The organism is uncultured Maricaulis sp. (genome assembly GCF_963976135.1).
Taxonomy (GTDB): domain Bacteria; phylum Pseudomonadota; class Alphaproteobacteria; order Caulobacterales; family Maricaulaceae; genus Maricaulis.
In genome coordinates, this window is sequence record NZ_CAXBKN010000003.1 from 1 (window position 1) to 50,322 (window position 50,322).

Annotated in this window: 49 protein-coding genes and 1 tRNA gene; 26 read left to right on the top strand and 24 right to left on the bottom strand. The window is 62.5% G+C overall.

Annotated features, from left to right (window positions below):
* The first annotated feature begins 71 nt into the window (after positions 1 to 71).
* On the top strand, positions 72 to 854 hold the full coding sequence (locus tag AAC023_RS00670) for a hotdog domain-containing protein (RefSeq protein ID WP_339737078.1): 783 nt from the start codon (positions 72 to 74) through the stop codon (positions 852 to 854).
* A 104-nt stretch (positions 855 to 958) separates the two neighbouring features.
* On the opposite strand, the gene AAC023_RS00675 is transcribed toward AAC023_RS00670, so the two are convergent.
* Both AAC023_RS00675 and AAC023_RS00680 read right to left on the bottom strand, forming a co-directional pair.
* Entirely contained in the window at positions 959 to 1,363 is a 405-nt protein-coding gene (locus AAC023_RS00675) for a tail fiber protein (protein WP_339737080.1), read from the bottom strand.
* Positions 1,364 to 1,488: 125 nt separating this feature from the next.
* Entirely contained in the window at positions 1,489 to 2,169 is a 681-nt protein-coding gene (locus AAC023_RS00680) for a 2OG-Fe(II) oxygenase (protein ID WP_339737082.1), read from the bottom strand.
* Between the two features lie 142 nt (positions 2,170 to 2,311).
* Between AAC023_RS00680 and AAC023_RS00685 the strand changes: the two genes are divergently transcribed.
* Together AAC023_RS00685 and AAC023_RS00690 are read left to right on the top strand one after the other, a co-directional pair.
* Positions 2,312 to 2,683 (top strand): cupin domain-containing protein, encoded by a 372-nt coding sequence (locus AAC023_RS00685; protein WP_339737084.1) that lies wholly within the window; start codon positions 2,312 to 2,314, stop codon positions 2,681 to 2,683.
* 63 nt (positions 2,684 to 2,746) lie between these two features.
* Positions 2,747 to 3,334: an HD domain-containing protein gene (locus AAC023_RS00690; RefSeq protein ID WP_339737086.1), complete on the top strand. Its 588-nt coding sequence runs from the start codon at positions 2,747 to 2,749 to the stop codon at positions 3,332 to 3,334.
* On the opposite strand, the gene AAC023_RS00695 is transcribed toward AAC023_RS00690, so the two are convergent.
* Positions 3,335 to 4,234: a haloalkane dehalogenase gene (locus AAC023_RS00695; protein ID WP_339737088.1), complete on the bottom strand. Its 900-nt coding sequence runs from the start codon at positions 4,232 to 4,234 to the stop codon at positions 3,335 to 3,337.
* A 137-nt stretch (positions 4,235 to 4,371) separates the two neighbouring features.
* Here AAC023_RS00695 and lpdA point away from each other — a divergent pair, with 137 nt between their 5' ends.
* Positions 4,372 to 5,772: a dihydrolipoyl dehydrogenase gene (gene lpdA, locus AAC023_RS00700; protein WP_339737090.1), complete on the top strand. Its 1,401-nt coding sequence runs from the start codon at positions 4,372 to 4,374 to the stop codon at positions 5,770 to 5,772.
* A gap of 100 nt (positions 5,773 to 5,872) precedes the next feature.
* Positions 5,873 to 6,553, top strand: a complete 681-nt coding sequence (locus AAC023_RS00705) for a hypothetical protein (protein WP_339737092.1) — start codon at positions 5,873 to 5,875, stop codon at positions 6,551 to 6,553.
* Between the two features lie 45 nt (positions 6,554 to 6,598).
* Here AAC023_RS00705 and AAC023_RS00710 read toward each other — a convergent pair whose 3' ends face one another.
* Positions 6,599 to 8,257: an AMP-binding protein gene (locus tag AAC023_RS00710; protein WP_339737094.1), complete on the bottom strand. Its 1,659-nt coding sequence runs from the start codon at positions 8,255 to 8,257 to the stop codon at positions 6,599 to 6,601.
* Positions 8,258 to 8,517: 260 nt separating this feature from the next.
* Between AAC023_RS00710 and AAC023_RS00715 the strand changes: the two genes are divergently transcribed.
* The 4 genes from AAC023_RS00715 to AAC023_RS00730 all read left to right on the top strand — a co-directional run bounded on the left by AAC023_RS00715 (position 8,518) and on the right by AAC023_RS00730 (position 13,729).
* The gene (locus AAC023_RS00715) at positions 8,518 to 9,297 is read left to right on the top strand and encodes a hypothetical protein (RefSeq protein WP_339737096.1); all 780 of its coding nucleotides are present in this window, start codon (positions 8,518 to 8,520) and stop codon (positions 9,295 to 9,297) included.
* 84 nt (positions 9,298 to 9,381) lie between these two features.
* Positions 9,382 to 10,704, top strand: a complete 1,323-nt coding sequence (locus tag AAC023_RS00720; protein WP_339737098.1) for a hypothetical protein — start codon at positions 9,382 to 9,384, stop codon at positions 10,702 to 10,704.
* A gap of 65 nt (positions 10,705 to 10,769) precedes the next feature.
* Positions 10,770 to 13,211, top strand: coding sequence for a M1 family metallopeptidase (locus AAC023_RS00725; RefSeq protein WP_339737100.1), 2,442 nt, complete (start codon positions 10,770 to 10,772; stop codon positions 13,209 to 13,211).
* A gap of 2 nt (positions 13,212 to 13,213) precedes the next feature.
* A complete protein-coding gene (locus AAC023_RS00730) occupies positions 13,214 to 13,729 on the top strand; it encodes a DUF6702 family protein (RefSeq protein ID WP_339737102.1) in 516 nt (171 codons plus the stop codon).
* Here the strand turns inward: AAC023_RS00730 and AAC023_RS00735 are convergent.
* Positions 13,726 to 14,913, bottom strand: coding sequence for a GGDEF domain-containing protein (locus tag AAC023_RS00735; protein WP_339737103.1), 1,188 nt, complete (start codon positions 14,911 to 14,913; stop codon positions 13,726 to 13,728). The two genes, AAC023_RS00730 and AAC023_RS00735, sit on opposite strands and share 4 nt — an antisense overlap.
* A gap of 111 nt (positions 14,914 to 15,024) precedes the next feature.
* Entirely contained in the window at positions 15,025 to 16,212 is a 1,188-nt protein-coding gene (locus AAC023_RS00740; protein ID WP_339737105.1) for a GGDEF domain-containing protein, read from the bottom strand.
* Positions 16,213 to 16,430: 218 nt separating this feature from the next.
* Between AAC023_RS00740 and lipA the strand changes: the two genes are divergently transcribed.
* Together lipA and AAC023_RS00750 are read left to right on the top strand one after the other, a co-directional pair.
* Positions 16,431 to 17,432 carry a lipoyl synthase gene (gene lipA / locus AAC023_RS00745; protein WP_339737107.1) on the top strand — a complete coding sequence of 334 codons (1,002 nt, stop codon included), beginning with the start codon at positions 16,431 to 16,433 and terminating at the stop codon, positions 17,430 to 17,432.
* On the top strand, positions 17,429 to 17,932 hold the full coding sequence (locus tag AAC023_RS00750; protein ID WP_339737109.1) for a type II toxin-antitoxin system RatA family toxin: 504 nt from the start codon (positions 17,429 to 17,431) through the stop codon (positions 17,930 to 17,932). The genes lipA and AAC023_RS00750 overlap by 4 nt, the downstream gene beginning before the upstream one ends.
* Here the strand turns inward: AAC023_RS00750 and AAC023_RS00755 are convergent.
* Together AAC023_RS00755 and AAC023_RS00760 are read right to left on the bottom strand one after the other, a co-directional pair.
* Complete coding sequence (locus AAC023_RS00755) at positions 17,876 to 18,397, bottom strand: CinA family protein (protein ID WP_339737111.1); 522 nt, start codon at positions 18,395 to 18,397, stop codon at positions 17,876 to 17,878. The two genes, AAC023_RS00750 and AAC023_RS00755, sit on opposite strands and share 57 nt — an antisense overlap.
* Entirely contained in the window at positions 18,397 to 19,551 is a 1,155-nt protein-coding gene (locus tag AAC023_RS00760; RefSeq protein ID WP_339737113.1) for a bifunctional 2-C-methyl-D-erythritol 4-phosphate cytidylyltransferase/2-C-methyl-D-erythritol 2,4-cyclodiphosphate synthase, read from the bottom strand. The genes AAC023_RS00755 and AAC023_RS00760 overlap by 1 nt, the downstream gene beginning before the upstream one ends.
* Before the next feature lie 84 nt (positions 19,552 to 19,635).
* Between AAC023_RS00760 and dusB the strand changes: the two genes are divergently transcribed.
* The 10 genes from dusB (at position 19,636) to hflX (ending at position 32,034) form a co-directional block, all read left to right on the top strand.
* The gene (gene dusB / locus AAC023_RS00765) at positions 19,636 to 20,640 is read left to right on the top strand and encodes a tRNA dihydrouridine synthase DusB (RefSeq protein WP_339737115.1); all 1,005 of its coding nucleotides are present in this window, start codon (positions 19,636 to 19,638) and stop codon (positions 20,638 to 20,640) included.
* Positions 20,637 to 21,692, top strand: coding sequence for an ATP-binding protein (locus AAC023_RS00770; RefSeq protein WP_339737117.1), 1,056 nt, complete (start codon positions 20,637 to 20,639; stop codon positions 21,690 to 21,692). The genes dusB and AAC023_RS00770 overlap by 4 nt, the downstream gene beginning before the upstream one ends.
* A complete protein-coding gene (locus tag AAC023_RS00775; RefSeq protein WP_339737119.1) occupies positions 21,689 to 22,945 on the top strand; it encodes a response regulator in 1,257 nt (418 codons plus the stop codon). The genes AAC023_RS00770 and AAC023_RS00775 overlap by 4 nt, the downstream gene beginning before the upstream one ends.
* A 105-nt stretch (positions 22,946 to 23,050) precedes the next feature.
* A complete protein-coding gene (locus AAC023_RS00780; RefSeq protein ID WP_339737121.1) occupies positions 23,051 to 25,264 on the top strand; it encodes an ATP-binding protein in 2,214 nt (737 codons plus the stop codon).
* Between the two features lie 3 nt (positions 25,265 to 25,267).
* On the top strand, positions 25,268 to 26,680 hold the full coding sequence (locus AAC023_RS00785; RefSeq protein ID WP_339737123.1) for a sigma-54 dependent transcriptional regulator: 1,413 nt from the start codon (positions 25,268 to 25,270) through the stop codon (positions 26,678 to 26,680).
* The gene (gene trkA, locus AAC023_RS00790) at positions 26,677 to 28,050 is read left to right on the top strand and encodes a Trk system potassium transporter TrkA (protein WP_339737125.1); all 1,374 of its coding nucleotides are present in this window, start codon (positions 26,677 to 26,679) and stop codon (positions 28,048 to 28,050) included. The genes AAC023_RS00785 and trkA overlap by 4 nt, the downstream gene beginning before the upstream one ends.
* 5 nt (positions 28,051 to 28,055) lie before the next feature.
* Positions 28,056 to 29,459, top strand: coding sequence for a potassium transporter TrkG (locus tag AAC023_RS00795; RefSeq protein WP_339737127.1), 1,404 nt, complete (start codon positions 28,056 to 28,058; stop codon positions 29,457 to 29,459).
* A 4-nt stretch (positions 29,460 to 29,463) separates the two neighbouring features.
* A complete protein-coding gene (locus AAC023_RS00800; RefSeq protein WP_339737129.1) occupies positions 29,464 to 30,312 on the top strand; it encodes a D-amino-acid transaminase in 849 nt (282 codons plus the stop codon).
* Positions 30,313 to 30,418: 106 nt separating this feature from the next.
* Positions 30,419 to 30,694 carry an RNA chaperone Hfq gene (hfq, locus tag AAC023_RS00805; RefSeq protein ID WP_091767115.1) on the top strand — a complete coding sequence of 92 codons (276 nt, stop codon included), beginning with the start codon at positions 30,419 to 30,421 and terminating at the stop codon, positions 30,692 to 30,694.
* A complete protein-coding gene (gene hflX, locus AAC023_RS00810) occupies positions 30,691 to 32,034 on the top strand; it encodes a GTPase HflX (protein ID WP_339737133.1) in 1,344 nt (447 codons plus the stop codon). Before hfq ends, hflX begins: the two co-directional genes overlap by 4 nt.
* On the opposite strand, the gene mazG is transcribed toward hflX, so the two are convergent.
* Entirely contained in the window at positions 32,028 to 32,858 is an 831-nt protein-coding gene (gene mazG / locus AAC023_RS00815; RefSeq protein WP_339737135.1) for a nucleoside triphosphate pyrophosphohydrolase, read from the bottom strand. The genes hflX and mazG overlap by 7 nt on opposite strands.
* A gap of 182 nt (positions 32,859 to 33,040) precedes the next feature.
* Here mazG and AAC023_RS00820 point away from each other — a divergent pair, with 182 nt between their 5' ends.
* The gene (locus tag AAC023_RS00820) at positions 33,041 to 33,424 is read left to right on the top strand and encodes a hypothetical protein (RefSeq protein WP_339737138.1); all 384 of its coding nucleotides are present in this window, start codon (positions 33,041 to 33,043) and stop codon (positions 33,422 to 33,424) included.
* Between the two features lie 102 nt (positions 33,425 to 33,526).
* Here AAC023_RS00820 and AAC023_RS00825 read toward each other — a convergent pair whose 3' ends face one another.
* The 6 genes from AAC023_RS00825 to AAC023_RS00850 all read right to left on the bottom strand — a co-directional run bounded on the left by AAC023_RS00825 (position 33,527) and on the right by AAC023_RS00850 (position 39,030).
* On the bottom strand, positions 33,527 to 34,381 hold the full coding sequence (locus tag AAC023_RS00825) for an MBL fold metallo-hydrolase (protein ID WP_339737140.1): 855 nt from the start codon (positions 34,379 to 34,381) through the stop codon (positions 33,527 to 33,529).
* On the bottom strand, positions 34,378 to 35,160 hold the full coding sequence (locus tag AAC023_RS00830; RefSeq protein ID WP_339737142.1) for a TatD family hydrolase: 783 nt from the start codon (positions 35,158 to 35,160) through the stop codon (positions 34,378 to 34,380). Before AAC023_RS00830 ends, AAC023_RS00825 begins: the two co-directional genes overlap by 4 nt.
* An 8-nt stretch (positions 35,161 to 35,168) precedes the next feature.
* On the bottom strand, positions 35,169 to 36,215 hold the full coding sequence (locus AAC023_RS00835) for a DNA polymerase III subunit delta' (protein ID WP_339737144.1): 1,047 nt from the start codon (positions 36,213 to 36,215) through the stop codon (positions 35,169 to 35,171).
* Positions 36,212 to 36,847 carry a dTMP kinase gene (gene tmk, locus AAC023_RS00840; RefSeq protein ID WP_339737146.1) on the bottom strand — a complete coding sequence of 212 codons (636 nt, stop codon included), beginning with the start codon at positions 36,845 to 36,847 and terminating at the stop codon, positions 36,212 to 36,214. The genes AAC023_RS00835 and tmk overlap by 4 nt, the downstream gene beginning before the upstream one ends.
* Before the next feature lies 1 nt (position 36,848).
* Positions 36,849 to 38,018: a D-alanyl-D-alanine carboxypeptidase family protein gene (locus AAC023_RS00845; RefSeq protein WP_339737148.1), complete on the bottom strand. Its 1,170-nt coding sequence runs from the start codon at positions 38,016 to 38,018 to the stop codon at positions 36,849 to 36,851.
* 109 nt (positions 38,019 to 38,127) lie between these two features.
* Positions 38,128 to 39,030, bottom strand: a complete 903-nt coding sequence (locus AAC023_RS00850) for a septal ring lytic transglycosylase RlpA family protein (protein ID WP_339737150.1) — start codon at positions 39,028 to 39,030, stop codon at positions 38,128 to 38,130.
* Positions 39,031 to 39,157: 127 nt separating this feature from the next.
* Between AAC023_RS00850 and AAC023_RS00855 the strand changes: the two genes are divergently transcribed.
* Positions 39,158 to 39,245, top strand: a tRNA-Ser gene (locus AAC023_RS00855).
* Positions 39,246 to 39,752: 507 nt separating this feature from the next.
* On the opposite strand, the gene AAC023_RS00860 is transcribed toward AAC023_RS00855, so the two are convergent.
* Positions 39,753 to 40,304 carry a hypothetical protein gene (locus AAC023_RS00860; RefSeq protein WP_339737151.1) on the bottom strand — a complete coding sequence of 184 codons (552 nt, stop codon included), beginning with the start codon at positions 40,302 to 40,304 and terminating at the stop codon, positions 39,753 to 39,755.
* Between the two features lie 178 nt (positions 40,305 to 40,482).
* On the opposite strand from AAC023_RS00860, the gene AAC023_RS00865 reads away from it, so the two are divergent.
* Complete coding sequence (locus AAC023_RS00865; protein ID WP_339737153.1) at positions 40,483 to 42,747, top strand: DUF6055 domain-containing protein; 2,265 nt, start codon at positions 40,483 to 40,485, stop codon at positions 42,745 to 42,747.
* Between the two features lie 45 nt (positions 42,748 to 42,792).
* Here AAC023_RS00865 and AAC023_RS00870 read toward each other — a convergent pair whose 3' ends face one another.
* The 5 genes from AAC023_RS00870 to AAC023_RS00890 form a co-directional block, all read right to left on the bottom strand.
* Positions 42,793 to 43,248 (bottom strand): BLUF domain-containing protein, encoded by a 456-nt coding sequence (locus AAC023_RS00870; protein ID WP_339737155.1) that lies wholly within the window; start codon positions 43,246 to 43,248, stop codon positions 42,793 to 42,795.
* A 9-nt stretch (positions 43,249 to 43,257) separates the two neighbouring features.
* Positions 43,258 to 44,613 (bottom strand): globin-coupled sensor protein, encoded by a 1,356-nt coding sequence (locus tag AAC023_RS00875; RefSeq protein ID WP_339737156.1) that lies wholly within the window; start codon positions 44,611 to 44,613, stop codon positions 43,258 to 43,260.
* 147 nt (positions 44,614 to 44,760) lie between these two features.
* The gene (locus tag AAC023_RS00880; RefSeq protein ID WP_339737157.1) at positions 44,761 to 45,408 is read right to left on the bottom strand and encodes a helix-turn-helix transcriptional regulator; all 648 of its coding nucleotides are present in this window, start codon (positions 45,406 to 45,408) and stop codon (positions 44,761 to 44,763) included.
* A gap of 195 nt (positions 45,409 to 45,603) precedes the next feature.
* On the bottom strand, positions 45,604 to 45,942 hold the full coding sequence (locus AAC023_RS00885; RefSeq protein WP_339737159.1) for a hypothetical protein: 339 nt from the start codon (positions 45,940 to 45,942) through the stop codon (positions 45,604 to 45,606).
* A complete protein-coding gene (locus tag AAC023_RS00890; RefSeq protein ID WP_339737160.1) occupies positions 45,939 to 46,904 on the bottom strand; it encodes a J domain-containing protein in 966 nt (321 codons plus the stop codon). The genes AAC023_RS00885 and AAC023_RS00890 overlap by 4 nt, the downstream gene beginning before the upstream one ends.
* Positions 46,905 to 46,999: 95 nt before the next feature.
* Between AAC023_RS00890 and AAC023_RS00895 the strand changes: the two genes are divergently transcribed.
* Positions 47,000 to 47,386, top strand: a complete 387-nt coding sequence (locus AAC023_RS00895) for a DUF302 domain-containing protein (protein ID WP_339737161.1) — start codon at positions 47,000 to 47,002, stop codon at positions 47,384 to 47,386.
* Positions 47,387 to 47,391: 5 nt separating this feature from the next.
* On the opposite strand, the gene AAC023_RS00900 is transcribed toward AAC023_RS00895, so the two are convergent.
* Positions 47,392 to 47,598, bottom strand: a complete 207-nt coding sequence (locus AAC023_RS00900; RefSeq protein ID WP_339737162.1) for a lipopolysaccharide assembly protein LapA domain-containing protein — start codon at positions 47,596 to 47,598, stop codon at positions 47,392 to 47,394.
* Between the two features lie 417 nt (positions 47,599 to 48,015).
* Here AAC023_RS00900 and AAC023_RS00905 point away from each other — a divergent pair, with 417 nt between their 5' ends.
* Positions 48,016 to 48,324, top strand: a complete 309-nt coding sequence (locus AAC023_RS00905; protein ID WP_339737163.1) for a GNAT family N-acetyltransferase — start codon at positions 48,016 to 48,018, stop codon at positions 48,322 to 48,324.
* 37 nt (positions 48,325 to 48,361) lie between these two features.
* Here the strand turns inward: AAC023_RS00905 and AAC023_RS00910 are convergent, their stop codons facing one another.
* Together AAC023_RS00910 and AAC023_RS00915 are read right to left on the bottom strand one after the other, a co-directional pair.
* Positions 48,362 to 48,721 carry a GFA family protein gene (locus AAC023_RS00910; RefSeq protein ID WP_339737164.1) on the bottom strand — a complete coding sequence of 120 codons (360 nt, stop codon included), beginning with the start codon at positions 48,719 to 48,721 and terminating at the stop codon, positions 48,362 to 48,364.
* 13 nt (positions 48,722 to 48,734) lie between these two features.
* A partial coding sequence (locus tag AAC023_RS00915; protein ID WP_339737165.1) for a GNAT family N-acetyltransferase occupies positions 48,735 to 50,322 on the bottom strand: 1,588 nt, incomplete at its 5' end.

Consider the following 50,322-nt stretch of genomic DNA (forward strand, 5'->3'; position numbering starts at 1 on the left):
CCTGATCTGCGCCCCGCCTTCGCGGGGCATCCGTCAGGGATGACAACGTAATTTTGGAGTAGGATAGCGCCATGACCCAATCCGCCCAACTCGGCGAAATCCGCCATGTCGATCTGGTCCAGCCCAACCAGGCCAATCATCTGGGCAGCTATTTCGGCGGCGCCGCGATGGCGCAGATGGACAAGATCGCCTCGCTCGTCGCGGCGCGTCATGCCCGGCGGCCCTTCGTCACCGCCTCGTGTGACCGGATCGATTTTCGTGCGCCGGTGTTTGTCGGCAATCTGATCGAGCTGACCGGGCGGGTAAACCTCGTCGGGCGCACTTCTCTTGTCGTCGATGTCGAGCTGTCCGCCGAGGATATGGTGACCGGTGAGCGGCATATTTGCACACAAGGCGGCTTCACCATGGTGGCCCAGGATCGCAAGACCAATCCGGCGCGCCTGCCGCCGGCGCCCGACCGGCTGATCGATTTCACGCCATCACCGGCCGGCTCGGCGCGCGTGCTGGAACTCGTCTTCCCCGGCGATACCAATACGCTCGGCCAACTGCTCGGCGGCAATGCCATGTCGCTGATGGGCAAGGCGGCCCAGATCGCCGCTTCGCGCCATACCCGCAGCCAGGTCGGCATGGCGGCGTCGAACAAGATCGATTTCATCGCCTCGACGCTGGAGGGCGAATTGCTTGATGTCACGGGCCAGGTGATCTCGGTCGGGCGCACCTCGATGCGCGTTGCCGTGCGCGCCGATGCGGAAGACCTGATGACCGGAGAGCGCCGCCTGGTCGGCGAGGCGGACTATGTGATGGTGGCGCTGGACGAGGCGGGTCGCCCGACACCGGCGAAGCCGCTGGGTTAGCCGGCGCTGATCGTCAGATCCGGGCTAACCCGCCGGTCGCATGAACGCTCTTGCCCGACCGCGCCGTCTGGAAAAGGGGCGGCCGGGCAAGATCAGTGGGTCAACTAGTTGCGCGGTGGGAAGATACCGTCGAGCGCGATGCATTGGCGCATGACCAGCGTTGGCGTTCCGCCCGTGCCCGCGGCCCCGGAAGTGGCCCGTTGTCCCTGAGACGCAGGTGGCAGGCCCGGACCAGCGCCGACATTCAACACTGTGCGGCCGCGGGTATCCGGCAGGGCGAAGGTCGAGCGCCCGTCACCGCCATAAAGGGTTCCGATCGTGGCGAACAGCGCTTGGTTCTGGGCGATCGGCAGCAGCTGGCCTTCCATCGGGGCCCAGCCACGCGGGCAGTAATTGCCGGCGGTGGTCATCACCTGTCCGATAAAGGGTTCGGTTTGCGCGGATGCTGATTGGCTCAGGCCGATGGAAGCGAGCAAGCTCGCACCCAGTGCGATCGCTATCTTGTTCATTTTATTCCCCCGATTTGACTTACACGGATTGTGTAATCAAACCTGCTTAGCACCGGTCCGGTGCCGGAGTAAACGCTTTCCTGGCGATGTGAGGGCTGCAGATTTTCCAGCGGCGTGGCCCGCCCTCAGACCGGTGCGATGGGCAAGACCCGGGCCTGCAGCGCCGGCGCACGGCCGAGGTCATTGCAGCGATGCCACCCGGCGATCGAGAAACGCGGGGCGAGGGCGGGGGTGACCTCGTGCGGGATCTCCTCGCTCAGGAAGACGGCAAAGGTTCCGTGCTCCGGAATGATATCAGCGATCACGCTGTCATCGCGCTCGTCATAGAGGCGCAGGAGCCCGCCATCACCCGCCTGCCAGTCCGGATTGAGATACAAGACCGAGGACAGGATGCGATTGCGCGCGCCGCGAAAACTGTCGAGATGGCGGCGGTAGAATCCGCCCGGCTCATAGACGGCGTAATGCGCCTCGAAGGAAAACAACCCAAGCGCCAGGCGTTGATTGAGTTCCAGGCGCAAGTCCTCGGCGAAACCGAGCCAGCGGCGCTGGGCCGGGCTGGATCCGTCAAACCAGCGCGTCTTGTCACGCCGGATCTCGCGCACCAGTTCATGATCGCTGGCGCGGCCAATCCCGGCCCGGCTAAGTGCGTCCGCCTGCCAGAGCGCGGTGGCTTCATCGCGCAGCGCCGCAAGCAGGGCGGTGTCGCCCAGGCTTTGCTGCGACCAGCCCTGGCGGGTGAGATCCGCGCACAGGCTCGCCGCATCGAAGAGAGGGCGTCCGGACGGAATGACGGTGTGCAGGCTCAAGCTCTCGCGGTCCGATCACAATGAATGCGGCGCTTAGGGCCGCGCCTGATCGCGGTCAATCGAATTCTGTGGCAGCCCGCGACTTGCGTCGCTCTTCACCACGCGGGATTGTGGCGCAACACGATACGAATCGGAGTGGCAAATGCCGGTAGAAACAATTTCCCTGGTGGCCAAGCACGCCCAGTTCAACGATATCTGGGCGCCCAAACGCGTGGCGAAGCTGGACAATTATGACGTCAAGCTGGCCAAGGGCAGCGGTGCCTTCGACTGGCATGCTCATCTCGATGCCGATGAGCTTTTCCTGGTGACACGTGGCAATCTGCGCATCGAAATCGATGGCCAGGACCCGGTCGTTCTCGGGCCCGGGGAATTATGCGTCATCCCCAAGGGCGTGCGCCACCGGCCGGTTTGCCTGACGGACGAGGTCCATCTCATGCTGCTGGAACAGGCCGGCATCGTGAATACCGGCGATAATGACGATAGTGATCTGACCCAGACGATCGAGGATATCTAGCCCTCACGGGCTTGAAACGGCAGGGGCGGGCGCGCAGACTGCCGGTCGACGGGAGATATCAGCATGGATGACGTTTCGGGGCCGCAGGCCAAATTCCGCGCCATGGAAGAGGGGACGGCCGAGGACTGGGCCGCGATTGCCGGTGCATTCGGGCCCTTTGCAGCGGCGCTGCCGGAGCGCGTGCTGACCCATTTGCGTCTGCTTGACGGCGATTATGGCGGCTTCCCGATCGACCGGCTGCAGCATTCGCTCCAGACCGCAACGCGCGCGCATCGCGATGGCCGTGACGAGGAATATGTCGTGATGGCGCTGCTGCACGATATCGGCGATACGCTGGGCAGCTATAATCACCCCGATATTGCCGCCGCCATACTGGCGCCCTTCCTGTCGGAAGAAAATCACTGGATCGTCGCCAAGCACGGGATATTCCAGGGCTATTATTTCTTCCATCATCTCGGGATGGACCGGGATATGCGCGAGCAATACCGCGACCACAAATATTTCGCGGCCTGCCAGCAATTCTGCGAGAAATACGACCAGGCCGCCTTCGATCCCGACTATGTCAGCGAACCGCTGGAGTTTTTCGAGCCGATGGTGCGCCGGGTGATGGCGGCCCCGAAACGCTCCATCTATGCGGCGGCGCTGGAATAGTCAGGCGAGATTGAACCGGGCCAGGGCGGCGCGGGCGATTGCCTCGCCATGCTCCTGAACAAAATGTCCCGCTTCGGCGACTTCCATGGCGGGCGGACAATTGCGGATCTGCTGTTGCAGCCAGGCCATCGCCGGTGGGCCGAGCACCGGGTCCTGCATCCCGATCGCCATGAAGCTCTCGCCCGCCCACCTGTTCCGCCAGAAGTCCAGCGCTGCCAGACCGGTATCGACGCCTTCCATATCGGGGCGGGTCTGGACCAGGGCCGGAAAGCGGCGCACACCGGCCTTGTAGCTGTCATCGGGGAAGGGCGCGTTATAGGCCGCCGCCTCGGCCTCGCTCATGCCCGGGGTCGAGCGTTTCATGAGCTTGCCGACATCAAAGCCCGGCGTATTGGCGACATAATCGCGCCAGGCATCGAAACCGGGCCCGGCCGCCTGGCCGATCCCGATCGAGGTATTCATCACGATCAGTCTGGTGAAGCGTTCGGGATAATCCATCGGCAAGGTCAGCCCCAAGAGGCCGCCCCAGTCCTGGCAGACCAGGGTGATATCGTTCAGGTCGAGCCGTTCGATCAGGGCTTTCAGGGCATTGCGGTGGAAATGGAAGGTGTAGGCCGCGTCATCGACCGGTTTGTCGGAGCGGCCGAAGCCGAAGAAATCCGGGGCGATCACCCGCGCACCGGCGGCGAGAAAGACCGGGATCATCTTGCGGTAGAGATAGGCCCAGCTTGGCTCGCCATGCAGGCAAAGGAATGTGGGCGCGCCGTGTTTCGGGCCTTCATCGACATAATGCATACGCAGGCCCTGATAGCCGGGCAAATCGTCAATATAGTGGGGGGCGTACGTCCAGTCTGGCAGAGACTGGAAGCGCTCATCGGGGGTTCGCAGGCTCTGGGTCATGGCGGCGCTCTCCTGGGTTTGCGGCAGGATAACCGCTTGGGTGCGGGGATTGCCAGCATTGATCCAGCGCCCGCCAGCTGCTAATGGGCTGATAGCGTTTGAAGAATTATTTCGTATCCAAATAAAGGGATTTCCCGATGGTCGGCCAGGCATTTGATGTGATCGTGATCGGCAGCGGACCGGGCGGCTATGTCGCGGCGATCCGGGCCAGCCAGCTGGGCCTGAAGACAGCGATCATCGAGCGCTCGGAACTGGGCGGGATCTGCCTCAATTGGGGCTGTATCCCGACCAAGGCGCTGTTGCGGACCTCGGAAGTCTATCATTTGATGCATAATGCCGAGGCTTTCGGGCTGAAGGCCGAGAAGGTCAGCTTCGACATCGAGGCCATCGTCAAGCGCTCGCGCGGCGTGGCCGGGCGTCTGTCGGGCGGCATTGCGATGCTGATGAAGAAGAACAAGATCACCGTCATCAAGGGCGAAGCCAAACTCGACAAGGGCAAGGACGCCCCGACCGTCCTGGTCGGCGCCGACCGCTATACCGCCAAACACGTTATCCTCGCCACCGGCGCCCGCGCCCGTACCGTCCCTGCTGCCGGGCTCGAACCGGATGGCGACAAGATCTGGACCTATCGCGAGGCGATGGTGCCGACCGCGATGCCGAAATCCCTGCTGGTGATCGGTTCCGGCGCCATCGGTATCGAATTCGCCAGCTTTTATCGCACCATGGGCGCCGAGGTGACCGTGGTCGAGATGATGGACCGGGTCGTGCCGGTCGAGGATGCGGAAATCTCCGCCTTCGCTGCCAAGGCCTTCAAGAAGCAGGGCATGAAGCTGATGCTCTCCTCCCAGGTCGAAAAGCTCGAGAAGACCGCGCAATCGGTCAAGGTCTCGGTCAAGGACGCAAAGGGTGCCATCACCGTCGTCGAGGTCGAGAAAGTCATCCTCGCCATCGGGATCGCGGCCAATGTCGAAAATCTCGGCCTCGAGGGCCTGGGCGTGAAGATCGACCGCGGCCATGTCGTCAATGACGGGTTCGGCCGCACCAATGTCAAAGGCCTTTACGCCATCGGCGATGTAGCGGGACCGCCCTGGCTGGCGCACAAGGCGAGCCATGAGGGCGTTGTCTGTGTCGAGAAGATCGCGGGCAATGATGTCCACGCTTTCGACACCTCAAACATTCCCGGCTGTACATATTGCCATCCCCAGATTGCCTCTGTCGGCCTGACCGAGGCGAAGGCGAAAGAGGCGGGCCATGAGGTGAAGGTCGGCCGCTTCCCCTTTGTCGGCAATGGCAAGGCAATCGCGCTCGGCGACGATCAGGGCCTGGTCAAGACGGTGTTCGATGCCAAGACCGGCGAATTGCTCGGCGCCCACATGATCGGTTCCGAAGTGACCGAGCTGATCCAGGGTTATGTCGTCGCACGTCAGCTGGAGACCACCGAAGCCGAGCTGATGCACACCGTCTTCCCGCATCCGACCCTGTCGGAAATGATGCATGAGAGCGTGCTCGATGCCTATGGCAAGGCGCTGCACATCTAGCGGGACGCACCGCGAAGCATTCCCTGCATCCAAATCCTCCCGCTCGGGCATCATAGGCTCAGAGTTGACGCGACCTTGATGTCGCCCGGGAGATTATTCGATGCACAAACTCATCCTTCTCGCGGCCAGTGCGATGGCTGTTACCGCCTGTACCAATGCCTCCTATGGCCCGGCCGAGAACCGCTCGACCGAAAGCGCCGGCTTGATTGCCGCGCGCCATCTCGACGTGACGGGCGATGCGGAAATGGCCGGCGTCCTGGTTCAGGCCAATGGCACGGTCGGTCGCGATCTCGATCTCGCCGGGGCACGTGTGGATTCGAGCACCGCGGTCGGCGGCGACTTGTCAGCCGCTGGCGCTTCGGTTCGTTTCACCGGTTCGGTGGGCGGCAATGCGGAGATTGCGGCGGCGACCACCTGGCTGGACGCTGATTTTGGCGGCGACCTGGATGTCGCCGGCGCCCGTGTCACGATTGACGGCCGCGTGGCCGGCCGGCTTCAGCTGCATGGTGCCCGGATGAATCTGAAGGGCGATTTCCTCGGACCGGTCGAAGTGATCGGCGAGGGGCGCGACGACGGGGAGCGGATCCGCAATGGCCGCGCCATCCTGGCGGGGAGCTTCGCCCAAACTGCCTTCGTCTGTGCAACCCATGTCGAGTTTCGCCAGAGCGCGCGCTTCGCCGGCGAGCTGCGTGTGATCGCCAGCGAGCGCCCCGAAGGCGGGCCAGCGGACTATGATTTCGAACTGCTCGATGGCCGTGATTGCGACAAGATCGATCTCTGACCTGAAAACGAGCGGGAGCCCGCGAGGGGCTCCCGCTCAAGAATTCTAGGCGACCGTTTCAGGTGTGGCGGCCGGCGCTTCGGTTTCGCCCATCAGCTCGACGACCATGCGCTGGACCTTGCCGTAATCGGTCTTGCCGGTTCCCAGGACCGGGATCGCCTCGACATGGATGATCTTGCGCGGAATCGACAGCTCGTTAATGCCGTGATTGCGCGCGAAGGCGATCAGGTCGGCGCGGTCGGCCTTGGCATATTCGGTCAGCAGTATGATCTGCTCGCCCTTGCGCTTGTCGGGCAGGGCTGCGGCAGCGTGCAGGCAGTCCGGCCAGAGCGAGGTGGCGCAATTTTCCACCACCGCCAGCGAGACCATTTCACCGCCAAGCTTCGCGAACCGTTTCACACGGCCGCGGATGCGCAGATATCCACCCTCGTCCACGGTGACGATATCGCCCGTATCGTGCCAGCCATCGACCGGAGCCTCCAGCACGAGCGGCGCGCTCGGGCGGATATAGCCCTTCATGATATTCGGGCCGCGAATATGTAACTGGCCGCCCTCGGTGATCCCCTCGACCGGGATCAGCTTCGCCTCACATCCGCCCATCAACTGGCCGACCGTGCCGGGGCGATTATTCTGGGGTTGATTGACCGCCAGGACCGGTGCGGCTTCGGTCAGCCCGTAACCTTCAACGATCTGGACATTGAATTTGCGCCGCAGGGTGGCACGCGTTTCATCCTTGACCCGCTCGGCACCGCAGACCGCAAAGCGCAGCGAGTTGAGCTCGCCATTGGTCGCGGCCCGCGCATATTGATTGATGAAGGTGTCGGTGGCGAACAGGATGGTCGACCCGGTATCGGCGATGCGTTTGACGATGGTCTTCGCTTGCAGGGGCGTTGGATGACAGATGGTCGGAACGCCCAGGCCGAGCGGCACCAGAACCCCGCCGGTCAAGCCGAAACAATGGAAGGTCGGCAGCGGGTTGAAGACCTTGTCGGTTGGCAGGATTTTGACGTGATCGCGCACCTGTTCGACATTGGCGAGCAGATTGGCATGGCTGAGCACGACGCCCTTGGGATCGCCCTCTGTGCCGGAGGTGAAGAGATAGACCGCGGCCGCATCCGGGGAGGGATGCGCCTGTACGGCCCAGGGAAAGACCATGCCGATACCGGCGGCGATCTTGTCGCTCAGATTGAGGTTTTCGCGGACATCCTCCAGATAGATCATCTCGTGCTCTTCGGCGAGGCTTGCCTCGAGAGCCTGTAATTCACCCAGTTCGATAAAGCGGTGGGCGGTGACAATACGCTTGCACTTGCACGCTTGGCACGCCGCTTTCAGGGCCCGTTCGCCGGCGGTGAAATTGAGCATGGCCGGGATGCGGCCATAGGCCGAGATGGCATAGAAGGAGATGATCGAGCCGACACCGGTCGGCAGCAGGATTCCGACGGCTTCGCCTGGCTCGGTGCCTTGCTTGAGCGCGTGTCCCAGGGCGAAGGCGGCCTTTACGATGTCGTTATAGCTGAGCTCGCGGCCATCGGCGTCAATTGCCGCGATCCGCTTGCCCCCGAATCGGTTGCGGGCCTGGGTCAGCGCGGAAAAAACCGATTTCCGGATCCGGCGCAGGTCGAAATCCGCCCCGTAAAAATGGGTGTCCGCCGAAATTTCCGCCGGCTTGAGCTCGACGGAATTGGCAGCTGATGTGTCAGCCATACATGTCCTCCCGGGCGCGCCTATTGCTGTTGACGCTCATTATTGCCGCTGATCTTACCTTTCCAGACGCCGGAGGGAAGCGATTTGGCGGCAGCTTCTACCGACCAGGAGGTATGGATTTGTTGAAAGACGGAAATAATTTATCGATAAACAAAAAATCTACTTGATATCGTTTTTCGATAATGTATGGTCGAGGCCTACGTTGGGGAGCGTGAAATTCACCGCTGTCGCAAGACAGGGTAGCAGGTTTGGAGACTGAAATGCGCAAAGCATTGGCAATGAGCGCGGCACTGGCCGCAGCAATGGCGACAGCGGGTTGCGTCATCGTCGTCGATGACGGCAATGGCGATGTCAAGCTGCGCCATGATGACCGGACACAGGACGGCTATGTCGTCCTTGACCGTGATGGCGATTACAGCCGCATCGGCGGCAATATCAATTTGCGCGGCCGTCTCGGCGGCGATCTCAGCCTCGTCGCCGGCGATGTTGAGGCCGATCGACTCAATGTCGGCGGCGATGTTTCGATTGCCGGTGGCGATATCGACTATAGCGGCCATGTCGGCGGTGCAGCCTCGATTGCCGGTGGTGATATCGACTGGCTTGCCGATGTCGATGGCGAACTCAGCCTGGCTGCCGGGTCGCTCAATGTCAGTGGCGATATTGGCGGACCCGCTTCGCTGGCCGCCGCGAGCCTGACCTCAACCGCCGACTACACGGATGGCCTCAATGCCAATGGCAACCGCATTCATCTCGCGGGCAGCATTGCCGGCGATCTGCGCGTCGTCTCGGTCGGCGAAATCCGGCGTCGGCGCGACTATGATGACTCGGACGGCCGGGTCGAACTCGCCGGTACCATCCGCAATGGCGGTGATGTCTGTGCCCGCTCGGTCGTCGTGACATCGACGGCGCGGATCAGTGGCACGCTGCGGGTCTGGGCTGAATCGCAACCGGAAATCGAAGCCGGTGCGCAGGCAGGCGATCTCGTTTTCGTCGCGCGCAATGGCCGCGATTGCGAGGATGTTGATCCTGTCTTTGACTAATGCAGAACCGAATCGGCTCGAGCCGAAACTGGCTCGATCCATCAATCATCCACCTGACCGCCGGGGGGCGCTGGGAGAGTCGTGATGTATAGATTTAAGCAGGTAATGGCCGCGGGGCTGGCCTTTTTTGCGCTGGCTTCGGCGGGTGCCGCCCAGGTGATCGGCGGTGAGGTCAATATCAATGGCAGCGGCGACGATATTCATTTCCTCGGCGGGGAGCTCAATATCCGTGGTGATATTGACGGCAACATCTTTGCAGTCGCCGGCGATGGGCGGATTGATGCCGATGTCCACGGCGATGTCGAATTCTTCGGTGGTGATATCGATCTGAGCGGCGTTGTCGATGGCAGCGTCGAGATCGCGGGCGGGGACGTGAATATCACGGCCCGCATCGACGGCGATCTCAACGCCGCTGGTGGCGATGTCAATATCGCCGGCGAGACCGGCGGCGAGCTCAATGCGGCGGGCGGCAGTGTCCGCATTGCGGTGATTGTCGGTGGCGATCTTCGAGCCGCGGGTGGCGAGGCCGTCATCGAATCAGGGACCGTTGTTTCCGGTGACAGCCGTGTCGTTGCCGGTTCGGTCGAGTTTCTCGGTACCGCGCATGGCGATGCCGACATCGAGGGCGGGCACGTCTCGCTAGGCGGCGTTTTTGACGGTGATGTCGATGTCAGAGCCGAAGAGGTCACGGTCCTGCCTACGGCGCGTATTGCCGGCTTGCTGACGGTGCGCAGCCCGGTCGAGGCCAGCATCGCCGACGGTGCTGTGATCGGCTCGGTCGATTATGAGTTTGAACCGTTCAATTTCGGGGCCAAGCACTGGGATGATGTCGAAATTGATTTCGATGGGCCCTGGGGTGTGATTGGTGCGCCATTCCGCTTCCTGGGCGGAGTGTTTGCGGGTAGCGCCTTCTTGCTTGGCATGATTGCGGTCCTGATTGCGCCGCGGGGCGTTTCCGCTGTCGCCGCCGCTTTCCGCCGCCGGCCGCTGAGTTCCGGTGTGATCGGTTTCGTCAGCCTGGCCATGTCACCCATCGTGTTTGTGATGGTCACCATCCTGCTTGCCCTGACCCTGGTTGGTGCCTTGCTGATCCCGCTGCTGTGGCTGTTGTATTTTCCTGCGCTTTTCCTCGCCTTCGCCTTTGGCGGAGTTGCCATCGGCGATCTGATTTTCAATCGGACGTCCGGTGAACTCGGATTGGGGATGCGCGCAGTCTCGCTCCTGGTGGTGATGGGGGTCATTTTCGCCCTCGGTGTGGTGCCGGGGCTGGGCGCGACCTTGGGGGTGCTGTTGCTCTGTGTCGGTCTGGGAGCCTGGATCCTGGCCATCGGATACCGCGGTGATCGCGGTAGGGCGCGGACAGCCGAGCCCGAGATGCCCAGCGGTGTGACCGCAGGCGAGGGGTGACCTGAGCGCGATGGCGCGCTAATTCTATCCCGAACAGATCGGCCCCATTGGCCCGGAGATAGATTATGCGCGCACTTCAACTGATCGCTTTGGCGGTAGCGGCTGCGACATTCAATGTCGCAGCCGCCCAGCCGATCCGGCAGACCGTCAATGACTGGCAGGACGCATTCCGTCAGCTTGAAGGCGAGGATTGGCCAACGCCAAACCGCGAGCGTCGCGCGACCGGCGCACCGGGACCGGATTACTGGCAGCAGCAGGTCGATTACGATATCCGCATCCATCTGGATGAGCGCGAGAAGATCCTGACCGGATCGGCAGCCATCAGCTACACCAATAACGCGCCCGATATCCTGGACTTCCTCTGGTTCCAGCTCGACCAGAACCGGTTCCGCCCCGACTCGATCTCGGTGATGACCGAAACCATTGGCGGTGCTGGCCGTTCGGCCGGCCGGGTCGGTGGCGCCACGCCCGATGGTATCAGCAGTGCAGCGCTGCGCCGCCGTCACCAGATCGCGCAGGATGGCTATGGCTATAATATCCGTTCGGTGACCGATGCCGATGGCAATGCCGTTCCTTTCACCATTGTCGACACGCTGATGCGCGTCGATCTCGATGCTGTGCTGGAAACCGGGGACTCGGTGATCCTCAACATTGAGTGGGATTACCGCCTGATCGAGGCCAGTGTGGTCGGTGGCCGGGCCGGCTGGGAATGCTTCGAGGAAACCGAAACCACCGGCGGCGATTGCATCTACCAGATCGCCCAATGGTTCCCGCGCGCTGCAGCCTTCTCCGATTATGAGGGCTGGCACAACAAGGCCTTCCTCGGCCGCGGCGAATTCACTCTCGAATTCGGCGATTATGATGTCGCCATCACTGTGCCGCAGGATTTCCTGGTTGCCGCCACCGGCGAGCTTCAGAACCCTGAAGATGTGCTCACCCAGGCCCAGCGTGACCGTCTTGAACAGGCCCGGACCGCGAGTGATCCGGTCTTCATCCAGACCCCGGCTGAGGCACGCGCCAATGAGCGCCGCGGCACTCGGTCCGAGACCACCTGGCGTTTCCGCGCCGAGAATGTGCGCGATTTTGCCTGGGCCGGTTCGCGCAAATTCATCTGGGATGCGATGGGGGTCAGCCAGGAAGGTGAGGGCGTGGCGCCCGATACCGTGCTGGCCATGTCCTTCTACCCCAATGAGGCCGAACCGCTCTGGTCCACCTTCTCGACCCGCGCGGTGGCGCATACACTTGACGTCTATTCCGACTTTTCCTTTCCATACCCCTATCCGGTGGCGCAATCGATTGCCGGAGCGCAGGGCGGGATGGAATACCCGATGATCACCTTCAATGGCGGCCGCACGACCGGCCGCCCGGTGGTGGATGAGGACGGTAATCTGACCTATTCGCGCGTCCAGAAGCGCGGCCTGATCGGTGTCATCATCCACGAGATCGGGCACATCTACTTTCCGATGACGGTTAATTCCGACGAGCGGCAATGGACCTGGATGGATGAGGGGCTCAACACTTTCCTGCAATTCCAGGCCGAACGGCAGTGGGAGGCCGATTTCCCGTCACGCCGGGGCGATCCGCGCCTGATTGCCGACTACATGGCGTCATCGGTGCAAATGCCGATCATGACCCAGGCGGATTCGCTGATGGCCGTGGGTGATAATGCCTATGGCAAGCCGGCCGCTGCGCTGGTCGTGCTGCGCGAAACCATTCTCGGGCGCGAATTGTTCGACGAAGCCTTCCGCACCTATGCCCGCCGCTGGCGCTTCAAGCGTCCGACGCCCTATGATTTCTTCCGCACGATGGAAGAAGTCTCCGGCGTGGATCTCGACTGGTTCTGGCGTGGCTGGTTCTACTCCACTGACCATGTCGACATCTCGCTCGACCGGGTGATCGAAGGCACGCTCGACACGCAAGACCCGGTCATTGAGAATGCCCGTGAACGCGCCGAAGTCACAGCGCGGCCCGAGAGCCTCACCCAGCGCCGCAATCGCGAAGCGGGCATGACGACCTATGCCAGCGATAATCCTGAAGTCGTGGAATTCTATTCGGCCAATGACGACCAGACCGTCACGGCCCGCCAGCGCGAGGCCTATGCGAGCTATCGTGAAGGCCTGGAGGACTGGGAGGCCGAGCTTCTGGCCGGAAATGAGCGCATCTATTATCTCGACTTCACAAACCAGGGCGGCGTGGTGATGCCGATTATCCTGGAATTCACCTTCGCCAATGGCAGCACGGAGACCGTCCGCATTCCGGCCGAAGTCTGGCGCTATGATCCGCGCCACGTCACCTGGACCTATCTGACCTCGCGCGAAGTCGTCTCCGTCGAGCTCGATCCTTTGCTGGAAACCGCTGATGCCGACCGTTCGGACAATTACTTCCCGTCGCGCATCGAACCGACCCGGCTCGAGCTCTACCGAACGGCGTCACCGCAGGGTTCGAACATGATGGCCGACCAGGATCAACGGGTGACGCGCGACTCGATCCGGGCGCGGCCGGAATAGCGATGCACGTCCTGATCCGGGGTCTCGCATACGCCATCGCCGGAGCCTGCCTGATGGCAGCTCCGGCCGCGGCGCACCGGGTGCATGCCGGCGTCACGGAGGTCGCAATTTCGGCCACGACGGGCGAATTGCAGATCAGTCATCGCGTCTACGGCCACGATCTCCTCGAAGCACTCGGGATTGAAGTTGCCGATGAAGAGGCCTGGTATGCCTCCTCTGAAGGTATTGCGGCGGCGGGACTCTATGCTGAAAGGCATTTTCGGATCGGCCAGGGCGATGGCCGCCTGCTTGCGCCGGTCTATGTCGGTGCCGAGCTTGATGGCGAATTGCTGTGGATCTATTTCGCCGCGCCGGCTCCGGCCGACCCCTCGGCCTTCGTGGTCGATAATGACCTGCTCGCCGACGCCTTCGAGGACCAGGTAATGATGACGAATATCATCATTGATAGCGTGGTCAGGACTGCCATTCATGGCCCGGGCCGGCGCGAGCCGGTGCGGGTGCGCTTCCCCACAGACTAGGCCGCGAGGTCCAGCGATTCAGCTTCACCGACGACGACGCGGTTGCGGCCTGTCGTCTTGGCCTTGTAAAGCGCGCGATCGGCGGCGCGATAGAGCCGGCCGAAATCGATATGTGGCCCTGATCTGGCGAGGACACAGCCGACCGAGACCGTCAGCGCGATTTCACGTCCGCCGAAACAGGTGGGCTGGATCTCGATCGCCAGCCGCAGGCGATTGGCGGCCATGACCAGTTCGGCCGCATCCTCGACATCGAAAATCACCGCAAATTCCTCACCGCCGACACGGGCAAGATAATCATGGGGCCGAACCGCCGCGCTCGCGATACCCGCGAGACGGCGCAACACAGCATCGCCGGCATCATGGCCATGGGTGTCATTGATATTCTTGAAATAATCGACATCAAATATCGCCAGCGCGAAGAGTTGGTCATGCTTGCGGGCGGACCTCAGCCGCTGCGTGATTTCCTGTTCGAATGCGCGCCGGTTGGGCAGATCCGTCAACGCGTCCCGAAGCGCGAGACGTTCCAGCCGGGCCTGGGACTGACCGGCGCTGAGCAGGAGGTAGCCGAAAATAGCCGTGCATTCCGATGCCATCAAGCCAAGCATGGCAAGCGGCATGACCGGCGTCTGGTCGTAGAAACTGCTCACATCGGGCTGGGTCAGCAACTGCCAGATGATCAATCCCGACATCAATATGATGGCGCTTCCCAGCGAGGATGCGAGCACGAGGACGCTTGCCAGTCCGTCACGGCGGGCGATGAAATAGAGCCGTGTCAGGGTCAACAGGTTAGCCAGTTGCAGGGTGATTGCGAAAACGACGATGCGCATGGTGATGGAGTTCTCGACCACAGCAAACCAGCTCAGACTGGCGATAGCGAAGCTCCCGAGCGCGATATAGAAAACGGGCGGGAAGGGACGTTCGGCAAATTTGGCGGTGCCGTAGACCAGCATCAGACTGCCCGAGAGCGACACCATGTTGACTGCCACGATCCAGAAGGGATTGTGGATCGCCAGGCTGTTTTCCCAGAAAGACAGGGTCAGTCCTGTGGTGTGGACAGCGAGTCCCAGCGCCCACCATTTCACGCCGGCACTTTCGCGATGGATACGCCAGTTCACGACGTGGAGCGCGCATCCGATCACGAGGACCAGGATCAAGGCTGTTGCGAGGGATTTCGTATCAAGCATGCGGCCAGTATCACCCCGAAACGGTGAAGATCGCGTAGACAGCCCCCGTCATGCCGCGTTGAAATGCCGGACAATTTGAAGATAGCGTTAATGCCATCACAACGCGGCCGGTCAGGCCGCCAGCGACATTGACTCAACTTCGCCGACCACAACCCGGTTGCGGCCTGTCCCCTTGGCGCTGTAGAGCGCCTGGTCGGCAGCACGGTAAAGACTGCTGAAGTCGAGACCGGTCTCGGAGCGTGCCAGGACCGCGCCTACCGAGACAGTCACGGCGATGCCGGTTTCATTGACCCGTGCGTGGTTGATCTCGATCGCCAGCCGCAGGCGATTGGCTGCGGTGACCAGTTCTGCGGCGTCCTCGACGTCGAAAATGACGGCGAATTCTTCGCCGCCAACGCGGGCGAGAAAGTCATGTGGCCGGACGGCCGCACTCGCGACACGGCCGAGATGGCGCAACACAGCATCACCGGCATCATGACCGTGAGTGTCATTGATCTGTTTGAAATGATCGACATCGAAAATGGCCAGCGCGATCAGCCGGTCCGTCTTGCGCACCGATTCCAGGCGCTGGATTACGGCCCGTTCGAATGCCCGCCGATTGGGCAAGCCGGTCAGGGGGTCACTCAGCGCCAGCTGCTCCAGGCGGGCCTGTGAATAACCGGAGCTGAGCAGGAGGTAACCAAAGATCATCGTTGTCTTGCAGGCAATCAGTGTGAGGAGTGCCAGCACCAGGACATTGCTGTTGGCGTAGAGGCCAGCGATCTCCGGCTGGGATACGAGCTGCCAGGTAATGAGGCTTCCCATCAAGACGAAGAGGCTGACCACCGATGCTGCCAGGACCACCACGCCCATCGCACCATCCCGGCGGGCGATATAGCCCAGCCGCGACAGGATCAGACTATTGCTGAGGAATTGAACGAGACCGAAAACGCCGAGCCGCGCCGATGCCGATGGCTCGATCAAGGTCGCCCAGCCTATGCCCATCACGATCAGGACACCCAGCGCAGCATAGATGCTGCGCGGCAGGGCATGGCCGGAAAAACACGCGGTTCCGTAAACCAGCATGACCATGCCTGCGAGGGCGAGACTATTGAATATCATGAGGAGTGGCATGAAGGGGGTGCCGCCGGCATTGGCGAGCGCGGTGGCAATCGCAGCGCAGGTTTGAACGCAAAGCCCGAGCGCCCACCATTTCGCACCAGGATTGTCGCGATGCATGCGCCAGTTCACCAGGTGCAACCCGCTCCCGATAATCAGGATCAGGATCAGCGCCGTGGAGAGGGTCTTGGTATCAAGCATGACGTAATGTCGCAGCGAATGATGAATACCCGGTAATCAAGGTGTCGAAATATTGTCACAAGCCATTGAGTTGACGCGCGAAATTGCATTTTTGTTAACTTTTGTCGCGTGCCCGTTTCTATCGCAGAGAGCGGGCAGGGCGGATGCGTGGCGTGGAAGGCTGGGGCAAACCGCAGGCTCGGCTTGATCACGTCGGCGCTCCGGCTTACATGGCGGGCATGGCCAATCTGATCGACAACACTGCGCCTTCCGGCACGCCGTCCACCGCGCCCTCCAGTGCGACCGAAGCGCGTGCAGCGCGGCATCCGGAAAAGCAGAAGCGCGCCGATACGCCGGTCCTGCGCAAGCCGGACTGGATCCGCGTCCGGGCACCATTGGGCAAGGTGTTTGCCGAAACCCAGAAAATCGTCACCGAAGGTGAACTGGTCACAGTGTGCCAGGAAGCCGGTTGTCCGAATATCGGTGAGTGTTGGGAGCAAAAACACGCGACTTTCATGATCCTGGGCGACACCTGCACCCGCGCCTGTTCCTTCTGCAATGTGAAGACCGGTCTGCCTGGCCCCGTTGATAAAGACGAGCCGCGCCGGGTGGCCGAAGCCGTCGCCAAGATGGGGCTGAAACATGTCGTCATCACCTCGGTTGATCGCGATGACCTGGCCGATGGTGGTGCACAGCATTTTATCGATGTCATTGAGTCCATACGCGCGGCCGCGCCGGGCACGACGATCGAGATCCTGACCCCGGATTTCCTGCGCAAACCGGGTGCGGCGGAAGCGGTGATCGACGCGAAGCCAGACGTGTTCAATCATAATCTGGAGACTGTGCCGCGCCTTTACCTGTCGATCCGTCCCGGCGCGCGCTATTTCCATTCCCTGCGTCTGCTGGAGCGCGTCAAGGATCGCGATCCGGAACAATTCACCAAGTCCGGCATCATGGTCGGGCTCGGTGAGGGCAAGGAAGAAGTGATGCAGGTGATGGATGATATGCGCTCGGCCGGCATTGATTTCCTCACTATCGGTCAATACCTCCAGCCGACGCGCAAACACGCCGCCGTGGAACGCTTCGTCACGCCGGAAGAATTCAAGGCCTATGAGACGATCGCGCGCGCCAAGGGATTTTTGATGGTTTCCGCGACGCCTCTGACGCGCTCGAGCCATCATGCCGGTGAGGATTTCGCCCGTTTGCGCGCCGCGCGGGAAGCGTCACTGGGCCGCGTGTGACCGTCTCGCTGACCGAGACCTTGCGCCTGTACCATGACGCCGGCGATTTGTTCGAACTTGTCTCGGATGTCCGCCGCTACCCTGACTTCATTCACCAGATCACCGCCATGCGGGTTCTGAAGGAAAGCCGGGACGGCGCCGTCACCCGGCTGACCGCGGAGGCGCGAATCCGCTATAAATTCGTCACCGAACGCTTCACCAGTGCCGTGAGGGCTGATGCGGATGCTCGCACGATTGATGTCGGTTTTGTCGCCGGTCCCTTCCGGGTGCTTGAGAATAGCTGGCGCTTCTATCCCCTGTCGGATGGCTCGACCCTGGTAAAGTTTCACATCAAGGCGGCGTTCAGGAACATCGTCCTGCAGATGTTGCTCGACAGCCAGCGCGACCGCGCCGCCCATATTCTCATCAAGCGCTTTTCCGACGAGGCCGAACGGCGTTTCGTCTCAGTCGGCGACCCGGCCCTCGATCTGAGCGATGAGATCGACGCCCTGCTCAAATAGCGCCAGTGCGGTGTCCACCGCTACGAGACGCACCTCTGTGCGGCCGCGATCGCCAAATCGCTTGCACACGACCTGCACTGGATGGTCCCGCACCGCCAACCCGAAATAGACCAGGCCAGCCGGTTTGTGGGCTGAACCACCCGGACCGGCGACGCCCGTGATCGAAACGGCGATATCGGCATTGGACTTGAGCAGGCATTGCGTCGCCATGCGTCTGGCGACCTCGGCCGAGACGGCCCCATGGGCCGCTATTATTGCGGCGGGAATACCGAGAAGTTCGGTCTTGGACTCATTGCTATAAGTGACAAAGCCGCGCTCAAACACATCTGAGGCCCCGGCAATGCTGGTCAGCAAGCCGGCGACCAGCCCGCCGGTGCAGCTCTCCGCCGTTGCCATCATGATCGCGGCCGTGCGGGCATGGTCGAGGAGGTCTTCGGCCCTCCGGGTGAGCGGTTCGGAAAACATCAGATCATCCTCGCTGTCACGATGGCCTGCGCGGCCAGACCTTCGCCGCGGCCGGTAAAGCCAAGCCGCTCTGTGGTCGTTGCCTTGATATTGACCCGCCGGGTCTCAAGGCCCAGGAGCTGCGCCACCCGCTGCCGCATCGCGTCCCGGTGCGGGCCGATCTTGGGACGCTCGCCTATCAGGGTGATGTCCGCGTGCAAGAGCGTGCCGCCGGCCTGGCGCAATAATTCAACCGCATGGCTGACGAATTGGTGCGAGGCGGCTCCTTTCCAGCGTGCATCGCTCGGGCTGAAATGCTGGCCGATATCGCCTTCGCCCGCCGCGCCGAGAATGGCATCGGTCAGGGCGTGCAGGCCGACATCGGCGTCGGAATGTCCGACCAGGCCGAGCCCGTCGCGGATTTCAATGCCGCACAACATCATGGAGGCGGCGGTTTCGAGCCGATGAACATCGAAGCCCTGACCGGTGACCATGATCGCGTTATTCGTGTTCAGCATCGCCTCGGCCCGCGCAAAATCATCTGGAGTGGTCAGTTTGAAATTCCCGGCCTCACCGGTGATTGTTTGTACCAGATGGCCCGCTGCCATCGCCACGGCTGCATCATCGGGCAGGGCGGCCTCGCCCAGCGCGCGATAGGCCTGCATCAGGGGTACGTAGTGAAAGGCCTGCGGCGTCTGTGCGCCAGCATATTCAGCGCGATCCACGGCAGCGATCATCCGCCCTGCGCCATCCCGTCGGATCATGGCGTCTACGCCGGCGGTAACCGGGATCACAGCGCCATGCGTTGCCAGTGCGTCTGCGATCCGGCCGATCAGCGCCGCACTGACAAAGGGCCGTGCCGCATCATGGATCATCACCGCATCGGGGCTGTATTTTTCCAGGGCCTGAAGACCGGCGTGCACGGAAGCCGTGCGTGTCGCGCCGCCGGTCACGGATTCAGCCTGACCGCGATATTGCGAGGCAAGTGCTTCAAAACGCTCACCATCCTGCGCGCCGATCACGGCGATCACCGGGCCGATAGCCGGATGACTCAGGAAAGCATCCAGCGTTCGCGCCAATACGGGGCGGCCGCCGATTTCGCGATATTGCTTGGGAATTTCCCCGCCCGCCCGGGTGCCGCGGCCCGCAGCGACAATGATGGCACCGATTTTCATATACAGGCCTCGTCCATTGCCGCAGCGCAGCAAGATCGCTAGCTTGCCCGGCTTACGCTGCAACCGGTTGAATTGTCCAGACGCATGAGTTTCTTCATCGGCCCCCATGAGATCGCGATTCCGGCGGTTCTGGCACCCATGTCCGGTGTGACGGATCTGCCCTTTCGCCGCCAGGCCCAGCGTTTCGGGGCCGGGATGGTGGTCTCGGAAATGGTCGCCAGCGATGCTCTGGCCCGTGGCCGCATCGATATGGTGCGCAAGGCGGCGGCCGATGCCAGCCTCGCGCCGCGGGTGATCCAGCTTGCCGGCCGTCAGGCTGAATGGATGGCTGAAGGCGCGCGCATTGCGCAGGCGGCCGGTGCCGACATCGTCGATATCAATATGGGTTGCCCGGCGCGCCAGGTGACCAAGGGCCTGTCGGGTTCAGCCCTGATGCGCGACCTCGACCATGCCATGACGCTGATCGAGGCGACGCTGGCGGCGGTCAGCATTCCGGTGACCCTGAAAATGCGCCTCGGCTGGGATCATGATTGCCTCAACGCGCCGGAACTGGCGCGGCGGGCCGTTGATGCCGGGGTTGCGATGATCACCGTGCATGGCCGCACGCGGCAGCAATTCTATACGGGCCAGGCCGATTGGAGCGCGGTGCGGGCGGTGCGCGAGGCGGTGCAGGTCCCGCTACTGGTCAATGGTGATATCGCCACACTGGCGCAGGCGAGTGAGGCGCTCACCCTGTCGGGCGCTGATGGCGTGATGGTCGGGCGGGCGGCGCAGGGGCGGCCCTGGCTGGTTGGTGAGATCGGCGCCGGTCTGATCACTGGCACCATGCCGGACACCCCCTGGGCGGCCAAGGTCGCGGCGTTGATGGAGCAGTCCGCCGAAGCGTATGATTTCTACGGCGATGCCCTGGGCGTGCGGATGATGCGCAAACATTTCGCATCCTTCCTGGAGTTTGATGGCGGCCATCTATCCCCCGAAATCCTCGCCGCGATCCGCGATGTGCTGTGCCGGTCCAGGGAAATCGCCGCCATCCGCGATGCGCTCCATCGTTTGCTGGACCATCCGCCCGGCCAGCGGATCGCGGCATGACTGACCCGGGACGCAGCGCGGCGGAGTGGGCGCATGGCGCGGCCGAGCAGGCCGCCATTCCCATTATCGTCTTCACCGCCGGGCCGCGCCTGGCCTGGGCCAATCAGCAGGCGCAGGAATGTTTTGGCTTGTCGCTTCGCACGCTGCAACGAACGGATTTGCGGCAGGCCTTGCCGGGCAGCGGGCGTCTGATCGATTGCGTCGAACAGGCTGCTGCCGACCGGCGTACGGTTGTCGCGCTGGGCGAGGAGCTCGGCGCCAATGGCGTCTCCGATCTGCATGCGTGCTGGTCGGAAGAGCTTGAAACCGTGACGCTCTCCATTTTGCCGCATTGCGAGACCGGGCCACGCGCTTCGCAGGCCGCTGCGCTCGGATTTGGCCGCATGCTGGCGCATGAGCTGAAAAACCCGCTGGCCAGTGTGCGTGGAGCAGCTCAGCTGATCGAGCGCGAAACGGATCTGGACGCCACAGGTGAACTGGCGCGTATCATCATCCAGGATGTCGATCGGATCACGCGTTTGGCCGACCATTGGAGCGGGGTTGGCGATATCCAGCTGGGCCCCGTGTCGCTGGTCAATCTCAACCGCCTGGCCCTGACGGCGATCGAGAGTCTGGTCCGTGCCAACCCGGCCGCTGCCGGAATGATTGAGGAGCGATTTGACCCGTCCTTGCCCGATGCCTCCGGCGATGCCGATCTACTGCATCAGATGGTGGTCAATCTGTTGCAGAATGCCCTCGACGCGGTCGCAGGGCTGGATGCACCAAAAATCACGATCTCAACCCGGTTTGACAATGGTCCCCGCAGCCGAAACGGCGATATCTCCGCACCACTCCTCCTCTCGGTGACCGATAATGGCGCGGGAATTCCGGCTTCACTTGGCTCCGGAATTTTCACCCCTTTCGTCACAACCAAGCCCGCGGGCGAGGGGTTGGGACTTGCCTTCTGCGCCCGCATTACGGCCCTGCATGACGGGCAACTCGATTATGACAGTGAGCCCGGCCGTACCGTATTCAACCTGCGACTTCCGATCTCCAGGGGAGAGTTGAAATGAGCGCCCGCATCCTGTTGCTCGAAGACGATGAGAGTCTGAAGCTGATCCTGTCGCGCGCGCTCAGCTCGGCGGGTTATCAGGTCCGGGCCACCGCCTCGATTGATGCCGTGCTCAACTGGGTCCGCGCCGGTGAGGGCGATCTCCTGCTCGCCGACGTATTGCTCGACGGTACCAGCTTCCTGGAGAGCCTCGGGATGGTGAAACGGCTGCGCGCCGATCTGCCAGTCATCGTCATGAGCGCCCAGACCACGGCGAGCACCGCTATCAGCGCCGAAAAGGGTGGCGTGTTTGAATATCTCCCCAAGCCCTTTGATCTGGATCTGATGCTCGCCAGGATTGCCTCGGCGCTCGGCGAGAGCCGCCGGCGTCAACCCGATGGGAGCCTGTCGGAGCCAACAGGACTGATCGGCCAATCGGCGGCGATGCAAGCCACTTTCAAGGCCATCGGCCGCGCCGCGACCAGCGGCGCGCATGTGATGATCAGCGGCGAGTCAGGGACCGGCAAACGGCAGGCCGCAAACGCGCTTCTGCGTGCGCGCGGCGTGAAGATCGAGGATGTCGCCCTGATCACACCATCACACCGCACCGAGGATATATTCAAATCGACGACGGCCGCCGCACACCTGCTCTGGCTGCGGCTGGATGAATGGACGCCGCAACAGCAGCGCGCTGCACGGGACGCGCTGGATACGGGGGCTGGCCGCGTTATCGCCACGCTCTCGACCCCAGGGAGCGCAGCGCTCGACAGCCGTTTGCTCGGCCGTTTGTCGGAATGCATCGTCACGCTGCCGCCATTGCGCGAACGCCCCAGCGATATCCCGGTCCTGTGCGAGGCCTTCCTCCATGAGTTTGCCTTGCGTGACAGTCAGATGACGCTGCAATTATCGCCGCCGGCGCGGGCCCTGATCGACAGGGCTGACTGGCCGGGCAATGTCGTGGAATTGCGCGCTGTCCTCTCACGCCTCTCCCTTGCGACAAGGGGCCGCCTGGCCGGTCCCGAGGATGTCGCCAGTGCCATGATGCAGGATAGTTCCGACCAGAGGGATGAGCTGGAAGCGCATGCGTCGCGCCTGGCCAGCGCGGCTCTGGCGGCGCCGGATGCGCGCCAACTGGCGGGTGACGCACTGGATCGGGCCCTGCTGGAGCAGGCGCTTGCGCGCGCTGACGGCAATCGTTCAAAGGCCGCTGAAATGCTGGGTGTCAATCGCAATACCCTGGCCCGGCGCCTGGCCGAGCTGAGCGAGAATCCCTGAGGCTTGTGGCTGCTGCGGCACGGGTGTTGATTTGATGCAACATGCGGGCAATGATGGCCCAGCTTGCCAAGGAAGATGCGGTTGAACACGTTGCCGTCTGGATCAATGATCACAAACGTATCGCCACGCTCTGCTGCGCTCTTTGGCATTGGTTTCCTGTTGTCATTGACCGTGGTGGTGCTGACTGCGGTCGCGATTCTCGGCGATGGCGCTGTGCTCGAGCCCGGCGATCGCCTGACCCTGGGCATACTGGTCGGCAATTGTCTGCTTCTCCTCGCGCTTGCCTCGGTGGTCTTTATCCGTCTGCGCCGGCGAATGCGTGGCCGACGTTTTGGCGAACCGGCACCGCGGCTGCATTTGCGCTTCGTCGGCCTGTTTTCCCTGGCAGCGACCGCGCCGGCGATTTTCGCGGCCATGTTCCTCGGTCTGATCCTGACACGTGGCGTGGAATACTGGTTTGGTGAGCAGGTCGGCACTTTTGTCGATACCGCCTCACGCACGGCGCAGGACGTCTATTACCAGGAAGCCAATGTGACGCGTTCAAGACTGACCGCCCTGGTCAGCGCGATCGATAATGAGGAAGCGGCAACGCTCTTCACCTCAAGCCGTATCCAATACAATACGATTTTCGCCAGCTATGTGGCGCGGGCCCAACTCGCTGCCGCCTACATCGTGGACGCCCGCGGCGCCCGGATGGCCGAAGCCGAATTCAGACCGAATGAAGTCTATATCCCGCCGACGCCGGATTTGTATGAGCGCGCCGAGGAGGGCGGTGTCGGAACGACCGGGCCCCTGTTTGCGACGCGTGCCGGGATTGAAGGCAGTGCCGATGCGATGCGGATGCTGTTCCGGCTGGAAAACTATGAGGGCGCCTATCTCTATGTCTCTCGCGAGATGGATATGAGCCTTTGGCGCGATATTGTTAATGCCAGTGAATCGCTTCGCACCGTGCGCGAGCATGAGGGCCAGGCCCGCGTCGTCTTCTTCCTGCTCTATGCCGAAGTGGTGGCGCTGATCCTGATCGGCTCACTCTGGCTGGCCCTCTCGGCAGCCACCCGCGTTGTCACCCCGATATCAAGACTGGTCGCGGCCGCTGAACGTGTGCGGCGCGGTGATCTGGATGCCCGCGTGCAAATGGGCCGCGAGGATGACGAAATTTCCGCCCTGGGCCGGGCCTTCAACCGGATGACGCGGCAATTGCGCAGCCAGCGCCGCGAATTGATCGCGTCTCATGCCGAGTCTGAACAGAGGCGCGCCTTCACCGAAGCCGTGCTGGCCGGTGTCAGTGCCGGCGTTCTCGGGGTTGATGGCGAAAACCGGGTCCGCCTGATCAACCGGTCTGCCGTTGGTCATCTCAGCCCCGGGACGGATGATCTCGTCGGGGCCCGGATCGATGATATTGCACCGGAACTCCGCGATATTGTCGCCCAGGCGCGCCGCCGCCCCGGCTATGTCGCCGAGGCCCAGATCGATCTGAAAACCGCTGACGAACAGATCCGCTATCTCTCCGCGCGGGCGACCATGGATGAAGAAGCCGGGTTGATCATCACATTTGACGATGTCACCCGTCTGGTCACTGCCCAGCGCAATGCGGCCTGGCGCGAGGTTGCGCGGCGCATCGCCCACGAAATCAAGAACCCGCTGACCCCGATCCAGCTTTCGGCGGAGCGCATCAAGCGCAAGTATCGCAAGGAAATCCAGACGGATGTGGAGACTTTCGACCGCTGTACGGATACGATTATCCGCCAGGTGAGCGATATCGGCCGCATGGTCGATGAATTCTCTTCCTTCGCCCGCATGCCGGAGCCGAAGGTCGAGTCCGTCGAGATGAGCGAATTGTGCCAGGCGGCCACCTTCGCCCAGCGCGTCGCTACGCCGACGGTTGATACGAGTTTCAAACGGCCTGAACGGCCGATCTACGCTCTGTGTGACGCGCGGCTGTCCAGCCAGGCGCTGGCGAATATCCTCAAGAATGCCGCCGAGAGCGTTATCGCCCGGATGGAAAACGGTGTCGGCGATAATACACCCGGCCAGATCCGCGTCTCGCTGCGCGAGGACGAGGGTTATGCGGTGATTGAGGTCTGCGATAACGGGCTGGGCTGGCCAACAGCCAATCGCGAACGTCTCACCGAACCCTATATGACGACACGCGAAAAGGGCACAGGGCTCGGCCTTGCCATCGTCAAACGGGTCATGGAAGACCACAAGGGACGCCTTGAGCTGGGCCTGCCGGACAGCGGCCAGGGCGCTGTCGTCCGGCTGGTCTTCCCGCTAGCCAATGATTCCACCACAGATTCACCGACGAAGAAGGAGGCCTGACCGATGGCACGTGACATCCTGATAGTGGATGACGAGGCGGATATCCGCGAATTGATCGGCGGTCTGCTGGAAGATGAAGGCTATGAAACCCGTGGAGCGGCCGACTCCGATGGCGCGATGCGCGAGTTTCAGGCTCGCCAGCCTTCCCTGATCATCCTTGATGTCTGGCTGCAGGGCAGCCGTCTGGATGGCCTTGAATTGCTGGATGAGTTCCGGGCCATTGATCCGGATCTGCCGATCGTCGTTATCTCCGGCCACGGTACGATCGAGACCGCCGTCGCAGCGATCCGCAAGGGCGCCTATGATTTCATCGAGAAACCGTTCAAGAGCGACAAGCTTCTGCTCACCCTGTCGCGGGCACTGGAAACCAGCCGTCTGCGCACGGAGAACGCACAATTGCGCGCCCGCAGTGATGTCCAGAACGCGTTGATCGGGAACTCCACAAGCATCGTCCAGATGCGGCAATTGATCGAACGGGTTGGCCCCACCAATAGCCGGGTCCTGATCAAGGGGCCGTCGGGGGCCGGCAAGGAATTGGTGGCGCGTCTGATCCACGAGAAATCGCCGCGCTGCAGTTCTGATTTTGTCGCCGTCAGTGCGCCGGGCATGTCGCCGGAGGCCTTCGATGAGGAATTGTTCGGTCGTGAGAATGAGGACGGGACGATCAAGCGCATCGGCTTGCTCGAGCGCGCTCATGGCGGAACGCTGTTTCTCGACGAGATCGCGGACATGCCGCGAGAGACGCAATCAAAGCTGTTGCGCCTGCTGGTCGAGCAGCGTTTCCGGCGCATTGGCGGCACCGCCGATGTCGAGGTGAATGTCCGCGTGATTTCAAGCTCTTCACAGGAATTGCGCGTCCGGATCGAGGAGGGGAAGTTCCGCGAAGACCTCTATCACCGCCTTGCCGTGGTTCCCGTGGTCGTGCCGGCGCTGGCGGAGCGGCGCGAGGACATACCTGAACTGGTCGAGCATTTCGTCGCCCGCCTGACTCATTCAGCCGGTCTGCCACGCCGAAGTTTCGGCACCGATGTCATGGCGGCACTTCAAGCCCATGGTTGGCCCGGCAATGTCCGGCAATTGCGTAATAATATCGAACGCTTGCTCATCCTGGCAACGGGGTCACAAACCGCACCGATTACGCTGGAATCACTACCGTCAGAAGTGGTGACGCGGGATTCGGCGGAGGCCGGTTTCGACGCCGAGAAAATGATCGCCCTGTCCCTGCGCGAGGCGCGAGAGAATTTCGAGCGCGAATACCTGCGCGCCCAGATTGATCGCTTTGGCGGCAATATTTCGCGGACGGCAGCCTTTATCGGGATGGAGCGTTCGGCCTTGCATCGCAAGCTTAAATCGCTCAGCGTCGGCGGGAATTCTCGCGATGCGGCGAGCAGCGGCCAGACGGACAAGGCAACATGAAGGCGATCGTATGCGGGGCAGGGCAGGTCGGGGTCGGGATCGCCCGGGCTCTGGCGCGCGAGGGCAATGCGGTCACCGTCGTCGACTGGTCGACATCGCTGATCGACAATGTCGTCACCGAACTCGATGTCCGCGGCGTTGTCGGTCACGGCTCGCACCCCGATGTCCTCGAACGTGCCGGGGCGGCGGAAGCGGATCTTCTGGTGGCCGTCACCCATTCCGACGAGACCAATATGGTGGCCTGCCAGGTCGCCCACTCCCTGTTCAATACGCCCATGCGCATTGCCCGCGTACGGGCTCAGAATTATCTCGATCCCGCCTGGGGTGATTTGTTCAGCACCGGCAATCTGCCCGTTGATGTCGTGATTTCGCCCGAGCTGGAAGTGGGCCGCGCCATCCTGCAGCGCGTCGAGACGCCGGGCGCTTTCAATACGGCGGTGTTTTCCGGCGGTCGGGTGCAATTGCTCGGGCTGAGGCTGGATGAGAATTCGCCCGTCGCGGGTTCGACGACCGAGCAATTGATGGAACTCTTTCCGGACCTGCGGGTCGCAGTGGTCGGGGTGCAGCGCGAGCAGACCCTGTTCATCCCCAAACGCACCGACCCATTGCTGGCCGGCGATGATGTCTATGTCGTCACCGAGAGCGCTCATGTTAAGCGCGTGCTCGATATTTTCGGGCGTAGTGCCGAGAAGATTCGCCGGGTCGTGGTGATCGGTGCCGGCAATATCGGCGTCTATGTCGCGCGGGCGCTGGAACGCGCTGGCGGAATCAAGGTGCGACTGGTCGAGGCCAGCAAGGAGCATGCGGAAGCGGCGGCCGAGCGATTGAAGAAGACGGTTGTCCTGCATGGTGATGGGCTTGATGCGCGGCTGATGCGTGAAGCCGGCGTGCCTGATGCTGAGTTGGTCGTCTGCGTCACCAATGACGACAAGGTCAATATGCTGTCGGCGGTGATGGCCAAGCGTGAGGGTGCCAAGCGCGCGCTCAGCCTGATCAATGAGCGGGCCTTCGAATCCCTGCGTGAACCGCTGGGTATTGACGTCCTGATCGACCCGCGCGCTACGACGGTCTCGATTATTCTCCAGCATATCCGACGTGGCCGGATTACCGGCCTGCAGAGCCTGGGTGGCGGTCTGGCCGAGGCGCTTGAGGGGATTGCCCTGTCGACCTCGCCGCTGGTCGGCAAATCGCTCAACGAGCTGGAATTGCCCGATGGCGTGGCGCTGGGCGCCGTTGTTCGCGGCGACCGGGTCCTGCTGCCTTGCGACGAGGGCCGGATTCGCGAGAATGACCGGGTTCTTCTCTTCTGCAATACCGCGCTGATTCCCAAGGTTGAGCATCTCTTCCGGGTCAGCCTCGAGTATTTTTAGACGCCATGGCTCTGGCTGCACTCCTCCGGCCACTCGCCGCACTCTGGGTCGCCCTTGGATTCGTCGCTGCGCTTGTGGGTCTGGCGGCCTTCGGGCTCGGGGAACGGCATCTGGCGCCGCTGTTCGGCGCGACCCTTGCCCTGGGCCTGGTGCCGGGCTGCCTCATCCTGGCTGCCACGCGCAGCATGCCAGTAGGGGCCAGCGCGCTGGATGCACTGGTCCTCGGTCTGCTCGCCTGGATCACCATTCCGCTTCTGGCCGCGGTGCCGTTCTACCTGTCGGGCTATTTTGATACGATCGACTCCTTGTTCGAGGCCTATTCCTCGGTCACGACGACGGGCGCGATCCTGCTGCCGCCCGAAGATCTGCCGCGCTCGCTGGTCCTGTGGCGCGCCGTGCTGTCATGGTTGGGTGGTTTTGCGACCGTGCTGCTGGCGATTGCCGTTTTTGCAGCCCTCGACCGCGATATCCCGGCGATCCGCCGCTCAACCCTGCTGACCATACAGCCCGATGATGTTTTTTCGCATCTCCGCCTCGCAACGACCCGGATTTTCCTCGTCTACGCGGTGCTGACATCCATTATCTGGCTGGCACTGATCCTCACGGGGAATACGCCCTTTGCGGCTATCACCCTTGCGTTCGGCTCGATTTCCACCGGCGGCTATGCGCCGTTTTCCGGCGGACTGGAGCAACATCTCAATCCGGTGTCCGTCGGCCTGGTCATGCTGGGCTGTCTGGTCGGGGCGGTGAATTTCTCGCTGTATTGGGATGCATTGCGCGACCGCAAGGCCTGGCTCGATATCGACCTGGCGGGAATCGCCATTCTGGTGACTGTGCTGGCGGTTTTCTTCATCATCGCCAGCCCGGGCGATCTGGTGCAGGGCATTGCGCGCTCGGTATTTGTCGTCACCACGAGTGGCTATGCCTACGGAACGGCGGCCATGCCCGTCCTGGTGGCTGCAATTTTCATCGCCATGATTGGCGGTGCAGCCGGATCGACCACGGGCGGGATCAAGATTTCCCGGATCATGCTGTTATGGCGGCGGATGGATGTCGAGCTGGCGACGCTGGCCGATCCCTCGATCGTCCGTCCGATGAGTTTTCGGGCCCGCCCTGCGCCTGACCGGGCCCTGATCGCGATATGGTCCTATGTGCTGGCTTTCCTGTTTGCGCTTGGCATCGGCACCATGTTGTTGACCCTGGCCGGACTTGATTTCGAACACGGATTTATCGCCATGGCGGCAGCGCTGGCCAATATCGGCCCGCTCTACCAGGAAGCGGCGATCGGCTGGGACTGGGACCGGATGGGCGACGGCGCCAAGCTTGTCCTCATTCCGGCCATGATTCTGGGGCGTTTGGAGGTGCTGGCAGCTCTGGCGGCTGTCTGGGCGCTATTTATCAGGAAGTGAGCCATTGACGCGTTTTGCCTATGTGAACGGGCGCTACCTGCCCCACGACGAGGCCTTGATCCATATCGAGGATCGCGGCTTCCAGTTCGCCGATGCCATTTATGAGGTGTGGAGCGTGCGCTCGGGCGAATTGCTCGATGCTGACGGGCATTTCGGGCGGCTCGAGCGCTCGCTCGCCGAATTGCGGATAGCCAATCCGAAGACCCGGGCCGGCTACCAGCTGATCATCAGCGAGCTTCTGCGCCGCAACCGGGTCACTGATGGTCTGGTCTATCTACAGATCTCACGCGGTCGCGCCCGCCGTGACCATGCCTTTCCCGCTGCCCATACCCGGCCGACGGTGGTGATGACCGCCAAACGCCTCGACCCGGCAGCGGCCGAGCGCCGCGCCGATCACGGGGTAGGGGTGATCACACGGCCCGATCAGCGATGGGCGCGCTGCGACATCAAGACCGTCAATCTCCTGCCCAATGTGCTGGCGAAACAGGCTGCGATTGAAGCCGGCGCGGCGGAGGCCTGGCTGGTCGATACTGCCGGCAATGTCACCGAGGGCAGCTCAACCAATGCCTGGATCCTGAACGCAGAGGGCGTGCTGGTCACGCGGCAGGCCGATCACGCCATCCTGCACGGCATTACCCGGGCGATGATCATGAACCGTGCCGCCGGCCTGGGCTATCGCGTGGAGGAACGGGCTTTCTCCGTTGAAGAGGCACAATCGGCCCGCGAAGCCTTCATGACGTCAGCGACCACTTTTGTGACCTCGATCACCAGTATTGATGGCCGGCCCGTCGGGAACGGGGCGCCGGGCTCGGTCGCGATCGCATTGCGGGCAGCCTATGTCGGATCTCTGTGATCGAACTGTGGCACAAACAACTCAGCGGGATGGTTGCGGCTAAGGTCTTGCGCTGTATACGCTAGCAGCCGAATCGCTATTATTGTGCGGCGCAAGCGGAGCAATCATGTCTCAAGATAAAAAACAAAACCTTCAAGACGTCTTCCTCAATTCTGTGCGTAAGACGAAGACCCCGCTGACCATCTTCCTCATCAATGGCGTCAAGCTGCAGGGTGTGGTAACCTGGTTCGACAATTTCTGCGTCCTGCTTCGCCGGGACGGCTTGTCTCAGCTGGTCTACAAGCACGCCATTTCGACCATCATGCCAGCCCAGCCGGTTTCCCTGTTTGAAGCCGAACGGACCGATGATGACGAAGCAGAGCCCGAGAGCTTCAACGATTGATCGAACGCGAGGCGCCTCCTATCCGCGCCATAATTATTCATCCCGTAACCCGGGATCGACTGGCGCGCTCTGAAGCGCGCCTGGAGGAAGCCTGCGGCCTGGCCGAGGCGCTCGACCTCATCGTCGCAGAAGGCTTCGTGACGCCCTTGCGCAAGATCGAGTCGGCCCGCTATTTCGGATCCGGCAAGGTCGAGGAATTGCGCGAGCGTATTGTCGCCGGCGACGCGACCGTAGCCGTCGTCGATGCCAGCCTCTCCCCGGTTCAGCAGCGCAATCTGGAAAAATCCTGGAATGTGAAGGTCATCGACCGCACCGGCCTGATCCTCGAGATTTTCGGTCAGCGCGCGCGGACCAAGGAGGGCGGGCTGCAGGTCGAACTGGCGCGCCTGTCCTATGAGCGCTCCCGTCTGGTGCGCACCTGGACCCACCTGGAGCGTCAGCGCGGCGGCGGCGGTGTCATGTCCGGGCCAGGCGAAACCCAGATCGAGACCGACCGGCGCATCATCGATGACAAGATGGTCAAGTTGCGCCGGGCGCTCGATGAAGTGCGCCGTACCCGCAATCTGCATCGCTCCAAGCGCCAGGAAGTGCCGATCCCGGTCGTGGCGCTGGTGGGTTATACCAATACCGGCAAATCGACCCTGTTCAACCGCCTGACCGGTGCCGATGTTCTGGCCCGCGATATGCCCTTCGCGACCCTTGATCCGACTGTTCGCGCGCTCGAATTGCCGCGCGGGACCAAGGTTTTGCTGTCCGACACGGTGGGTTTTATCACGGATCTGCCGACCGAGCTGATCGCGGCCTTCCGCGCGACGCTGGAAGAAGTGCGTGAAGCCGACCTTCTGATCCATGTGATTGATGCCTCCGACCCGGATCGCGATGGCCGTATTGGCGATGTCGAGAGTGTGCTCGATGAAATCGAGGCCGGCCCGGATCATGATCAACGCATGATCGAGGCCTGGAACAAGATTGACCGGCTCGATGACGAGACCCGCGATGATGTGAATTTGAGGCTTGAAATTGCCAATACCAAGGCGGGTCACCCGGTCAAGCTGGGGATTTCCGCTATCGAGGGTTCGGGCCTGGACGAGCTGCTCGTCGCGATCGAAACGGCGCTGGCGGCGGATTCCGAAATTCTGCAAATGACGCTGGCACCGCACCAGGCGAAGGCTCTGGCCTGGCTGCACCAGCATGGTGAGGTCATCAACGACACGATGGACGGTGCGACGGGGGAAACCACCATGCGCGTACGGCTGTCGCCATCAGATGCAGGCCGTTTCCGGTCGCTGTTTCCCGACCTGGCGGGCTTCCTGCCGCCGCTGGAAACCGAGGACTACTGACTAGGCTGCCGCTTGCCGGTCTTGTCGATCTGCTTGGCCTCGCCCCACAGCGCTTCCATTTCTTCCAGTGACGCATCCTCGGGCCGCCGGCCCTGGGCCGCAAGCGTGCGTTCGATATAGCCGAAGCGACGTTCGAACTTGGCATTGGCACTGCGTGTCGCCGCTTCGACATTTACATTGAGTTTGCGCCCCAAGTTCGTGCAAACAAACATTAAATCGCCGATTTCCTCCGCGATTTCTTCCGGGTCATTTAACCGAATTGCCTGCTTCACCTCGGCGATTTCCTCGGTGATCTTGTCGAACACCTGTTGGGCGTCAGGCCAGTCGAAACCGACGCGCGCGGCGCGGGCCTGGAGTTTCTGGGCGCGTTTGACGGCCGGCAAGGCGAGGGGGATATCCGCCAGAACGCCATCACCCTTGCGGCTGCCAGCGCGTTCGCGCGCCTTTTGTGCCTCCCATTCGACTGTCTGGGCCGCGCTGTCGCGCTGCACCGCATCGCCGAACACATGCGGGTGACGCCGGATCATCTTGTCATTGATCGCCGCAGCAACCTCGTCGAAGCCAAACAGGCCGAGCTCCTGTGCCATCTGGGCGTGGAATACGACCTGTAGCAGGAGGTCGCCCAGCTCATCCCTGAGCTCGTCATACTGCTCGCGTTCGATCGCATCGGCGACTTCATAGGCTTCTTCCACCGTGTAGGCGGCGATGGATTTGAAGTCCTGCTCAAGATCCCAGGGGCAGCCGGTCTGCGGCTCTCTGAGGCGCGCCATGATCTCGATCAGGCGGTCAATCGGGGCGAGGGCGGCGTCTGGGGTATTGGGCATGGCGATTGCGACTCGACTTGGCTGGCGGTGCGCCAACCTAGCCTGGATCGGGGGCAATATTCGATGGGCGATGCGGCATATGGCCGGGGATTCACTGGAAAACCCGTTGAGGATACCTCAAGTTCCAAAAAAATTAATCTCGCCCATACCGAATAATCTGAGTGCAAACCTTCATTTAAGTGATGGAAAACATTCACTTTGTATCTCTTGTGCTTGGCCTGAATCGGACCGGTTCCGGTGATCGATGGCTCGCAGGTGGCAGGTTGTTGGACTTTGATCACCTGAGCGGGTCAGCCAAGGCGCACACCGGAATGCCCGGGCCATCCAGCCTGGCCGACGACATCCTCGGCCTCGCGATGGTGGAGCCGGGCTTGTGCAGCCTGTGGCCGGCCATTCTGGCGCACGGTCTGGCGAATGATGCCTTTGGGCTCGCGGGGCGCGTGCCAATCACCGAAGCGCTGACGCCGGAACACCAGCCTACACAGGGTGTGTCGATGATGCTGGCGGCAGGCCTTGTCTTAGCTCTTGATCGTAAGCGCATGTTTTCAGGGGGGAACAGGAAATAGGGCCGCACGATATCGCCCGGGATTGATATATCAATTTGGCGCATAATAAATATTATGAGAAACAATGGATGGGTAGCCACGTGAATTCAGGCGATTCCAGGCTCAACCAGTGGACAGCCGGATCTCGTCCTTGATCGCCAGGATCTGCAATCCGTCATGGGCGCAGCTTACCCCTCGCGGCAATTGCGCGCCCAGAGCGTCGTAATCGAGCGTGATGTGCAAATTGGTCAGGACACCAGAGCGAGCACCGACCCGTTCGATCTCACGCAAAGCGCCGCCAACATCAAAATGCGTCGGGTGCGGTTCATGACGCAAGGCGTCGACCACCCAGCAACCGACATCAGCCAGCACGGCGGCGCTGTCTTCCGGCAGGCCATTGATATCGGCCGAATACGCCAGGTCACCGACGCGGAAGCCGACGGAGCGGATCGAACCATGCTCCTGGTCAAACGGAATGACGCCAACCGGACCGCCCGGCCCCTCAATCACCAGTTCGGTTCCGAAGGTCGGCATGTCGCGCTGGTCGAGAATGGCCGGATATGGCGAACCCGGCGGCGCCTTGAAGGCATAGCCAAAGCGAGTCGTCAGGGTTTTCGCCGTCGCGCCGTCCATCCAGACCGGCATGCGCTGGCGTTGCAGCAAGGCAAAGGAGCGCAAATCATCGAGCCCGTGCGTCTGGTCGGCATGGTCATGGGTGATGAGCACGGCATCGAGACGTGGCACCGAGGCGCCGAGCATTTGTTCGCGGAAATCCGGTGAGGTGTCGATCACGACGCGCGTCACCGCCTGGCCAGCGTCCAGCGCTGCAAGATCGGCTGCGTGCTCGATCAGCGCCGAGCAACGCCGGCGGCGATTGCGTGGATTGGATGGGTCGCACAAACCCCAATCACCATTCGCGCGCGGGACGCCGCCGGACGAGCCGCTGCCGAGTATGGTCAGGCGGGTGACGCTGCTCATGGCCGCGTCACGCGGTCAAACAATGCGAAGAAATTATCCGTCGTCCGCGTCGCGCATTCCGTCGCGGTCCAGCCCTTCACCTTGGCGAGGCCGGCGGCGACATCGGGCAGAAAGCTCGGCTCGCAACGCTTGCCGCGATGCGGCATCGGCGCCAGATACGGACAATCGGTCTCGATGATCACCTTGTCATCGGGAATATTGTCCCGAAACACGGCGCGGACATCATCGGCCTTCTTGAAGGTGATAATGCCGGAGGCGGCAAACCAGCTCCCCAGTCTCGCGGCCCGGCCGGCGAGCATGGCACCGCCGGTATAGCAGTGGAGCAGAGCCTTGAAGGCCCCCTTCCCCATTTCATCCTCGAGCAGATCGGCCATCGCTTCATCGGCATCGCGGCAATGCAGGATGAGCGGTAAACCCGACTGGCGCGCCGCCTCGATATGCGCCTTCAGACTGGCAAACTGATCCTCGCGCGGGCTGTAATTATAGTGAAAATCCAGCCCCGTTTCGCCAATCCCGACGACTTTGGGGTGGCGCGCGATTTCGAGCAATTCGCCGGCGGTGATATCGGGACGGTCCTTGGCATGGTGCGGATGGGCGCCGACCGAGCACCAGATGTCCTCATAGCGCTCGGCGATTGCAGAAACGGCGGGGAAATCAGCCAGTTGACAGCAGATTGTCACCATGCGCTCGACCCCGCCTGCGCGGGCGCGTTCGATGACGGCATCGAGATCGTCAGCGAATTGCTCGCCGTGCAGATTGACGTGGCTGTCGACAAGCATGGGCAGACTCAATTGACGGGCTGGCGCGCAGCGTCGCGGACATAGCCCAGCGCCGCCAGGGCGGTTTGTTTCGGGTCGAGATAGAGGCCGTCGGCCTCGCCGGCCAGTGTGCTGACCTCGCGCCAGGCCTTCAGCCAGGGCGTCGGATCCTGCCGGTTTTCCGCCTGGCTGCGCGCCGTGTCATGGATGGCGTTGGACAAGGCGGTGTAAAACACCGAGCGCAAGCCCTCGCTGCCCTTGCGGGCCACGCGATCGGCGAGCGCGTGCACTTCGCTGTCGCTGGCCGATGCGCCGCGCGCGACGACGGCGCGGACCTGGCTGGCCAGCTCGACACCGCCCGAGGCGCACAGGGCCAGGGCCCGGCCTGGAGCGCCGCCGGCCAGATGTGAGGCGGCCAGGGCCGCGGGCATATCCCTGGCGGCGTTCTGCTCGATCAGCCAATTCGCCGTCGCCTCGATCTCCGGTGGACGCAGGACCAGGGTGCGGCAGCGTGAACGGATCGTCGCCGGCAGGCGTCCGGGGGAATGCGCCACCAGCAGCAGCACGCCCCGCTGTGGCGGCTCTTCGAGGGTCTTGAGCAAGGCATTGGCGCCATTATTATTCATCTCATCGACGCTATCGACGAGGCAGACACGCCAGCCGCCATTGGCGCTGGCGCTCTTCTCGAAGAAATGCGGTGCCTTGCGGGCTTCATCAACGGTGATCTCGCCGCGCCAGCGCTTGCGCTTGTCATCCCAGGGACGGCGCAGCAGCAAAAGGTCGGGACAGGCGCTGGCTTCGAGCAATTGGCAGACCGGGTCGGCGGGGCTGGCGCCGAGCGGGCCGTATTGCGGGTTGGCCACAGCCCCGAGAATCCGGCGTGCCGCCCGCCAGGCGAAACTGGCCTTGCCGACACCGCGCGGCCCGGTGATCAGCCAGGCATGATGCATGCGGCCGCTGCTCAGCGCGGTGGCGAGGTCGGTTTCCGCGGCTTCATGCCCGAACAGGTCATAGCGTTGCCGCGGTGCCAGACAGCCGGGCTGCACATCGGATCCAAGTTCGGGATCGGTGCTCACAACAAGCGCGCTCCGAGATGTTCATCAATCGTGCTGACGGCATGGCGAAACACGATATCGGCCGCCTCACCGCCATCAATCACGACGCAGCGGTCCGGTTCGTTATCGGCGATATCAAGAAAGGCCCGGCGCAAACGGCCGTGAAAGCCCGGATCGAAACGCTCGAAGCGGGTGGCATCCTCGCCGCGGGCAATCGTGCGCTCGATCCCGATGGTCGGATTGACGTCGAGGATCAGGGTCAGGTCCGGTTTGAAATTGCCGAGCGCAGCCTGGTGCAGAAGCTTGATACGCTCGATCGGCACGCCGCCGGCAGCGCCTTGATAGGCAGTGGTGGAATCGGCGAAACGGTCCGAGAGCACCCAGGCGCCGCCTTGCAGCGCCGGTGCGATCAGGCGTTCGACATGATCGACGCGCGCGGCATACATCAGCAGGGCTTCGGTCATCGGCGACCAGCGATCAGTCGCGCCCGTCAGCAGGATTTCGCGCAGGACTTCCGCCCCGGGGGTTCCGCCCGGCTCGCGCGTGACCACGACATCAAGCCCGCGCTGGCGCAACTTGTCTGCCAGCGCCTGGATCAATGTGGTCTTGCCGGCGCCCTCGCCGCCTTCAAGCGTGATGAAGCGTCCGCGCATCTCAGCTGCCGCCGCGGATCATGTGCGCGAGCGCCGCGCCAATCCGGCCCATCATCCCCTTGCGGCCGACAGCCTCGGAAGCGAAAAGCGGAAAATTCTGGGGCTCATAGCCGGGGGCTTCGACAACGAGATGGCCGATTTCCTGGCCGACCTCGACGGGCGCCATCAGCGGCCCGTCATAAACAACGCTAACCGTCATATTGCGGCGGGCACGGCGTTGCAGCGCGACCTGGACAGCCTCGCCGACCTCCATGCCAACCGTATCGGTTTCGCCCATGAAGACTTCGGCCCGCTGGTCAATGACGGCACCGGCGTCAAACAGGTCATAAACGGCAAAATCCGACATCGCGGCGCGCATCATGCGCTCGGCTTCACTGGTGCGGGCGCGATTGGAGTCCATGCCGTTGAAGACGATGATGCGGCGCTGGCCATCGCGCTCGGCGGTCGCGGCCAGACCATAGCCGGCAGCCTCGGTATGGCCGGTTTTCAGCCCGTCCGCGCCGGCAAAATTACCCAGTAGCGGATTGCGGTTATACTGGCGGATCCCGTTATAGGTGAATTCGCGCTCGGCCCAGATGCCATAATATTCCGGGTGATCGCGGATCAGGATCCGGGCCAGCCGGGCCAGGTCGAGCGCGCTGATATTATGGTCGGGGTCGGGCCAGCCGGTGGAATTGGCGAATTGCGCGCTCATCAGCCCCAGTTCGTGCGCCCGCGCCGTCATCGCGTCGGCGAAGGCCGCCTCGCTGCCGGACAGGGCTTCGGCCAGCACGATACAGGCATCGCCGCCGGACTGGATAATGACGCCGCGCAGCAAGTCATCGACGCGGGCGCGGCTGTGCAATTCCAGGAACATGGTCGACGAGCCGGATGCTGCGCCGCCGGTGCGCCAGGCGTATTCGGAGACCGGCAATTCATCATCCATCGACAGGGTTCCGGCATCGATGGCTTCGAGCACCATCAGCACGGTCATCATCTTGCTCATCGAGGATGGCGCCATCGGCGTCTCGGCATCCTTGGCGAACAGGACCTGCCCGGTCTCGAAATCCATGATCACCGCATGGGTGGCCTCGGTCTCATAATGGTCCTGGGCATGCGCCAGAGCGGGGGCCAGAACGGGGACCAGAATGAGGGCGGCGATAAAGGCGAAACTTGAAGTGATTGCGCGCACGTCTGAACGCTCCTGTCGGGAATCGGGAAGTTACCGTGACGAAGACGCCATACAAGCGCGGCAAGAGTGTGACGTCCAGCGCCCAGACGCGCCGCGAGGCGCAGCAAACTCAGTTCAGCGACACAATCCGGGCATCGCGCACGCCATAGCTGGCCAGCCGGACGCGCGCTGCGTCGGCACTGGAGCGGTCATTCCAGCGACCGACCAGAACGCGGTAAAGCGTCTGTCCGCCCGCCTCGACCGGCTGGACCCAGACATCGCCGGCCTCGGAGATGCGGCTGGCGAGGCGATTGGCATTGCCCAGATCGGCGAAGGCGCCGGCCTGTACGGTCAACCCCTCATTCGAGGCCGGGACCCAGGCCGGTGAAAATGGTGCATCGCGAGCGACATCTTCCAGCGCCGGCACGGTGTCGGGGCTGCCGATATCGGCCAGTTGATAGCCCGGATCCGGGGCCTGGGCTGCCGGCAGGGCCGGGCCGAGATAGCGCACCCTCACCCGCGCCAGGCCATTGCTGCGATAGCCCAGCTGGTCGGCGGCGGCACGGCTGAGATCGATCAGACGGTCATCGACAAAGGGGCCGCGATCATTGATCCGCACCACGACCTGGCGGCCATTCTCCAGATTGGTCACTTCGGCGATGGCGGGAATTGGCAAGGTCGTATGCGCGGCCGTCATGGTGTTCTGATCAAACACTTCGCCATTGGCTGTCGGGCGCCCATGGAAGGTCGGGCCATACCAGGAGGCGATACCGACGACATCGTAATCATCATCGCGCTGCGGCACGAAACGCTGCCCCGCCACGGTATAGGGATTGCCGACTTTCTGGTGATCGCTGTCGCCGGCAATCAATGTCGCCGTATCAACCCGGCGGGCCAGCAGAACGGGCGCCACTGCTGTCGCTTCGGGCAGGGCCGGCACGTCGCGCGAAAACGGACGCGTCGGCGCTGGCGTCGAGGCACAGCCGGCCAGCATCAGCAGAGCCAGCGCACTGGCGAGAAAAGAATGACGCAAAACGGGACCCACCAAGCTCGGCCAACCCAAAATCTACCCTCTCTTATCGCGCAAACATGAAAGGAGGGTAAGCCGCTGCAACGCAGATATTGCGCTTATCCCCCGTTGACCGCTATTGGAAGCCATCGGAGAGGTGGCAGAGTGGTCGATTGCGGCGGTCTTGAAAACCGTTGAACCGCGAGGTTCCGGGGGTTCGAATCCCTCCCTCTCCGCCATTTTCCCCGGCGTCACCATGACATCATCCCTGCCCCGATAGCGCCTGCGCCGGACGTGGTCGCCCTGTTCAGACCGGTTGTGCCTTTGATGAGCGCCTGTGTTGTTTCCGTATGCCGTTGATGATGCCCTGATGTGTGCTTCATTTGCCTCAAACTGGGCTGTGAAATGTGGAAATATGCTGCGAAACCAATTGGATATAGCGTTCAGTTCCGGTTTCGATCCTGTTTTCACGATTTTCGCACCTCCCGCATCACCTCCGAGCCCACCAGTATAACCGCGCCCGGCAAGGGGTGGACAGGCAGGGCTCCGCGCTGGGTTCGAGTGGCCAATGAGGGGCATGCATCTCAGCATGAAGGATTTCAGGGATGGGCGCGCGACGCGGTCCGGGACTCGGTAAAAGGCGCTGTGTTTAATGGCTTAGGGCCGAATTGATCGCGTGTGCCCCCATCCATTCCGGGGACCAACATGAAAGGTGCGGCACAGGGTGAAGGGGGTCAGCCTGGGCCTTACTTTTCGGGCTCGCCGGCCGGTGGGGTGCCGGGAGGCTTGATCCCGTCCTGATCGCCCACCTCCCAACCAGGGTCGCCGCCACCCAGATTCTGGGTCTGCGCCGGATCACGACCGGAACCCGGGCGCGGATCACCCACCTCCCAACCAGGATCACCGCCGCCCAGATTCTGGGTCTGTCCGGGATCACGGGCGGAACCGGGACGTGGATCACCCACTTCCCAACCAGGGTCGCCGCCACCCAGATTCTGGGTCTGCGCCGGATCACGACCGGAACCCGGGCGCGGATCACCCACCTCCCAACCAGGATCACCGCCGCCCAGATTCTGGGTCTGTCCGGGATCACGGGCGGGGGCGGGACGTGGATCGCGCCGGGTCAGGATGGTGCCATTACGGGTGCGGCAGCGCTCGCCAGCCCCGGCTTCGCGGCAGAGCGGCAGGGTTTCATCGCCGGCCGGCTGGGCGTGTTGACGCTGCGCTCCGGCGGGTCCGGACAGGGCCAGAATACAGCCGGCCAGAATCACGGCGGCGACAGGATGTTTGCAGATCATGGTGGGCCTCCCCTTTGTTTGGCTGATGTCTAGCATAAAAGGATCGGCAAGGCTGGCAATTCGCGCCCGCCGGCCTCCATGGCACTCCTTCCCTTGTGAGCTACGGGGCGGGCGTCTATAGCAAGGGCCGATCAGCAGCCTCGGGCGATTCCGCCGGCTGGGACATCCGGGGGGATTTATGCGCGCTACTTTTATCGGACTGGTTCTGTGTGGTCTTGCTGCCGGAGGCGCAGCCGCACAAACGCCGGTTGATCAGGTGTTTACCGGTGAGCTTACGGAAGACATGGCGCGCGCCGGTTTCGATATTCAGCTCGAGGCCGGCCAGGTTGTGACGCTGACGACGGCCTCCAGCGACAGGCTTGACACCATCCTGACCCTGAGCGGTCCCGACGGGCAATTGCTCGGCGAGAATGATGACCAGGAGATGGGCATTCTGACCTCCCGGCTGGTGCATCTGCCGGCAGAGAGCGGGCTGTATCTGGCCGAGGTCAGCGGCTATGGCGGCGCACTGGGCAGTTTCTCGCTGTCCCTGTCCTACGGCCTTGATGTCGGCCTCTCGGATGCGGCGCAAATCCTGCGTGAGGAAACGGTCAGCTTTGATGCCAACCAGAGCGAGGCGCGTTTCGAAGCCGATCTTGCCGCCGGTGATATCGTGGTCGCTTCGACCTTCGCCCTCAGCGAGGATCTCGATTCCACCCTGGCCCTGCTCGGGCCCGATGGCAGCATCCTCGCGCAGAATGATGATCGCGGTGATGGCACGTTCAACTCGCAAATAGTCTATCTGGTCGAACAGTCCGGGCCCTACCAGCTGCTGGTCGGCACCTATGGCGGTCTGGGTGAAGGCGATATGGCCGTCTCGCTGGCGATCGATCCGGAGGCTGAACTCCCGTTCGATTTCACTGCCATCGAGGGCACGCCGATCGCCCGGCATGAGGGCGAACTCGGCGATGACCAGCCCTCGATCAGCTTCCCGGTCACGCTGGAGGCCGGCCAGACCCTGCTGGCCCTCGCTGACACCCTGACCGGTGATCTCGATCCGGTGCTGCGACTGACCGGTCCCGATGGTTATCCGGTGGCGATGAATGATGATCGCGGCGATGGCTCGCTCAATTCGGCGATTGCCTTCACCGCCCCGCAAAGCGCCACCTATCAGCTCGAACTCAGCCGCTATCGCAGCGGTGCCAGCAGCGGCATGTTCCAGCTCATCCTGTCCTCGGTTGACGCCTCCGTGGTCGATACACTTCAGGAATTGCTGGAGAATTCGGTCACACTGAGCGGGCCGGAAATGTTGCACCAGACGGCGGACTTCAATGTCTACTACACGGTGGAAGGGGTTGACGCCTCGAGTGAGGATTATGCCCGATCGGTCGGCGTGGCGCTGCAGGAGATGCTCGACGCCCAGGTCAACCGGATTGGCTGGGCCGAACCGATACGCGATGATGATGGGCGCTACCGCGCCTATGTCGCCGATGCCGACGGCTCGATGGGTGTGACCCGGCCGGTCGAGATCGTATTCGACAATCCCAATACGGATGATGTCCGCGAAACCGCTGCGGCGCGGACCGTCTTCATCATCGACAATGATTTTGTCGGCATGGGCAAGACAGCGCCGGTTCACGCGCTGATGCGCGCGACAGTGACACATGAATTCAATCATGTTGTCCAATTCGGTTATGACAGCGAAGAAGGCCTGGACTGGCTCTATGAGGCGACCGCTTCGTGGACGGAGACCACCACGGTGGGCGCTGACCAGGACGCGACGGATTATACCGAGACCGATTTCGAGACGCCGGAATTGTGCTGGACGACGACGGTGAGCGGTCATGATTACGGCCAGTGGACGCTGCTGCAATCGCTCGCCGACAGTTATGGCGAAGGCTTCATCGTCCGGGTCTGGGAGAATAGTGTCGAGCTGGACGGATTCGAGACCCTGCAAGCGGCGCTCGATGAGGAGCGCACAACCATTCCCGATGTGCTGCAGCGCTGGCGGGCGCAGAATTATGCGCGCGCCTATGACCTTGGCGAACTCTTCCCGATCGGCGTCCACCGTCAGCACAGCTTCACTCGGGAAGGGCGCTGGACACTCAAAGGTGGACTGGAAGAACTCGGCGCCAATTACATCGATTTCGAACTCGACGGCCGCTACCAGATCACGCTGAGCGGCAATGCCGAGCTGGAGCTCCTCGCCCTGGGGCAGCGCGATGGCCAGATCGAGGTTATCCGTCTGGGCCGCGGCGGTATCATCGACAGTACGGGCTATGAATCCACCGCCCTGATGGTGTTCAACCGGGCCATGCCCGAAGCGCCGGGCCAGTGCAGCGGAACAGGCTATTCGATCGAGGTCTCCGCCTCGAATCGCCGGCCGGCCCGGGCGGCCTACCGTTTCAGCGATGAGCATTTCACCCCGATTGATCGCAGCGAGGCCGTGTTCGATCAACCCTGAGCCGGTCGCGACCGCTCGTCGGGCCTATCCTTTTTACGGCGCCGACTAATCACTGCACGGCGCGTGGCCGGCTGGCAGGATTTGCCGGACGCCGGTTGTCATCCGGCTGACGCGTTTGGCAGTTTCCACCAGCTGCCCGTGCGTGGCCAGCTGGGGATTGGGGATCCAGGGCGTGCCGTTCAGGCTGCCCGGCGGGGTGCGCACGTAAACGGACCAGCGATCGAAAATGCGCTGGTTCACCTCGGCATAGCCGGTCAGGACGAGATCGCCGTGATGGGGATTGTTCTCGATCCGTTTCAGCGTCTGGTAAAGCGCGGCCCGGGCGCCTTCGAGGACCTGCACAAAATGCGGTCCGTCAACCAGTAACACACCGGTCAGGGCGTGGGCGGGATTATTGCGAAGCCCGGCATCGAGGATATCGGCGAGATAGCGGTCTTCATCGGCACCGCTGGACGCTGTCCAGGTGCGACGGCTGTAGAATGCGAAACGGCAAAGCAGCATGAAATCCCCCTAGCCCGCCCTCGCCTCGACCATGAATTGGGCGACGCGCTGATTGAGCTGATCCATCTCATCGCGCACCGAGGCGGACGAGACGGTGACCTGCCGGGCCGCCTCGCCCGCTTCGCGGACACTGGCCTCAAGCGCATTGGTGGCCCGCGAACTATCCTGGTTGCCGGCTGCGGCCTCGGTCGTATTGCGCACGATTTCGCGGGTCACAACCGATTGCTCCTCGACTGCAGCGGTAATGGTCACTGCTGCCGAATTGACCGAATTGATGGTCTCGCGGATCGCATCGATCACCGAATTGGCGCGCGTCGTTGCTGCCTGGACATCGGCGATCTGCCGGGCAATCTGGTCGGTCGCCTTGGCCGTCTGCCCGGCCAGCGCCTTCACTTCACTGGCGACAACCGCAAATCCCTTGCCGGATTCGCCGGCCCGCGCCGATTCAATCGTCGCATTCAGGGCCAGGAGATTGGTCTGTTCGGCGATTTCCTGGATCAGATTGACGGCGCTGCCGATTTCCGCAGCGGCGGCATTGAGCTGAGTCATTGTCTCGCTCGCTGCCGTTACCTGCTCGACGGCCTCTGTCGTGATCACCGAGGTCCGCGCCACCTGATCAGCGATCTCGCGCGAGGCGGCTTCCATCTCGCCGGCTGCGACCGAGACGGATTTGACATTTGTCGCGGCCTCCTCGGCGCCGGCTGCGGCCGTCGAGGCCTCGCCCAGCGTGTTCTCGACGACCTGCGAGACCAGCGCTGCGGCCTCATCAAGCGTGCACGAGGTCTCGGTCAGACGCGCAATAACCCCGGAAATACCCTGCTCAAAGGCATCGGCGACCTGTAGCCGGCCGGCCTGCGCCTTGGCTTCTGCCTCTTCGAGATACACCGAAATCGCCATCTCCATATCGAGGAAAATCGCCCGTACCAGCGCATCGACATAGATTTCAGCCTTGCGCGTATCCGGGGCGCCGAAGCCGAGCGCCGGCGCCTTGCAGCCCTCACGCACGGCGGCGGTCAGAACCTCCGAGGCAACCGTCGCATAGCCGGCGATATAATAGCGTGGCTCAAGCCCGATATCGCTGTGCACGCGGCCGACGCGGCGGATGGTGTCGAAATAGGCCGCATTGTATTGACCGCTGAGAATATTATTCCAATGGTCCACCTGTTTCGTCTTCGCGTGATCGCGGTGCTGGTCATTGCGGAATAGATGCGCGACCTCCGGGGCCCGGGAGACCGTCGCATAGAAGCGGCTCAGACCGCGCTCTACGCTCGGCGCGAGCGGTGTCTTGACCTCACGCAGTGCTGCGCGAACACCCTCGTCAATGCCGATAAAAGCCAGCCGGTCCTGTCCTGTCGTATCCGTCATAATCCCCCCCTGAGGTTGAGCTCTGCCCGCGAGAGATAACCCTGCAGAGCTGGTTGACCGGCATAGCTTGGCGGGCGGGATAGTTAATAAGGGTTAACGCCGGCATCATTGGCCGAATAAAGAAATTTCTTTCGTTATTACCGTTACCTAGATAGTTTCGCGGGTCAGGTGATCCAGGCTAGCAACCAGGCTGGCCTGGCCATCGAGGGCGAGACGCCCGCCCCATTGCGCTTCGATTTGCGCGAAGTCCGGCTCGGACAGCGCGATCGTGATGATATTCCACATCCAGCCCTTGTGACCGGTGCTGATCGGGATATGGATCGACTTCATCGGTGCGAACCCCTCGCTCGCCTGCCGGTGCCAGATATGCCCGGCGGGCCCTCGCAGCGTCCCCTCCTCGCGCAGCCCGGTCAGGGTCTCGACTCCTTCCATGAAGGAGACCAGGTCGGGTGAGGAGACTGGCTGATCCACGCAGCACTGGTGAAAGGGTGATCGCGGTGAGCGATTGCCGGCGCTTGACGCCAGCAGGGTGAAGGGCTTGCCGCCTTCGATCAGGCAGGACATGTGCGGGCACAGCCGAATCGTCAGCATCATCTGGTCGAGGAGCGAGATCTGTTCCGGCGCTCCCAGCAGTCGTTCGATTCGCAGCCGGACATCGCCGCGCGGGCGGATCTGGCCGGCTTCAAGCCGCGACAAATACCCCTGACTGATCTTGAGGAGCGCGGCCAGGGTCTGCTGTTTCATTCCGGCCTGCAGGCGCAGTTTTCTGAGCTGGTCCCCCCATCCTTGCCGCATATTGACTACCCTGACGCTGACACAATTCAATGACCTCCCAGCTTAGGTCTAAGTCCGTACCTTTTCTAAGGTCTTGCGCATGAAACAGGAATAAAGAAATTACAATAACCTATCGAATTGGTTGGTTATTCCGTGATTTTGATAGCTGGAGGCGGGGCAAAGCCTGAGGCTGGCCCCACCCCGGCGGCGGCAGCGCTAGCGTCCGCGTCTGCTCCGCCAGGCTGCGAGGACGCTTTCGCGCACCTCGACCGGCTGGGTGTCGACGGCCGCGCCGAGCGCCTGCAGGTCAGCGCGGGCGGTATAGAGCTGATCGATCAGCGACATCACCATTTCCAGCGCCTCATCGGCGAGCTCATGGCTCTGTTCCAGCTCACAGATCAACTGCAAGCGGGCGCAATCGACCGGCGCGAAGAGCGGCCCCGCCTCACCCTGGATCGGCATGATAATGCCAATCTCGATATAGGTGGTCAGCCTCTCGGCAGTCAGTGCCGCGACCGCGTCGATGATTTCAGTGACGGTCAGATTCTCGCTCATGACTTCATCTCCCTGCGCGGATCATAGGCATGGGTTTCGCGCCAGCTCTCCATGAAGCTGCGCAGCGCCTCATCAATGTCCGGGGGCGAGACAATGCGCAATTCGACGCGCTGATCTCCGCGCGGCTTCTTGCCTGGCGGCTGCACGCCACGTCCGCGCAAACGCAGGACCTGGCCGCTGCTGGCCCCCTTGGGAATGGACAGGGAGACCGGACCGTCAATGGTCGGCGCTTCCACCTTGCCGCCGAGTATGGCTTCATCAAGCGCGATCGGCAGGGTCAGCAGGATATCAGCGCCCTCGCGGCGGAAGAGTTTGTGCGGCCGCACGGACAGCGTCACCAGCGCGTCGCCATCAGGCCCATCGCCCATGCCCTCACCGCCCTTGCCGCGCAGGCGGATGGTCTGGCCGTCGGCCGTGCCGGTGGGGATTTTGACGTCGAGGCTCTGGCCGTCCGGCAAGGTGATGCGCTTTTGCGCGCCCAGAGCTGCCTCGAGAAAGTCGAGCTCGAGCTGATAGCGACGGTCCGGGCCCGGCGCGTTGAAATGGCCGCTCCGGGTGCCGCCGCGGCCGCGCTGACGCAGGATTTCCTCGAATATGTCCGAGGTGTCGAATCCTTCAAACCCGCGCGAGGACTGGTAGGGATTGCCCGGCTGCTCGGCATATTCACGATAGAAGGGCCGCTCGGGCTGGCGTTCGGCACCGCTGGCATCGATCTCGCCCTTGTCAAAACGGGCGCGCTGCACCGGGTCCTTCAGCAGATCATGGGCCGCCGTCGCCTCGATGAAACGAGCCTGGGCACCCTCATCATCCGGATTGAGATCGGGATGGCTGGTGCGGACGATCTTGCGATAAGCCTTCTTGATCTCTTCGGCGGTGGCGCTCTTGGTGACGCCAAGAACCTCATAGGGATCACGGGACATGCCGACCTCGGCGAAACTGATGGATGAGCCATTGTCACGCATTGGCGCTGCAGTACAAGCGGGGAGCGACCAATTGCCTCGCCTGCCGTGCGAGCCGCCATGCTAGATTTGTTCTCCCGCCGCAAAGGATCCGTGCCATGAGCTATACCATCACCCGCGCCTTCAGCGCCGCCACCTTTGACGAGATCGATGCGCGCACCCGCAAGGCCCTGGCCGAGAAGGGTTTTGGGGTGTTGACGGAAATCGATGTCCAGGCCGTGATGAAGAAGAAGATCGAGGCTGAAATGCCCGGCTATCGCATTCTCGGGGCCTGCAATCCGCAAATGGCGTACCAGGCCATCCAGATTGAGCCGCGCGTCGGCGCAATGCTGCCCTGCAATGTGCTGATCCGCGAGATCGAGGGCGCGATTGAAGTCAGCGCCGTCGATCCGGTCGCCTCGATGTCGGCGATCGACAACCCCCGGCTCCACGCCGTCGCCGGCGAGGTGCGCGACATGCTCGCCGCGGCGCTCGCGGCGATCTGACCGGGCTAACGGCGCGTGCCGGGATGCCAGAATGCCTTGAGCAACCAGCCGACCAGGCCGCCAAGCAGGAAGCTCGATCCAATGACGACAATACGGCTGGTCTGGAAGCTCCAGAACAGCACGGTCAATTCGACCTGGGACATGTTCTGGAAGGCCAGGAGACCGAGCAGGGCGAGTAGCCCGCCAATGATCCATAATTTGATGTGCCGCATGGGCGTGCCCCGTCCAACTGAATTCAAGGACCAGTCTGGGCCTCGCCAGCGGCGCTGACAAGACACCCCGCCGGGACCGCGTCCGGTTTGGAAAACATGGCCGGCCGCGCCGCCGGACCGGATCGGCACCGGCGACGCATCACTGAACTGCAGGACACAAGTCTATTTCCGTTTCGGGCCTTAATCCGGACGCCAACGCTTCCTATCTAGCCGTCACGTTATGATGGAGCGCCCGATGCGGTGGGTAGGTTTGATAGTATCAGTGGCGGTCCTTGCCAGTGCCGTATGGTTTGCCGTCGCGGCACCGTATCAGTCGGGCCAGCAGCTCGTGCTGGCGGTTACGGCGATGGCTGGTCCGCTTTCGCTGTAAACCCGGTTGGCCAGCCAATCGGCGGCCCTGCCTGAAAGGAAAATTCGATGACACAATCCCCCGGCATCAGCTTCACACTCGAGGCAGACGGCGAGCGTGGCCGCTATCTGGCCCATGTCGACGGCAAGCCCGATCCGGGCGAACTGACTTTCAGGCGCAGCGGCGAGAATCGCATCCTGGTTGATCATGTCGGCGTGCCGCAAAGCCTGCGGGGCACCGGCGTCGGTGTGGCACTGGCGCGTCATGTCGTCAGCGAGGCTCGCGCCAAGGGCTTCACCATCTATCCGCAATGCCCTTTCCTCGCCTCGCAGGCGCAGAAAAATCCCGATTGGGCCGATGTGGTGGAGCCGCTCTGAGGGCCGTGCCCGTGCCGCTGACGCGAGCCTGCCTGTCCTAGTCGAGAAATTCCCAGCTGTCCGCACCGTCGAAATGCCGGATGCGCAGACCGTCAATCGCCGATGGCTCAGCCATATTGGCATTGACAGCCATACGCCCGCCGGCCGCCGGGTCGGCGCCCTCCCAATGCGTGGTGGAGCCACATTTGCGGCAGGAGATAAAAGCCAGCGTCTTGTCGCCCTGGAGATAGCGGACCACAGCGTCAGCGCGGTATTCGAGTCTCACTTGCGAACGGTCGGCATGGGCCCAGAGCGCCTGCGCCCGGCGGCAATAACTGCAATTGCACCGCGTCAGCCAGTCGGGCTCGGTGGTGAGCGTCCAGCGCACCGCGCCGCAATGGCATTGCCCCTCAATCATCCCGGTTTCCGCCTCAGGTCTTGGCCGTCCATTTGATCGAATAGAGATCGAAGCGCCGGTCACGCAGATTGCGCACCGTGCCCTCCTGCCGGGCCCAGTCCAGATCGCCCAGATTGAGATCGGCAATCGCGACCGTCTCGACATTCTCCGTGCATTCCGCGGCGATACCGTCGCGGGCAAAGCGGAAATCGCACGGGGTCAATATGCAGGACTGGGCGTATTGAATATCCATGTTTTCCACACCTGGCAGATTTCCCACATTGCCCGACATCACGACATAGCACTGGTTCTCGATCGCCCGCGCCTGGCTGCAATAGCGCACGCGCATATAGCCCTGGCGGTTATCGGTGCAAAACGGCACGAAGAGAAGCTTGGCGCCGGCATCGACCAGCTGGCGCGCCAGTTCGGGGAATTCGCTGTCATAGCAGATCAGGATGCCGATCGGACCGCAATCGGTCTGGATGGTCGCGATTTCATTGCCGCCCTTGATCCCCCACCACATCTGCTCCGACGGGGTCGGGTGGATCTTCTCCTGCTGATGCACCGAGCCATCGCGCAGGAAGACATAGGCGATATTCTGGATATCGCCGCGCTCGGTACGGGTCGGGTGCGAGCCGCCGACGATATTGATATTATAGCTGATCGCCAGCTGGCGCATCGCCTCGACGAATTGCGGCGTGTATTCGGTCAGCGCCTCGATCGATTGCGACGGCGTGAGCCGGGTTTCGGCGAAGGCCAGCAATTGCAGGGTGAAGAGCTCTGGGAAAACGACGAAATCGCAGCGATAATCCGCCGTGACATCGACGAAATATTCCACATTGCTCATGAATTCTTCGAAAGAGTGGACCTTGCGCTGCTGGAACTGCACCGAGGCGACGCGCACGCTGTCCTTCTCGCCCGGAGGCGCGCTGGCGCTCTTGGTGTGCACGACCGCGTAAGGATTGCGCCAGACCATGTGGCTGGCATAGCCGCCCGAGGCGTCGTCAAAGGGCAGATAATCGCTGAGCACGCCAATCGGCTCGAAACCCAGACGCATCTGGAAGCGGATCACCGGGTCGGAGATTTTCTGCTCGACCACGGCCTCGAGATAATCGGCCGGATTGGGATAGAGTTTCTTGCGGCGCTTCCAGCTCGGCATACGGCCGCCAAACACAATCCCCTTCAGCTCATAGCGTTCGCATAATTCGCGGCGCGCATCATAGAGCCGCTGGCCGATGCGCAGCCGGCGCTTTTCCTGGTCGACACAGACTTCCATGCCATACAGCCAGTCGCCCTTGGGATTATGGCGTGAGGCATAGCCCGAGCCGGTAATGCCGTTCCAGGTGTGCGGCGACAGGGCGGAGGCCTCGTCGATAATGAAGCTGGCGCAATAGCCAACGATCTCACCATCATATTCGACCACGACCTGGCCTTCGGGGAAGTTGGAAATCTGCCCCTGCACCATCGCGGTGCTATAGCTGTCGAGCTGCGGATAGACCTTGTCCACCAATGCGATGATCGCCGGAATATCCGCGATACGGGCATTGCGGATATTGAGCGAAGAGCGGGATTTCTGGCTGGCCATGAAAGCGGTTCCTGTTGCGTGGCGCACCCTATCAGGC

Excerpts from the sequence above, each read along its gene's own strand:
- AAC023_RS00670 (WP_339737078.1), top strand. The coding sequence starts at position 72 with ATGACCCAATCCGCCCAACTCGGCGAAATCCGCCATGTCGATCTGGTC.
- AAC023_RS00675 (WP_339737080.1), bottom strand. The coding sequence starts at position 1,363 with ATGAACAAGATAGCGATCGCACTGGGTGCGAGCTTGCTCGCTTCCATC.
- AAC023_RS00685 (WP_339737084.1), top strand. The coding sequence starts at position 2,312 with ATGCCGGTAGAAACAATTTCCCTGGTGGCCAAGCACGCCCAGTTCAAC.
- AAC023_RS00690 (WP_339737086.1), top strand. The coding sequence starts at position 2,747 with ATGGATGACGTTTCGGGGCCGCAGGCCAAATTCCGCGCCATGGAAGAG.
- AAC023_RS00695 (WP_339737088.1), bottom strand. The coding sequence starts at position 4,234 with ATGACCCAGAGCCTGCGAACCCCCGATGAGCGCTTCCAGTCTCTGCCA.
- lpdA (WP_339737090.1), top strand. The coding sequence starts at position 4,372 with ATGGTCGGCCAGGCATTTGATGTGATCGTGATCGGCAGCGGACCGGGC.
- AAC023_RS00705 (WP_339737092.1), top strand. The coding sequence starts at position 5,873 with ATGCACAAACTCATCCTTCTCGCGGCCAGTGCGATGGCTGTTACCGCC.
- AAC023_RS00710 (WP_339737094.1), bottom strand. The coding sequence starts at position 8,257 with ATGGCTGACACATCAGCTGCCAATTCCGTCGAGCTCAAGCCGGCGGAA.
- AAC023_RS00715 (WP_339737096.1), top strand. The coding sequence starts at position 8,518 with ATGCGCAAAGCATTGGCAATGAGCGCGGCACTGGCCGCAGCAATGGCG.
- AAC023_RS00720 (WP_339737098.1), top strand. The coding sequence starts at position 9,382 with ATGTATAGATTTAAGCAGGTAATGGCCGCGGGGCTGGCCTTTTTTGCG.
- AAC023_RS00725 (WP_339737100.1), top strand. The coding sequence starts at position 10,770 with ATGCGCGCACTTCAACTGATCGCTTTGGCGGTAGCGGCTGCGACATTC.
- AAC023_RS00730 (WP_339737102.1), top strand. The coding sequence starts at position 13,214 with ATGCACGTCCTGATCCGGGGTCTCGCATACGCCATCGCCGGAGCCTGC.
- AAC023_RS00735 (WP_339737103.1), bottom strand. The coding sequence starts at position 14,913 with ATGCTTGATACGAAATCCCTCGCAACAGCCTTGATCCTGGTCCTCGTG.
- AAC023_RS00740 (WP_339737105.1), bottom strand. The coding sequence starts at position 16,212 with ATGCTTGATACCAAGACCCTCTCCACGGCGCTGATCCTGATCCTGATT.
- lipA (WP_339737107.1), top strand. The coding sequence starts at position 16,431 with ATGGCCAATCTGATCGACAACACTGCGCCTTCCGGCACGCCGTCCACC.
- AAC023_RS00755 (WP_339737111.1), bottom strand. The coding sequence starts at position 18,397 with ATGTTTTCCGAACCGCTCACCCGGAGGGCCGAAGACCTCCTCGACCAT.
- AAC023_RS00760 (WP_339737113.1), bottom strand. The coding sequence starts at position 19,551 with ATGAAAATCGGTGCCATCATTGTCGCTGCGGGCCGCGGCACCCGGGCG.
- dusB (WP_339737115.1), top strand. The coding sequence starts at position 19,636 with ATGAGTTTCTTCATCGGCCCCCATGAGATCGCGATTCCGGCGGTTCTG.
- AAC023_RS00770 (WP_339737117.1), top strand. The coding sequence starts at position 20,637 with ATGACTGACCCGGGACGCAGCGCGGCGGAGTGGGCGCATGGCGCGGCC.
- AAC023_RS00775 (WP_339737119.1), top strand. The coding sequence starts at position 21,689 with ATGAGCGCCCGCATCCTGTTGCTCGAAGACGATGAGAGTCTGAAGCTG.
- AAC023_RS00780 (WP_339737121.1), top strand. The coding sequence starts at position 23,051 with ATGATCACAAACGTATCGCCACGCTCTGCTGCGCTCTTTGGCATTGGT.
- AAC023_RS00785 (WP_339737123.1), top strand. The coding sequence starts at position 25,268 with ATGGCACGTGACATCCTGATAGTGGATGACGAGGCGGATATCCGCGAA.
- trkA (WP_339737125.1), top strand. The coding sequence starts at position 26,677 with ATGAAGGCGATCGTATGCGGGGCAGGGCAGGTCGGGGTCGGGATCGCC.
- AAC023_RS00795 (WP_339737127.1), top strand. The coding sequence starts at position 28,056 with ATGGCTCTGGCTGCACTCCTCCGGCCACTCGCCGCACTCTGGGTCGCC.
- hfq (WP_091767115.1), top strand. The coding sequence starts at position 30,419 with ATGTCTCAAGATAAAAAACAAAACCTTCAAGACGTCTTCCTCAATTCT.
- mazG (WP_339737135.1), bottom strand. The coding sequence starts at position 32,858 with ATGCCCAATACCCCAGACGCCGCCCTCGCCCCGATTGACCGCCTGATC.
- AAC023_RS00820 (WP_339737138.1), top strand. The coding sequence starts at position 33,041 with ATGGAAAACATTCACTTTGTATCTCTTGTGCTTGGCCTGAATCGGACC.
- AAC023_RS00825 (WP_339737140.1), bottom strand. The coding sequence starts at position 34,381 with ATGAGCAGCGTCACCCGCCTGACCATACTCGGCAGCGGCTCGTCCGGC.
- AAC023_RS00830 (WP_339737142.1), bottom strand. The coding sequence starts at position 35,160 with ATGCTTGTCGACAGCCACGTCAATCTGCACGGCGAGCAATTCGCTGAC.
- tmk (WP_339737146.1), bottom strand. The coding sequence starts at position 36,847 with ATGCGCGGACGCTTCATCACGCTTGAAGGCGGCGAGGGCGCCGGCAAG.
- AAC023_RS00860 (WP_339737151.1), bottom strand. The coding sequence starts at position 40,304 with ATGATCTGCAAACATCCTGTCGCCGCCGTGATTCTGGCCGGCTGTATT.
- AAC023_RS00865 (WP_339737153.1), top strand. The coding sequence starts at position 40,483 with ATGCGCGCTACTTTTATCGGACTGGTTCTGTGTGGTCTTGCTGCCGGA.
- AAC023_RS00870 (WP_339737155.1), bottom strand. The coding sequence starts at position 43,248 with ATGCTGCTTTGCCGTTTCGCATTCTACAGCCGTCGCACCTGGACAGCG.
- AAC023_RS00875 (WP_339737156.1), bottom strand. The coding sequence starts at position 44,613 with ATGACGGATACGACAGGACAGGACCGGCTGGCTTTTATCGGCATTGAC.
- AAC023_RS00880 (WP_339737157.1), bottom strand. The coding sequence starts at position 45,408 with ATGCGGCAAGGATGGGGGGACCAGCTCAGAAAACTGCGCCTGCAGGCC.
- AAC023_RS00885 (WP_339737159.1), bottom strand. The coding sequence starts at position 45,942 with ATGAGCGAGAATCTGACCGTCACTGAAATCATCGACGCGGTCGCGGCA.
- AAC023_RS00890 (WP_339737160.1), bottom strand. The coding sequence starts at position 46,904 with ATGCGTGACAATGGCTCATCCATCAGTTTCGCCGAGGTCGGCATGTCC.
- AAC023_RS00895 (WP_339737161.1), top strand. The coding sequence starts at position 47,000 with ATGAGCTATACCATCACCCGCGCCTTCAGCGCCGCCACCTTTGACGAG.
- AAC023_RS00900 (WP_339737162.1), bottom strand. The coding sequence starts at position 47,598 with ATGCGGCACATCAAATTATGGATCATTGGCGGGCTACTCGCCCTGCTC.
- AAC023_RS00905 (WP_339737163.1), top strand. The coding sequence starts at position 48,016 with ATGACACAATCCCCCGGCATCAGCTTCACACTCGAGGCAGACGGCGAG.
- AAC023_RS00910 (WP_339737164.1), bottom strand. The coding sequence starts at position 48,721 with ATGATTGAGGGGCAATGCCATTGCGGCGCGGTGCGCTGGACGCTCACC.